The sequence below is a fragment of the Mycobacterium sp. 852014-52144_SCH5372336 genome, assembly GCF_001665615.1.
Classification (GTDB): Bacteria; Actinomycetota; Actinomycetes; order Mycobacteriales; family Mycobacteriaceae; genus Mycobacterium; species Mycobacterium neumannii_A.
On the sequence record NZ_LZSW01000047.1, the window covers coordinates 279,313 to 335,487 of the forward strand.

Consider the following 56,175-nt stretch of genomic DNA (forward strand, 5'->3'; position numbering starts at 1 on the left):
TCCCGGCGAGAACGCGTGCTCACCGTCGCGCAGCACCTTCTGCAAATCCAGCGAGCCGACCACCCGATCCTCGGTGGCGCCTATCGGCAGTTCGACCAGCTGCCCAGTGGCGCCCGTCGCCCCGTCCGCCGCCGCGGCCGCTTCCAGCACCTTGGCCAACCCGCGCACCGCCGTCGACTTCGCGGTGCCTTTCTCCCCGCGGATCAGCACCCCTCCGATGTCGGGGCGGATCGCGCACAGCAGCAGCGCCAGCCGCAGACGGTCATGCCCGACGATCGCGCTGAAGGGATAGGTCACGGCTTCAGCATAGGGACGTGCGGAATGCCGTCCTGCATGAACTCCTCTCCGTCGCGGACGAAGCCGAGGCCGGCATACATATCGGCCAGGTAGGTCTGGGAGTCGATGCGGCAGGGATAGTCGCCCACCTCGGCCAGCGCGGCCTGCAGCAGTCGCGTACTGTGCCCCTGCCCGCGCGCCTCACGCTTGGTGCACACCCGGCCGATGCGGAAGCCCTTCTGCCCGCCGGGATGCTCCTCCATCAGACGCAGCGTCGAAATCACCTCACCGGTGGACGTTTCCAGCCAGAAGTGCCGCGTCTCGGCGAGAAGATCCCGGCCGTCGAGTTCTGGATACGGAATGGCCTGCTCCACGACGAAGACCTCGACCCGCAGCTTGAGCAGTTCGTAGAGCGTTGCGGCGTCGAGGTCTCGAGACCAACTGCGGCGCAGCGCAACCGTCATCCCGTGGCCACCGCCGAGGACTCGTCGAGACGCAGGACCCGCGTTCCGTGCGACCACACCTCGTCGAACAGTGCGGGCTCGGAAGACAACTCGTGTCCCAGCGACGGCACCATCTTTTTGATCTCGGACTCCCACGCCGGATAGCGCTTGGCGAAGCAGCGCTGCAGCACGTCGATCATCGCGGGCACCGCGGTCGAGGCTCCCGGGGAAGCGCCGAGCAGCCCGGCGATGGTGCCGTCACCGGAGGTGAGCACGGTGGTGCCGAAGTCGAGCACACCCTTGCCGCTCTTACCGCAGATGACCTGGACCCGTTGCCCCGCCACGTTGAGCTCCCAGTCGGATTCCTTTGCGCTGGGCGCGAATTCGCGGAGTGCTTCGATTCGCTCGGCGTCCGACAACATCAGCTGGCCCACCAGGTACTTGAGCAGTCCGAACTGGGTGAGCGCGACGTTGACCATCGACGCGACGTTGTTGAGCGTGATGGATTCGGGCAGGTCCAAGACGTCGCCCTGTTTGAGGAATTTCGGTGACCAGCCGGCGAACGGCCCGAACAGCAACCAGGACCGGCCGTTGATCACGCGCGTGTCCAGGTGCGGAACCGACATCGGCGGCGCACCCACCGGTGGCTGGCCGTACACCTTGGCCTGATGCGCATCAGTCAGGCGCGGGACGTCGGTGCGCAGGAACTTGCCGCTGACCGGGAAGCCGCCGAAGTTCTTGGCCTCCTTCATGCCTGCCTTCTGCAACAGGTTCAACGCCCCGCCGCCCGCGCCGACGAACACGAAGCCGGCCTTGAGCTTGCTGGTGCGCCCGGTGCGCAGATTGACCAGCTTCAGGGTCCACGAACCGTCGGACTCCTGGTTCAGATCGCGCACCTCGTGCCCAAAGTATGTGGTCATACCGCGCTGGGCGACGTAGCCGAGCAGCTGGCGGGACAGGGCGCCGAAGTCGACGTCGGTGCCCTGCTCGGTCCAGTTGAGCGCGACCGGTTCGGAGAAGTCGCGCTTCTCGGCCATCAGCGGCAGCCGCCGGGTGAACTCGTCCTCGTCGTCGATGTACTCCATGCGCGCGAACAGCGGGTTGGTCACCAACGCGTCGTAGCGGCGCCGCAGATACTTCACGTTTTCGGCGCCGTGCACGAAACTCACATGCGGGATCGGGTTGAGGAAACTGCGCGGATCGCTGATCAACCCGTTTTCGACCGCGTACGCCCAGAACTGGCGCGTCACCTGGAACTGCTCGTTGACGCGCACGGCCTTGGAGATGTCGATCGACCCGTCGGGCTGCTGCGGGGTGTAGTTCAGCTCGCACAGCGCCGAGTGGCCGGTACCGGCGTTGTTCCACGCGTCGCTGCTCTCGGCGGCCGCCGCGTCAAGGCGCTCGATCAGTGTGATGTCCCAGTCCGGCTCCAGCTGTCGCAGCAGCGCGCCCAACGTTCCGCTCATGATGCCGGCCCCGATGAGCACGACGTCTGTCTTCCTCGGTTCGTCAGACACTCTCAGTTCCCCCGACTGGACTCGGTTTTCCCGCGCGGCGGCGGCCATGGTCGATCATCAGGTTAGCCCGCGAAGCGCGTTCTCAATCCCCGCGCGATCGCCGCGCGCAGAACGCCATAGCGCCGCTTCGGCCAGCGGTACCGGCTGTCGCGGCTATCGTTGCTGTCGTGCCCGACTGGAAGGCAGACGTGCTGCCGGGCTACTGGCAACACACGATGGCCCTCGGCGCGGACCCGGACGGGGAGGGCGAGCTCGTCGCCACCCTGGTTCGGCGCGGTGAACCGGATCGGTCGGCCTCGCGCGCGGTGCTGTTGGTGCACGGGTTCACCGACTACTTCTTCAACACCGAGCTCGCCGACCACTTCGCCGGTCGCGGATTCGCGTTCTACGCCATCGACCTGCACAAATGCGGGCGTTCGTGGCGCGAGGGCCAGACCCCTCACTTCACCACCGACCTGGCCCGCTACGACGTCGAACTCGAACGTGCACTCGACATCATCGGCTCGGTGTCCCCGGCCGAGGTCCTGGTGTACGGGCACTCGGCCGGTGGGCTGATCGTGTCGCTGTGGCTGGACCGGATGCGTCGGCGCGGGCGGACCGGGCGCAAGCGCATCGGCGGCCTCGTGCTGAACAGCCCGTGGCTTGACCTGCAGGGGCCGTCGATCCTTCGGGCCGCACCGACGCGCGCCGCACTGGGGGCCGTCTCGCGGGTGAAAAAGCGGCTGGTGGTGCGCCCGCCGAGCGAGGGTGGCTACGGTTCGTCGCTGCACCGCGACTACCACGGCGACTTCGACTACGACCTGAAGTGGAAGCCCGTCGGCGGCTTTCCCGTCACGACGGGCTGGATCGCCGCCATCCGCCGCGGCCACGCGAGACTGCACCGCGGTCTCGATGTCGGCGTACCGAACCTCGTTCTGCGCTCGGACCGCAGCGTGCGCGAGGTGAAGGATCCGGACGCGATTCAGAAGGGCGATGCGGTGCTCGACGTCAGACAGATCGCCCGGTGGGCCGGATGCATCGGCAACAGGACCACGATCGTGCCGATCGCCGACGCCAAGCACGACGTGTTCCTGTCGGTACCCGAGGCACGACGGGCCGCCTACGGCGAACTGGACCGGTGGCTGGACTGGTACCTCGATCCGGCCGCCCGCGGCTCTGCCGTCACCCGATCCCCAGGAGGCTGGTCATGACGCACTTCGACATCGCGATCATCGGAGCGGGCTCGGGCAACTCGATCCTCGACGAGCGCTACATCGACAAGAAGATCGCGATCTGCGAGCAGAGTGTGTTCGGCGGAACGTGTCTCAATGTCGGTTGCATCCCGACGAAGATGTTCGTCTACGCGGCGGGCGTCGCCGACACCGTCAGGGACGCGGCGCGATACGGTGTCGACGCGCACATCGACGCGGTGCGGTGGCCCGACATCGTCTCGAGGGTGTTCGGACGGATCGACCCGTTGGCCGTAGCGGGAGAGAACTACCGTCGCTCCTCACCGAATGTGCAGGTGTTCTCCAGCCACACCAGGTTTGCGCCCACGAGACCCGACGGCCGGTATGCGCTGCGCACCGACGACGGCGACGAGTTCACCGCCGACCAGGTGGTGATCGCGGCCGGTTCTCGCGCTGTCGTGCCCGACGCGGTCAGCGAATGCGGTGCGCCGTACCACACCAGCGACACGATCATGCGGATCACCGATCTGCCCGAACACCTCATCATCGTCGGCGGCGGTTATGTCGCTTGCGAATTCGCCCACATCTTCTCGTCGCTCGGCAGCAGGATCACGCTGCTGATCCGCGGCAGTACCCTGCTGCGCGGCCACGACGACGACATCGCGATGCGCTTCACCGACCTCGCCGCCAAGAAGTGGGAGGTGCGCAACCATCACGAGCTGGCCGATGCCCGCGAGGTCGACGGCGGCGTCGAAGTCACCTGTCACGACGGCTCGACACTGCGCGGCGACGTCCTGCTGGTGGCGACCGGCCGCGTCCCCAACGGTGACCTGCTCGACGCAGTGCATGCCGGTGTGAAGGTGGCCGCGAGCGGACAGGTCGTGGTGGACGAATACCAACGCACCACCGCCCGCGGCATTTTCGCGCTCGGCGACGTGTCGTCGGACTTCCAGCTCAAGCATGTGGCCAACCACGAAGCGCGCGTCGTCAAACACAATCTTCTGCAGGACTGGGACGACACGGACGCGCTCATGCCTGCCAACCACCGCCATGTCCCGTCGGCGGTGTTCACCGACCCGCAGATCGCCAGCGTCGGGTTGACCGAAAACGAGGCGCGCGCACAGGGTTTCCGGATCCGGGTGAAGATCCAGGATTACGCCGACGTCGCCTACGGGTGGGCGATGGAGGACACCTCCGGTATCGCCAAAGTCATCGTCGATGACGACACCGGGCTGCTCCTCGGCGCGCACATCATGGGCCATCAGGCGTCATCGCTGATCCAGCCGGTCATCCAGGGCATGGCGTTCGACCTGCCCGCGCAGGAGATGGCGCGCGGGCAGTACTGGATTCATCCCGCCCTGCCGGAGGTCGTCGAGAACGCATTGCTGGCGCTGTGCGGCGAGCCGCCGTGGCCGCCGTCCCGACGACACTGACTTGCCGGCGGTTTGTGCACGTTTGGGAGCGCTCAACGCTCCTCGATGTGCACAAGTCAGGGCCGGGTGGGCACCTCGAAGCCCCAGGGCAGCTCGAGGCGATGCGTGGCGAGCAGCTCGGTGTCGGCGAGGATCTCCCGGATGGGCCCGTCGGCGACGATCACGCCGCGATCCATCACGACCGCCCGCTCGCACAGCTGAGCGGCATAGGGCAGGTCGTGCGTGACGATCAACATCGTGGAGTCCAGCGCGGACAACGTCTCGGCCAGTTCCCGGCGAGCGACCGGATCCAGGTTCGCCGACGGTTCATCGAGCACAAGGATGTCGGGCCGGCATGCCAGTACGGTCGCCAACGCCGCACGGCGACGCTGGCCCGCCGACAGGTGGGTGGGGCTGCGGTCGGCCTCCTCGGTCAGAGACACCGTCTGGAGCGCTTCTCGGACCCGGTCGGCCAGCGCGTCACCGCGCAACCCGAAGTTCGCGGGACCGAACGCCACATCCTGGGCGACGGTCGGCATGAACAACTGGTCGTCGGGGTCCTGGAAGACCAGGCCCACACGTCTGCGCACGTCGTGAAGCGTCTTGCGGGTCAGCGCGACATCGCCGATGCGCACCGAACCCGACGTCGCGGTCAGCACACCGTTGAGGTGCAACATCAGCGTGGTCTTGCCCGCGCCATTGGGGCCGAGCACGGCGATGCGTTCGCCGCCGCGCACGGTCAGGTCGACACCGTCGAGGGCGATGTGGCCGTCAGGGTAGACGTGGCGCAGACCCTCTATCGTGATCGCGTTCATCGCAGCACCCACGCCGACGCGGAAACCGCGACCGCGGCCGCGGCGGGAGCCATCACGATCACCCACTGCGACGCGACGGCGCGCGGTGGCGCACCGATCACGGCCAGATCCGGTGCGTTGCCGTCGAACCCGCGCGACAGCATCGCGACGTAGACCCGCTCACCGCGTTCGTAGGACCGCAGGAACAGCGCGCCGATACCCTTGGCGATCGCACCGGCCTGATGCAGGACGCGCGGTGAATCGCCACGCGATATGCGCGCCATGCGCATCCGGCCGGCCTCGGCGGTCAGCAAATCGACGTAGCGGATCATCAGCACCAGCACCGACGTCGCAATCGCGGGCACACCGAGCCGGCCCAGCGCGGTGGGCAGCTCCGTAGTCGACGTGGTGGCGGCCACGGTCAGTGCCGCCGCGACCCCGAGCGTGCCCTTGATGACGATGCCCCATGCCGCCCACAACCCGCTGACCGAAAGCGCCAGTCCTGCAACGTCGATACGTTCGCCGCCCTCGGCGAAGGGCAGCAGCACAGCCAGGACGAGGAACGGCGCTTCGATCAGCATCCGGGGCAGGACCCACCGCAGCGGGATGCGGGCGAGACGCCAGATGCCGACGACGATCAGCGCGTAGACGGCGAAGGGCCAGAACATCTCCCGCGGGGTCGCAACGACCGCGAGCACGAAGACCAGTAGGCAGACGACCTTCACCTCGGCGGGGGCGCGGTGCACGGCGGAGTCGTCGTGCCGGTAGAGGGGGTGAGCGCCCGCGCCCATGGTCAGCCCGATCCGCTGCGGTCGGTCGCTCTGCGGCTCCGCGCGATCAGCCAGAACACCGATCCTGCGACGAAGAGCGTCGCGAGCACGCCGATGATCCCGGCGAGGCCGCCGGAGCCGTCGCGTCCGCCGATGGCGTAGTCGGCGAGCGGGGAGGCCGCCAGGCTGTGCTCCTCGGCGTGCTGGGCGATGCACTCGCCGGTGAGTTCCTCGCCGTCGGCGGTCTCGACGACCTCGCACCCGCGCAGCGTCGTCGAGTCGAGCCCGTCCGGGTTCGAGCTGGCGAAGTAGGACACCACCCCGGCGATCAGCAGCGTGACGGCCGCGAAAATCGCCAAGAACTGCCAGCGCGACCTCACGCCGCAACCTCCCGCCGGGTGCGGCGCAACAGGTAGACGAGGTCGGGGCGCGAACGCGCGACGGCCATCACGGTCACGGCGGTGATGATGCCTTCTCCCACGCCGATCAGGGCATGGGTTCCGAGCATGTAGCCCGTCACCGCGCCGAGCGACGTGGTGGCCGCTCCACCGATCGCGTATTCGACGACGAAGCCCATTGCCGCACAGATGGTTCCGATCAGCGCGGCTACGAAGGCGATCACGCCCAAGCCGGCCACTGGTACTTCGGCGCGCTTCCTGACCGAGGTGTAGAGCAGGACGGCGGTCAGATAGCCGGCCGCGACACCGATCACCGCCATGTTGACGATGTTGGTGCCCAGCGCGGTGACCCCGCCGTCGGCGAACAGCAGCGCCTGTACGACCAACACGATGGCGATGCACAGCGCCCCGGTGTAGGGGCCGACCAGGATCGCGGCGAGCGCGCCGCCGAGCAGGTGCCCGCTGACCCCCGGGAGGATCGGGAAGTTGATCATCTGGACGGCGAAGATGAACGCGGCGACGAGGCCTGCCAGGGGCACCGTGCGCTCGTCGAGTTCGTTTCTGGCCTTGGCCGTGCACAGTGCGACAACAGCGACGGCGATGAGGCCGAAGACGACGGAGGTCGGGGCGTTGACGATGCCGTCGCTCATATGCATCGCGACGTACGAGTAGGTCACCCCGCGAGCCTAGAGCTCCAGATGAACACATGTCTAGCTGAACAGATGTTCAGACGGAGTCCGCGCCGGGCGTTACGGCTTGGTCGCTGTCACCAGGAGGTACTCGGCCTCCCAAAACCCCTCTTCGGCGACGCCTTGATTGGACCGCTCGAGGAAGGCGAGAAAATCCTCGTTCAGCGCTTCGACGCGCTCGGGGTCGTTCTCGTTGAACTTGTACGCGGCGATCGTGGGACCGTAGTTGCGTTTCCAGTACTCACGGAACTCAAGCGGTGTGGCGCACTGGTCCATCCGCACCGTCTGGCGGCGCATCGTCAGGTCTGTGACCCGATCACCGAACAGCGCGCGCACGTGCTCCTCACTGCCCCACAGCGGCGGCGGGGCCGACCCCGCCGGCGGCGGGGGCGCGTAGGGCTTCATGGTCGCGAACAACTTCCCGATGAAACCTTCGGGCGTCCAGTTGATCATCCCGATCCTTCCGCCGGGACGGGCCACCCTGATCAGTTCGCTGGCGGTTTCCTGATGATGCGGTGCGAACATCGCACCGACACAAGACATCACGACGTCGAAGCCGTTGTCGGCGAACGGCAGTGCCTCCGCGTCGGCCTCCGCCCACTCCAGACTCACACCGCGCTGCGCGGCGATCCGACGCCCGGCGTCGAAGAGCTCCGGGGTGAGGTCGCTCGCCGTGACCACGGCGCCGAGCTCCGCCGCCGGAATCGCCGCGTTGCCCGAGCCGGCCGCGACGTCGAGCACGCGATCGCCGGGACGCACCCCGCAGGCTCGGACCAACTCAGGACCGAGTGCGGGGATCAGTTCGGATGCGACGGTGGGGTAATCACCCGAGGCCCATAACGCGCGATGTTTGGCCTTGAGCTGGCGATCGCCGTCACCCGTCGTCGTGTTCTGTCCGGTAGTTGCCATGTCTTGTCCTCGTCAAGTGTTCCGCCGTCGCCAATGCGGTGGCGTTCAACCTCAGGCCGGTCGCGGGGCCGGTCGTCCACCGCCACGGCATACAGCCTCCACCAGAACAGCGTGTGTAGGGCGGAAACGGCGTCAACCGTGCCGAGCGCCGATCCAGTGCAGCAGGTCGTGCACGATCTCGTCGTCGAGGCGGTAGCTGACGGCCCGTCCCACCCGAGTGGCGCTGACCCAGCCCTGCTGGCGCAGCACGCGAAGCGCTTGGGAGACGGCGTTTTCCGAGCGGCCCAGCGCTGCTGCGAGGTCTCCCACACGAATCCCCGGCACCCGGTGCAGCGTGAGCAGGATCTCCAGCCGATGCGGGTCCGACAGCAGGTCGAATCGCTGCGTCCAGCTGGCGGTGTCGACGTCGGCCAGCGCGGATGCCGCGCGTTCGACGTCCACCTGGCCGACGGGCTCGTTCACGGGACTCAATGTAGCGCCGATGCGCACGCTCGCGGGCGCATGACCGTGCGCGAATGTCGAGAAATCGGTGGCGTGTTGTCGCCAAACACGCACGCTCGCGCGAAAAAAGGTGAGGCCTAGTCGAGGAAGCCGTGCAGCAGCGCGGCCGACCCCCCGACGTGAGTCCGCATCGCTGATGCCGCTCGGTCGCCGTCGCCTGCGAGGATCGCGAGCACGATCGCCTCGTGCTGCTCGTCGGAATGGGCGATGTTGCGTGGCAGCAGCGGGATCTGGTCGAGCAGGGCGTTGAGCCGCATCCTGTTCTCGGCCAGCAGCGGGACCAGCGACGGCGATCCGGCGGCTTCGGCGATCGCCAGGTGCAGGCGCGAGTCGAGCCGGCGGTAGTCGTCGGCGGCAGCGGCGCGGACGTCGGTCATCCGGGCCCACAGTTGTTCGCGCTCCGATGCGCTCAGCGTGCGGCTGGCCGCCATGTGCGCGGCGCCGACTTCGAGGATCTCCCGCAGGCGCAGTGCGTCGTCGATCTCCGCGCGCGTCACCGCGTCGGTTCGCGCAATAGGTCGCGGCAGTTCGTCGGCGAGAAACGTCCCTCCGTACCGTCCGCGCCGGGATACCAGATAACCCGCATCGGACAGCGACTTGATCGCCTCGCGCACGGTGTCGCGGCTGACGCCGAGACGTGAGGCGAGTTCGCGTTCGGGCGGCAGGCATTCGCCGGGTGCCAGCACACCGAGCCGGATGGTCTGCAGGAGCCGGGCGACGGTGTCCTCGAAGGCGTTACCCCCACGTACCGGACGCAGCAGCGCTTCGGCGGCCGCCAATGCGGTGAACCCCGCGTGCGCCATTGGTGCGTCCGAGTCGGCCGACATGACTACAGCGGGGTGACGTAGTGGCCGCCGATACCGCCGTCGACCAGGAAGCTCGACGCGGTGACAAACGACGCGTCATCGCTGGCCAAAAAGGCGACCGCGGCGGCGAGTTCCTCCGGTTCGGCGAACCGGCCCACCGGCACATGCACCAACCGTCGTGCCGCGCGCTCCGGATCCTTGGCGAACAACTCCTGCAGCAGCGGCGTGTTGACGGGCCCGGGGCACAGCGCGTTGACGCGAATCCCCTGCCGCGCGTACTGCACACCGAGTTCACGCGACATGGTCAGCACACCGCCCTTCGATGCGGTGTAGGAAATCTGCGACGTCGCCGAGCCGACCACCGCGACGAACGACGCGGTGTTGATGATCGACCCCTTCTGCTGCGGAACCATGTGCCGCAGCGCCGCCTTACAGCAGAAGAACACCGATTTGAGGTTGACATCCTGCACCCGCTGCCAGGCGTCGACGCCGGTGTCCTCGATGAGACCGTCCTCGGGTGGGCTGATGCCCGCGTTGTTGAACGCGATGTCGACCGATCCGTGTGTCTCGGCGGCGGTGTCGAACAGCTTGTCCACCGCGACCTGATCGGAGACGTCGACCTGGACGAAGGTGCCGTTCAGATCGTCGGCGACGGTCTTTCCGGCCGCCGGGTCGATGTCGCCGATGACGACGGTCGCGCCCTCGGCCTTCATCCGCTTGGCGCTCGCCAGGCCGATGCCGCTGGCGCCACCGGTGATGACGGCGACCTTGCCCGCCAGTCGTTGCGTCAGATCCATCTAGGGTGCCTCCTGCACGGCGATGAACACGTTCTTGGTTTCGGTGAACGACAGCGGCGCATCAGGGCCGAGTTCGCGTCCGAGGCCGGACTGTTTGAAGCCACCGAACGGCGTGTTGTACCGCACCGACGAATGCGAGTTGACGGACAGGTTGCCCGCCTCCACCGCCCGCGACACCCGCACCGCACGCGACAGGTTCTCTGTCCAGATCGACCCGGACAACCCGTAGGGGGTGTCGTTGGCCAGTGCGATCGCGTCGGGCTCGTCGTCGAACGGCAGCACGGTGACCACCGGGCCGAAGATCTCCTCGCGCACCGTGCGGTCGGTGCGCTGCGGCGTCAGCACCGTCGGCGGGAACCAGTACCCCGGGCCTGAGGGAGCCGAGCCGCGGAACGCGACGGGCGCATCGTCGGGCACGAACGAGGCGACGGTGCTCCAGTGCCCCTTCGACACCAGCGGACCCATCTCGGTGTCCTTGGCGCGCGGGTCACCGACCACCACACCCTTGACCGCGGGCTCGAACAGTTCCATGAAGCGGTCATAGACGTTGCGCTGCACCAATATTCGGCTACGCGCACAGCAGTCCTGGCCCGCATTGTCGAACACCCCGTAGGGCGCGGTGGCCGCCGCCTGCTCCAGATCACAGTCGTCGAAGACGATGTTGGCGCTTTTGCCACCTAATTCGAGGGTGACGCGTTTGACCTGTTTGGCCGCGCCCGCCATGACGCGGGTGCCGACCTCGGTGGAACCGGTGAACACCACCTTGCGCACGTCGGGGTGCGAGACGAATCGTTCCCCCACCACCGAACCCTTACCGGGCAGCACACAGAACAGGTCGGCAGGGATCCCCGCCTCGACGGCCAACTCCCCCAGCCGGATCGTGGTGAGCGGCGTCCACTCAGCGGGTTTGATGAGCACCGCGTTGCCCGCGGCGAGCGCAGGCGCGAAACCCCACGAGGCGATCGTCATCGGGAAGTTCCAGGGCGTGATGAGACCGACCACGCCGAGTGGCTCGTTGAACGTCACATCGATACCGCCCGCGACCGGAATCTGCTTGCCGGACAAGCGTTCCGGTGTGGCGGCATAGAACTGCAGCACGTCGCGGACGTGGCCGGCCTCCCACTCGGCGTTACCGATGGGGTGCCCGGAGTTGGCGACTTCGAGCGCCGCCAGCTCGTCGACGTGCGCGTCGACCGTCGCCGCGAATGCGCGCAACGCGGCCGCCCGTTCGGCGGGCGCCTGCCGCGCCCAATCCCGTTGCGCCGCTTTCGCCCGGGCCACCGCATCGTCGACCGCGGCCTCGTCGGTCTGCGCGACGGTACGCAGCAGCTCCTCGGTCGCCGGGTTGATCACGTCGGATGTGCTCAAGCGTTCGCCCTTTCTGTTGCGTATGCGTCCGCCGCTTCGACGACGGCGGCGAACAGCCGCAGGTCGTCGAGGCGCTCTTCGGGATGCCACTGCACGGCCAGCACGAAGTCGTCCGGGCGCGTGGCCCTGTCGACTTCGACCGCCTCGATGACACCGTCGTCGTCCTGCGCGCTGATCACCAGGCCGTCGCCGAGTCGGTCGATCGCCTGGTGGTGGTAGCACTGCGCGTCCGACGACTCGCCGATGAGCTCGGCCAACCGGGTGCCCGCAACGGTGCGGATGGTCGACGTCGCGAACACGGCGTTGCCTTGCTGATGGCGGTTGTGCCCGATGACGTCGGGCAGGTGCTGGTGCAGTGTGCCGCCCAGCGCGACGTTGAGCACCTGGGCGCCGCGGCAGATGCCCAGCACCGGCATGCCGCGCCGCAGCGCGCCGCGCACCAGCGCGAACTCGAACTGGTCACGGCGCCGGTTGTCTTCGACGTCGGCGTCGGTGGCCGGGTGCGGTTCCTGGCCGTAGTGCGCGGGCACGACATCGCGGCCACCGGTGATGATGACGCCGTCGAGCCCGTCGAGCACCCGATCGGCGATGTGGTCGTCGACGGGTTGCGGCGGAAGCAGAACCGAGATCCCGCCGGCCAGTTCGACACCCTCGAAGTAGATCGCGGGCAGGAAGCTCGCCCGCACATCCCACACCCCGGTCTGCGCCTGCTGCAGGTAGGTGGTCAGCCCGAGTACGGGTCTGCGCTTCTGCCCGCCCGCCGAAACATTAGAGCCGCTCAAAACCGCGGATCCTTTCCCAGTCCGTGACGGCGGCGTTGAACGCGTCCAATTCGACGCGGGCGTTGTTGAGGTAGTGCTCGACCACCTCGTCGCCGAACGCGTGCCGCGCCACCTCGGACTTCTCGAACAGCGCCGCGGCCTCGGTGAGCGTGGTCGGAAGCCGTTCGACACCACTGGTGTAGGCGTTACCCTCCATCGGCTCGGGCAACTCGAGTTCGCGTTCGATGCCGTACAGACCGCTGGCGATCAACGCCGAGACCGCGAGGTACTGGTTGACGTCACCGCCGGGGGCCCGGTTCTCCATCCGCATGCCGTGGCCGTGGCCGACGACGCGCAGCGCGCAGGTCCGGTTGTCCAGACCCCACGCGATCGTGGTCGGGGCGAAACTGCCGTCGACGAACCGCTTGTAGGAGTTGATGTTCGGTGCGTAGAACAGCGTCAGCTCCCGCATCGTGGCCAGTTGGCCGGCCACGAAGCTGCGGAATATCGGCGACATTCCGAGCGGGTCGGTGTCGTCGGCGAACACCGCCGTGCCATCAGGACTGCCATCGTCGCCTCGCAGCGAGATGTGCACATGGCAGCTGTTTCCTTCGCGCTCATCGAATTTCGCCATGAACGTCAGGCTCTTGCCGTGCTGGTCGGCGATCTCCTTGGCACCGTTCTTGTAGATCGTGTGGTTGTCACAGGTGACCCGGGCATGGTCGAAGCGGAATGCGATCTCCTGCTGTCCGAGATTGCACTCCCCCTTGACACCCTCGCAGTACATGCCCGCGCCGGTCATCCCGAGCCGGATGTCGCGCAGCAGCGGCTCCATCCGGGTCGAGCCGAGCATCGCGTAGTCGACGTTGTAGTCCGAGGCCGCCGTCAATCCGCGATAACCCTTGGCCCACGCCTCGCGGAAGCCGTCGTCGAACACCATGAACTCGAGTTCGGTCCCCACGTAGGGCACCAGACCGCGTTCGGCGAGCCGGTCGATCTGACGGTTGAGGATGCTCCTGGGGGCCTGCTCGACCGGGCTGCCGTCGTGCCAACCCAGGTCGGCCATCACCATCGCGGTGCCCGGCAGCCACGGAATCAGCCGCAGCGTCGAGAAGTCCGGCGTCATCACCATGTCCCCGTAGCCGGTCTCCCAACTCGACATCGCATAGCCGTCAACGGTGTTCATGTCGACGTCGACCGCCAGCAGATAGTTGCAGCACTCTGCGCCGTGTTCGGCGACCTCCTCGACGAACAGCCGCGCCGACACCCGCTTCCCGGTGAGCCTGCCCTGCATATCGCAGAACCCGACGATCACCGTGTCGATCTCGCCGTCGCCGACCATGCGCTCGAGGTCGGTCTGCGACAACATGCCCGATGTGACGCTCATCCGTGGTGGGCCTTTCCTTCGACAGCGCGAGATTGCGGGTAGTCAACCATTGGATGCGGCTCGCTCCGGCCTTCGCCCAAGGCTTTTACAGAAAAGTCACTTCCAAAGGTAGGACACCAGACCTTTGCAAGTTTATTCTCCCTATGCCCCATCACCGCAAGAACGGAGCGACCACGTGGCCCAGGATCAGGCACGGGACAAGATGAAGCGCTCGGGCGGGGTCACGTACAGCCAAGCGGGCGAGGGCTACTTCGAGAAGCGGCAACTCAAACGCACCGCAGGCTTCTGGGGCCTGTGGGGCATCGGCGTCGCCGCGGTCATCTCCGGCGACTTCTCCGGCTGGAACTTCGGCATCGGCGCGGCCGGATGGGGCGGCTTGGCGATCGCTTCGGTCGTCATCGTGATCATGTACTTCGGCATGCTCTTCTCGATCGGGGAGATGTCGGCGGCCATGCCACATACCGGCGGCGCGTACTCATTCGCGCGCGCCGCGATGGGCCCGTGGGGCGGCTTCGTCACCGGGTTCGCCGAGACCATCGAGTACGTGTTCACCACCGCGGTGATCGTCTACTTCTCGGCTTCCTACGCCAACGCCGTGACGACCGATCTGTTCAACCTCTCCCTGCCGATGTGGGTGTGGTGGGTCGTCCTGTATGCGCTCTTCGTCGGGCTGAACTCGTGGGGAGCGGAGATCTCGTTCAAGTTCGCCCTCGTCGTCGCGATCCTGTCGATCGACATCCTGGTGTTGTTCGGCATCCTGGCCATCGCCAACGGCGCCGTGGACTTCAGCAAGCTTTTCGATATCGCGCCCGATCCGGCCGCCGCGGGTTCGTCGACGTTCCTGCCGTTCGGCTGGGTGGCGATCCTGTACGCGATGCCGTTCGCGATGTGGTTCTTCCTGGGCATCGAGGAACTTCCGCTGGCGGCCGAGGAGGCACACGACCCCGCCCGCGACATTCCCCGCGCCGGCATCTGGGGACTGCTCTCGCTGATCGGCTGCGGTGCGATCGTGTTCTTCCTCAACCCGGCGGTGACCGGGTCCGAGGCGCTGGGCAGTTCGGACGAACCGCTGCTCGACGGCTTCCGTGCCTTCCTGCCCGCCAACCTCGCCGCGGTGTTGTCGGCGTTCGCGCTGATCGGCCTGCTGGCCAGCCTGCAGGGCATCATGTACGCCTACGGCCGCAACATGTACTCGCTGAGCCGCGCCGGCTACTACCCGAAGACGTTGTCGCTGACCGGTTCTCGGCAGACACCGTACGTCGCGCTGCTGGCCGGCGCGGTCATCGGATTCGTCGCGCTGCTCATCGTCAACTACAACGAGGGCGCCGGGGCGGTGGTCCTCAACATCGCGGTGTGGGGCGCGGTGCTGGCATACGGGTTGCAGATGGTCTCGTTCATCCTGCTGCGGCGAAAGTTCCCCAACGCGCGACGACCGTGGGTGAGCCCGACCGGCAACTCGGGTGCGGTCGTCGCGCTGGTCATCGCGGCGGTGACATTCGTCGGCATCCTCGTCAACCCGGACTACCGGCCGGCGGTCATCGCGATCGTCATCTTCTACATCCTGGGGCTGCTGGTGTTCGGCTTCTACGGCAGGCACCGCCTGGTGCTGTCGCCCGAGGAGGAGTACGCCGTCACCGGCGGCCTGCACGGCTACGACCCGAGCGCCGAGGGGCTCGGCGGCACCATCGAGGACGAGATCCTCAAGGGCCGCACCGACTGAGCCGCCGCGGCGCCACACGTTGCCCGTGGGTAACCCCGCGTCGGCGGTTTTGCGGTGCGACCAGCGCTGACTAGACCCACGTCACACCCGTAACAGGTTTCGCTACCGTCAACAGGGGTAATGTCGAGGGCGTGTGTGGAGCCACCGGCGAGGTGCGTCTCGACGGCCGGATACCTGATGTAGCAGCTGTCTCGGCGATGGCCGAGGCGATGACACCGAGGGGCCCGGACTCGGCGGGCGCCTGGTCTCAGGGCAGGGTCGCGCTGGGTCACCGTCGCCTGAAGATCATCGATCTCTCCGAAGCGGGCGGTCAGCCCATGCTCGACCCCGAGCTGGGGTTGGCGATCGCGTGGAACGGCTGTATCTACAACTACAAGCAGCTGCGCCGCGAGCTCAGCGGCCATGGCTATCGGTTCTTCTCGCACAGCGACACCGAGGTGCTACTCAAGGCGTATCACCACTGGGGCGATCGGTTCGTCGACCACCTCCATGGCATGTTCGCGTTCGCGATCGTCGAGCGTGACAGCGGCCGGGTCCTGCTCGGTCGCGACCGACTCGGCATCAAACCGCTGTATATCAGCGAGAATTCCGCCCGCGTCCGGTTCGCGTCGTCGCTGCCCGCACTGCTGGCCGGTGCCGCCAGGGACGGATCGGTGGACACCCGTATCGATCCGGTCGCACTGCACCACTACATGTCGTTCCACTCGGTGGTGCCCGCGCCGCGCACCATCCTGCGCGGGGTGGCCAAGGTGCCGCCGGCGTCGCTGGTGGCGATCGAGCCCGACGGCCGCCGCACGACGACGACGTACTGGGAGCCCGACTTCACCCGCAGGGCCGACCGGGCCGATTGGTCCGAACGGGATTGGGAGAACGCGGTTCTCGACGCTCTGCGCGTGGCCGTCGAGCGACGCCTTGTCGCCGACGTGCCCGTCGGCTGCCTGCTCTCGGGCGGCGTCGACTCCAGCCTGATCGTCGGGCTTCTCGCCGAGGCGGGACAGCACGGGCTCAAGACGTTCTCGATCGGCTTCGAATCGGTCGGCGGTGTGGCCGGCGACGAATTCAAGTACTCCGACATCATCGCCGAGCACTTCGGCACCGACCATCACCAGATCCGCATCGGCACCGACCGCATGCTGCCCGCGCTCGACGGCGCGATCGGCGCCATGAGTGAACCGATGGTCAGCCACGACTGCGTCGCCTTCTACCTGCTCAGCCAGGAGGTGGCCAAGCACGTCAAGGTCGTGCAGTCGGGTCAGGGCGCCGACGAGGTGTTCGCCGGATACCACTGGTATCCCCCGCTGGGCGGACCGGACGCGGCGTCGATCGACGGGGCGGTGGCCAGCTACCGCAAGGCATTCTTCGACCGCGACCGCGCGGGTTACGACGCGCTGGTGACACCGGCGTTCGCCGTCGACGGCGACCCGAGCCTGGACTTCGTCACCGAGCACTTCGCGCGGGCGGGCGCCGAGACCGGCATCGACCGCGGTCTGCGACTGGACACCACCGTCATGCTCGTCGACGACCCGGTCAAGCGCGTCGACAACATGACGATGGCGTGGGGCCTGGAGGGTCGCGTGCCGTTCCTCGACCACGAACTCGTCGAGCTCGCCGCGACCTGCCCGCCCGAGCTGAAAATCGCCCACGAAGGCAAGGGCGTGCTGAAGCAGGCCGCGCGCCAGGTGATTCCGTCCGACGTCATCGACCGGCCGAAGGGCTATTTCCCGGTGCCTGCGCTCACCCATCTGGAGGGCCCGTACCTGGACATGGTGCGCGACGCGTTGTACGCGCCCGCGGCCAAGGAACGTGACCTGTTCCGGCCCGCCGCGATCGACCGGTTACTCGCCGACCCGAACGGACGCCTGACGCCGCTGCGCGGCAACGAACTCTGGCAACTGGCGCTGCTCGAGCTGTGGTTGCAGCGACACGGCATCACCGGACCCGCGGCATGACGGCGCTCGGGCCCGACGCGGAGCAGACCGAAGCGATCACCCTCGGCTTGCACGACGCGTCACCGCAGCATCTCGTCGATGCGATGGCCGACGATGTCGTCATCGAGATGGGTTGGGGCCGATTGATTTTCGGTCAGACGTTCGCCGACCCCGCCAAGCTGGCCGAAGTGCTCAGGCATGAGGGACACGGGCGACGCGACATCTGCATCTACGCGCGCGAACCCCACGTCCTGGTGTCGATGGCGCCCGCCGAACTCTTCATCGATCCGAGCCACACCTACCGGCTGCGGTTCACCGAGGACGCCGAGCCCGACAAGACGCCGAACGGGTTCTCGGTGCGTGCGCTGCAGAGCGCCGACGACGCCGACGAGATGAACCGCGTGTATGTGCGCTGCGGCATGGTGCCCGCGCCCGTCGAAGTGCTGTGGAACAACCACCGGACTCAAGACGCCCTCGACTATCTGGTCGCGGTGCGTGACGACGACGGGTCCGTGCTGGGCACGGTGACCGGTGTCGACCACAAACGGCTGTTCTCCGATCCGGAGAACGGTTCGAGCCTGTGGACGCTGGCTGTCGACCCGGCGACGAGCCTGCCCGGTGTCGGCGCGGCGCTCACCCGGGCGCTGGCCGCGATCTACCGCGAACGCGGCCGCGCGTACATGGATCTGTCGGTCAGCCACGACAACGCGGCTGCGATCTCGCTCTACGAGAAGCTCGGTTTCGAGCGGGTCCCGGTGATGGCGGTCAAGCGCAAGAACGCGATCAACGAACCGCTGTTCACCCACCCGCCCGAAACCGTCGAGGACCTCAATCCGTACGCGCGGATCATCGCCGACGAGGCCATGCGCCGCGGGATCTGGGTCGAGGTGCTCGACGCCGAGGCCGGTGAGATGCGCCTGTCTCACGGCGGCCGCACCGTCATCACCCGGGAGTCGTTGTCGGAGTTCACCTCCGCGGTCGCGATGGCGCGCTGCGACGACAAGCGCCTCACCCGGCGGCTGGTGGCCGAGAACGGGATCGCGGTGCCCAAGGGCAGGCTGGCGACCTTCGACGAGAAGGACCACGAGTTTCTCGAGGAGGTCGGCGACGTCGTGGTCAAGCCGACGCGGGGTGAGCAGGGCAAGGGCATCACCGTCGGTATCAGCAGCGCCGAGGACTTGGACGCCGCGCTGGCCCGCGCCCGCCAAGAACATCCGCACGTGCTGATCGAGCAGCGGGCACCCGGCGACGATCTTCGGCTGGTGGTCATCGACGGCAAGGTGGTGGCCGCGGCGCTGCGCAAGCCCGCCGAGGTCGTCGGGACCGGACACCATACGGTGCGCGAGCTGATCGAGGCGCAGAGCCGGCGCCGGGCGGCGGCCACGGGCGGTGAATCGCGCATCCCGATCGACGCGGTCACCGAGTCGACGGTCACCGAGGCGGGTTGGTCGTTCGACGATGTGCTTCCCGAAGGCGAGCGGCTGCGGGTGCGCCGCACCGCGAACCTGCATCAGGGCGGCACCATTCACGACGTGACCGCCAAGGTCCACCCCCACCTGTGCGACGTCGGGGTCAGGGCCGCCCACGCGATCGGCATCCCCGTCACCGGGATCGACCTGCTGGTGCCCGATGTCACCGAGCCGGAGTACGTCTTCATCGAGGCCAACGAGCGGCCCGGGCTGGCCAATCACGAACCACAGCCCACCGCAAAGGCTTTCGTCGACTTCCTGTTCCCGGGCAGCCCGGCGCTGCCTCAGGCGTGGACGCCCGAGGAGTCGCCCGCCTGAGTCACCAGGTGCTGGTGCGCATCACGATCTCGGCGGCCAGCTGCGCGGTGGATTCGGCGGCGTTGCGCCTGCCGAGCAGGTCGACCATCCGGTAGTCGCCGTACACATAGCGCTGGCTGGCCTTGGCGACCGCGCGCGCCGCGGGGGTACTGACCAGTGCCGTGGTGTTCATCTCCACCGGCGGGCAGTGCTCGTCGCGAATCACGCCCGCGGCATCCGCGACGCGCGGATGCCCGCGGTCGATGACGACCAACCCGATGAATCGGTCGAGCCGAGTGGCGGCCAGTTCCCACGCCAGCTCGCCGCCGACGCGGTCCCCCACCAGCAGCGCCCATTTCACGTCGAGGGCGTCGAGGATGCCGACCACCGACTTCGCGGTCAGCCGGGGATCGGGAGGCACGACGACGGTCCGCAGCGACGCGGTGTGCAGCCGTTGACACACGGCGTCATAGGCGGCCGCCGGCTGATGGCCTGCCCCGAGCACCACCACGACCGACCCCTTCTCGGGACCGGCGACGTCGACGGGCACGCTGAACCCCTCGACGGTGACCGTGGTGGATGGCATTGGGCCACGCTACAGCGGTCGACGGTGCGACGCGGTCATTTCGCCGGGAGTGAACGGGGCGATTCAGAGCGCTGCGACGCGCTCGGCCTGCTCGGCCGCGATGTCCAGAAAGGTTTGCGGCAGCGTGGCTTTGACCGGAACCGTCGGGTTCGGAGTCGGGAACGCGACGCCGTACACCGCCATGGTCCCGATGTTCTCGAAGGTGAAGTAGACGCTGCTGTCGACTCCGCCGAGTTGCATGGTCTGCTCGTAGAGGAGGGCGTCGACGCGAGATGGATCCATCCTGGTCGTCGTCATCGGGATGCCCGGCGAGGACTCGTCGAAGAACGTCTCGAAGTGCGCACACCGTTCGGCCGTGGCCGCCAGCTTGTCGAGATCCAGACGCCATGTCAGCACCGTCATCACGATGCGGGCGCCGTCGTAGCTCACGACGTACTCCGCGGCGCTGCCCGGCCCGCGCTCCCCCGTCTCGGCGATCACCCGGGTGAGCCCCTCCGAACACCCCGCCGGTCGGGACAGCATGGCCGGAGGGGCACCAGCACCGTCGCCACCCTCGCCGGGTTCGCGGACGACGTGGTCGAACTGCACCCCCTGCGGGAAGTCGGCCGCGGTCAGCAGCGCTCGGTCCAGGCGGGCGCCTGGCCAGGTCGGCGAGCCCTCGGTCGAGTGCGCGCAACCGGTCAACGTCACCGCGGTCAGGGCGGCCGCCACGGCGAGTCGCCGGATCATCGCCGCAGTCCCGTCACGATGTCGGGCCGGGCCGGGGCGCCGTCGGAGAGCAGGGTGAGTACCGCGTCCACGTCGAGGTGACTGGTCAGCAGGTCGGCCATCAGGTCGAGTTGCGCGTCGCGCCGGCCACTGACGTCGACATCGTCGGCCACGACGAACCCGTCGCGGCCGGCCGCCTGCGCGACCTCGACCAGCCACGCGCGCCGGACGTCGTCGTTGTCGAACACGCCGTGCCAGTGGGTGCCGTACACCGCCCCGCGCCGCAAGCCCACCCCGAGCCACTGTTCCTCGGCCGAGCGACCGATCTGACCGTGATGAATCTCGTAGCCGGACAACGGTTCTTCGTGACGCAACAGGGTCTTCTCGGACGCGAAGACGATGTCGGCGTCGAGCAGGTTCAAGCCGGGCACGACGCCCGCGCCGGATTCCATGTCATCGTCGATGCGCGCGCACAGCATCTGAAAGCCGCCGCACACCCCCAGCACGGGCAGGCCGCGGGCGGCGTGTGCGCTCAGCGCGTCGGCAAGCCCGCTGCGGCGCAGCCAAGCGAGGTCGGCGACGGTGGCCTTGCTGCCGGGGATGACGACAACGTCGATGTCGACGAGATCGGCTGGTTCGCCGACCCAGCGCACCAGCACGCCCGGCTCGCAGGCCAGGGCCTCGATGTCGGTCGAGTTGGAGATGCGCGGCAGCCGGATCGCGGCCACCCGCAACCACTGCTCACCACGAGGGGGCTGCGGTTCGCCGACCACGCGACGGGCCACCACCGAGACCGAGTCCTCGGTGTCCAGCCACAAACCCTCGGCATACGGGATAACGCCGTAGGTCGGCCGTCCCGACAGTTCCTGCAGCTGCGCCAGACCGGGGTCGAGCAGCGACGGGTCACCGCGGAACTTGTTGACCACGAAGCCGGCGATCAAGCGTTGGTCCTCAGGTTGGAGCACCGCGACGGTGCCGTACAGGTGCGCGAGCACGCCGCCGCGGTCGATGTCGCCGACGACGATCACCGGGAGGTCCGCCGCGCGCGCCAACCCCATGTTCGCCAGATCGGTTGCCCGCAGATTGATTTCGGCAGGGGAACCGGCACCCTCGCAGATGACGGCGTCGAACTCGTCCCGCAGTTGCTTCAGTTCGTCGGCGACCACCGCTCCAAGGTGCTCACGATGCCCGATGTAGTCGCGTGCGCTGACGGTGTCGACCACCCGACCGCGCACCACCAGCTGCGAGGTGCGGTCGCTGCCGGGTTTGAGCAGGATCGGGTTGAACCGCGTGTGCGGCGATAGACCAGCGGCGCGGGCCTGCATCGCCTGGGCGCGGCCGATCTCGCCGCCGTCGACGGTGACCGCGGAGTTGTTCGACATGTTCTGCGCCTTGAACGGCGCGACGCGAATGCCCTTGCGCGCCAGGAGTCGACACAGCCCGGCCACCACCATCGACTTGCCGGCATCCGAGGTGGTTCCGGCCACCAGCAGTGCGCCGCTCATCGATCATCCCCCGCGGTCAGTACGCGACCCCCCGTTTGTGAATCTGGCGACCGAAATCCATGTCTGGGCGTCGTCGGATTCACAATCGAGCGCCCTAGTCGGCGACTGTCAGGATCTCGGCGCCGTCGTCGGTGACCACCAGAGTGTGCTCGAACTGCGCGGTCCACTTCTTGTCTGTGGTGGCGACGGTCCAACCGTCGTCCCAGATCTCGTAGTCCAGGCCGCCGAGGTTGATCATCGGCTCGATGGTGAACGTCATCCCCGGCTCCAGCACGGTCTCCACCGCGGGCTGATCGTAGTGCAGGACGACAAGGCCGTTGTGGAACGTGGTGCCGATGCCGTGGCCGGTGAAGTCGCGAACCACGTTGTAGCCGAACCGGTTCGCGTATGACTCGATGACCCTGCCGACGACGGACAGCTGCCGTCCGGGTTTGACGGCCTTGATCGCGCGCAGGGTCGCTTCCCGCGTCCGCTCGACGAGCAGCCGGTGTTCCTCGGAGACGTCACCCGCAAGGAATGTCGCGTTGGTGTCGCCGTGCACACCGTCGAGGTAGGCGGTCACGTCGATGTTGACGATGTCGCCGTCCTCGATGACCGTCGAGTCCGGGATGCCGTGGCAGATGATCTCGTTGAGCGAGGTGCAGCAGGACTTCGGAAAACCCTTGTAGCCGAGCGTGGACGGATAGGCGCCGTTGTCGATCATGAACTCGTGCGCGATGCGGTCCAGCTCGTCGGTCGTAACCCCGGGCGCGACGGCTTTGCCCGCCTCGGCCAGCGCGCCCGCCGCGATCCGGCCCGCGACACGCATCTTCTCGATCACCTCGGGTGTCTGCACCCACGGTTCGCTGCCCTCATCGACGGTCGGCTTCCAGGCGTACTCCGGCCGCGGGATCGACGGGGGCACCGGCAGCGTCGGGGAAACCACACCGGGGCGGAGGGCGGTACGAACGGGCATGTCAACAGGGTAGACGAGGCTAGCGGCGGTCGAATGGGCTCAACCGCCAGGATCGGCGGGGCCCGCGGATGTCGACCGAGCCGAAGACCACCTTGCCGGTCAGGATCACGTGCGGATTACCTTCGGCAGGCGCGTCCCTGCGATGATCGCGGGCGCTGCCCACGTTGACCTCGACGTCGTCGATGGAGGCGCTGGCCCCGTCGGGCAGCCGCAGTTCGAGTCCGCCGAGCTTCAGGTCGAGCTCGATCACGACCATCGGCCCGGCGAAGCGCGCCCGGGTCAGGTCCAGGTCCACCGAGCCCATCCGCCGGTGCAGGGCCAGCCGGCTGGGCACCGTCCATTCGCCGTGCCGCTTGAGGGAGCCGAGCACGCCGCGCAACTCGATGCGGTCGGCGGCCGAGGTGACGATCGCACCCGGTCCGGGCAGGTCGCCCACCAGCGCGTCCAGATCCGAGTGCAGCCGCGCCCGCGCCACCGCCGCCGAGCGCTCCTCGAACTCCTCGATGTCGATCAGGCCCAGCGCGACGGCGTTGTGCAGTCGCCGCAGCGTGCCGTTGCGGTCGGCGTCGGAGACGCGCATGGCGTCGTGGTTGGTCTCGGTCATCGCACGCTCCACGGTACGGCGATGACGCCCGATCAGGCCAGATAGTCCGGCGGCAGTCCATCGAGCATGCCCTTGAGCATGCGCACCGCGTACTCCGAGGAACCGCCCCCGACGATCATCGCCGCGAACGCCATGTCACCGCGGTATCCGGCGAACCAGGAGTGCGAACCGCCCGCGAACTCCGCCTCACCGGTCTTGCCGCGCACGTCGCCCGCGCCCTGCAGGTCCTCGGCGGTGCCGTTGGTCACCACCAGTCGCATCATCGGCCGCAGCGCCTCGACGATCTTCGGGTCCATCGGCGCCGGGCTCTCGGCGACCTCGGTCTCTTTGCCTTGGATCAGTTGCGGGACAGGGGTTTTGCCGGCGGAAACGGTCGCCGCGGCCAACGCCATACCGAACGGGCTGGCCAACACCTTGCCCTGACCGAAGCCGTCCTCGGTGCGCTCGGCGAGGTCGACGGTGGGCGGTACGGAGCCGGTCACGGTCCTCAGCCCGGGGATGTCGTAGTCGGCGCCAATGCCGTATTTGGCCGCGGCCATCGTCAACCCGCGCGGCGGCATCCGGCTGGCCAGCTCGGCGAAGGTGGTGTTGCAGGAACTGGCGAACGCCCGCGACATCGGCACGGTGCCGAGGTCGAAGCCGCCGTAGTTGGGCACGGTCCGGTGGCCGATGTCCATGGTGCCGGGGCACGGAAGCATCGTGTTCGGAGTGGCCATATCGCGTTCGATGGCAGCCCCGGCGGTCACCATCTTGAACGTCGACCCGGGCGGATACAGGCCGGTGGTGGCGATGAGGCCCTCGGTGTCGGCGGCGGCGTTCTGCGCGACGGCCAGGATCTCACCGGTCGACGGTTTGATCACGACGATCATCGCCTTCTTGCCGGTGAAGTTGACCGCGTTCTGCGCGGCGTCCTGGACCGACCGGTCGAGGCTGATCCGGATCGAGGGTGCGGGATCCCCCGGCACCTCGTTGAGTACGTCGACGTCGACGCCGTTCTGGTTGACGGTGACCACCCGCCACCCCGCGTCGCCGGCCAGTTCACCCGCGACCGCCCTCTTGACCTCACCGACGATCGCCGGCGCGAAAGTCTCGTCGGTAGGCAGCATTTCGGCCAGCGGCGTGATGACCACACCGGGTTGCGCACCGATCGCGGCGGCCACCCGGTCGTGGTCGGCCTTGCGCAGCGTGATCAGGTTCAGCGGGTGTTTGGACGAGCTGGCCTGCTCGGCGAGGCGCTGCGCATCGAGGGTGTTGTCGAAGGGCCGCAATGCGTCGACGACGGCCCGCGCGGTCTGCATCAGCGACCCGCCGGCCTCGCGCGCGTCCAGCGAGTAGCTGTACAGGTATCCCGGCACCAGCACCTCGGTACCGCCCCGCTCGATCACCGACGCCCGCGGGGGCGCGTCGGCGCGCAGCGCGAAGGTCTGGTTCTCGCCGAGCCGCGGGTGCAGGCCGGTGGCGCTCCACCGCACCATCCACCGGCCCTCGTCGCGGACCATGTTGAGCTGTCCGTCGTAGGTCCAGGTGCGGTCTTTGGGCAGATGCCACGTGTAGCGGTAGGTGACGCTGCCGGTGTCCATCGCGTACTTGGAGCCCAGGATCTGCGTGTCCAGGTGGGTGGCCTGCAGCCCGGCCCACGCTTCGTTGAGGTCTTCGCGCGCATCGGCGGGCCGGTCGCTGAGTTCGGCCGCGCCCGCGGTGTCACCGGTCGCGAGGGCCGCGAAGAACTTCTCGGCGGCGGTCTCGGGTCCGGCGGGCTTGGGCGTACAAGCGCTGTTGAGGCCGACGATCAGGATGCCGACCGCGGCGAGGCTCACTATGCGTGTGACTGAAGATGCCATTGGGACAGATGTTACGAAGTCGAGACCTGCAATCCCGGGAGGCGCACCGCATTGCGGAGCCGGTTCTCGGGTTGGAGGGGCTTAGCCGGTTGATCGCATGCACCCGGTGGGTGGGATCAACCCGTTAGAGCCCGCAGCGCACGCCGGCGGGGCGCAGCGTCGAGCGGCGCCCAGGCAGCGTCGGGTGTGCTCAGCCCGCGGCCGGCGCCCGCACCACCAACGGCACCCCCGGGAAGTAGGCGGCCATCTCCGAGCGCGACTTGCGCAGCGCCGCGGTGCCGTAGCCCTGCTTGCGATGGTCGGGGTGGATCCAGATTCGCACGTTGACCTCGCCGGAGACCAGGTCGCCGAACACCATCCCGATCTTCTCGGCGCCGTGCACCGCGACCAGCCAAGCCGCCTCCTCGGCGTCGACGCGCCGCAGGCCCGCGCGGATCTCGTCGTCGAGATCGCCCGCGGGAGCGCGCGACCCGTCGCCCGCCTCGCGCACGTCCTGGGTGCGCGCGGCGAAGATGTCGCGATCAGCATCGGCGATGAACGGGCGCAGCGCCATGCTGTCGGCGCTGCGGGCGGGCTCACCCATGGTGAAGCTGAGCTGGTTGTTGAGGTCCTCGAGTTCGGCGGCGATCCGGCGCCGTGACACCTTGGTCAGCCGATCGAAGGACAGCCGCAGCACCGCCTCGGCGGCCGTGTGCGATGCGCCGAGCATGCTCGCGATCGACTCGATCGCGGCGTCGTAGTCCTCGGAATCGACGATGACGTCGAGCAGTTCGTGGCGCCGTTCCAGGGCGCGCACCATCGTGTCGGCGATCTCTCTGCGCGCGATTGTGCGGTCGTCGTCAGCCATGCCGTGAGCGTAAATCAGACGGATCGTCAGTCGAGCAGAACGGTGGCGAACGTTCCCACCCGCCGGAAGCCGACGCGGTCATAGGTCGCGCGCGCGACGGTATTGAAGTCGTTGACGTACAGGCTGGCCGTGCGCCCAGAGCGCACCACCGCTTCGGCCAGCGTGGCGGTGCCCGTGGTACCCAGACCGTGCCCGCGCCAGTCGGGGTGCACCCACACGCCCTGGATCTGCCCGACGGTGGGCGACTGCGAACCGACCTCGGCCTTGAAGACCACCTCGCCGCGCTCGAAGCGGGCCCAGGCCCGGCCCGCGGCGATCAGACCGGCGACCCGCCTGCGGTATCCCCTGCCTCCGTCGCCGAGCCGCGGGTCGATGCCGACCTCACCGATGAACATGTCGATCGAGGCGACGAGGTAGGCGTCGAGCTCGTCGGCACGCACCTGACGCACGGCCGGATCGGTTGCACACGACGGCGGCATGCTCAGCGCCAGCAGCGGCTGATGCTCGCGCACGTCGCGCGCGGCGCCCCAGGCGTTTTCGAGGCGACGCCACATCGGCAGCACCAACTCGGCCCGACCGACCAGCGAGGAGCAGCGGCGTGCGGTGCTCATCGCCTTCTCGGCGAACGCGTGCAGGTCAATCATGTCCCCGCGCAACGGAATCAGGTTCGCACCGGCGTAGCACAGCGATTCGGTGGGCCTGCGCCGCGTCCACAGTTCCCCGCCGATCGCCGAAGGCTCCACACCGTACTCGGCCACCCGGCAGGCGACCATGCACGAGCCGACCGGATCCTCGTCGAGCACCCGCATCACGGCGCCGACGTCACGCACCACCGAGACCCGTCGTTCGTCGACGTGACGAAACAGCGGCGGTGCCGACATGGGATCTCTTTCTAACCGACACCGGGCGGCTCTACCCGGTGTTTGGGATCACATTCAGCTTACGGTCACGACCGGCGAACCGCTGGCATCTGTTCCACGCTCTTCAGCGATTCGCATGGCCTCTTCGATCAGCGTCTCGACGATCTGGGCTTCGGGGACGGTCTTGATGACCTCACCCTTGACGAAGATCTGGCCCTTACCGTTGCCGGACGCCACCCCGAGGTCGGCTTCGCGCGCCTCGCCGGGACCGTTGACGACACAACCCATCACGGCCACGCGCAACGGGACGTCCATGCCTTCCAGCCCGGCGGTGACCTCGTTGGCCAACGAGTAGACGTCGACCTGGGCGCGCCCACACGACGGGCACGACACGATCTCCAGCGACCGCGGACGCAGGTTCAGCGATTCGAGGATCTGGTTGCCCACCTTGACCTCTTCGGCGGGCGGCGCCGACAGCGAGACGCGGATGGTGTCGCCGATGCCGTTTGACAGCAGCGCGCCGAACGCGACCGCCGACTTGATCGTGCCCTGAAACGCCGGACCCGCCTCGGTGACGCCCAGATGCAGCGGGTAGTCGCACTGCGCGGCCAACTGCTCGTAGGCGGCCACCATGACGACGGGGTCGTTGTGCTTGACGCTGATCTTGATGTCGCCGAAGCCATGCTCCTCGAACAGCGAGGCCTCCCACAGCGCGGACTCGACCAGCGCCTCGGGTGTGGCCTTGCCGTACTTCTCCATGAAGCGCTTGTCCAACGACCCCGCGTTGACGCCGATGCGGATCGGGATGCCCGCTGCGCCAGCGGCCTTGGCAACTTCGCCGACGCGGCCGTCGAACTCCTTGATGTTGCCGGGGTTGACGCGCACGGCCGCGCAGCCGGCGTCGATGGCGGCGAAGATGTACTTCGGCTGAAAGTGGATGTCGGCGATCACCGGGATCTGGCTGTGGCGGGCGATCTCGGCGAGCGCGTCGGCGTCCTCCTGCCGCGGGCACGCCACCCGCACGATGTCGCAGCCCGACGCCGTCAGTTCGGCGATCTGCTGCAGCGTGGAGTTGACGTCGTGAGTCTTGGTGGTGCACATGGACTGCACCGCAATCGGGTGGTCGCTGCCGATGCCGACGTCGCCGACCATGAACTGACGGGTTTTGCGTCGCGGCGCCAGAACCGGTGCCGGGGGCGCCGGCATGCCCAGTCCTATTTGTTGAGGTCCGCTCTGTTGGCCGGAGGCCATTTACTCTCCTACTGCTTACTGGAAGATTCTGATGGGGTTGACGAAGTCGGCGGTCACGGTCAACAGCATGTAGCCGGCCACCACGACGAGGATCACGTACGTGGCGGGCATCAACCTCAGGTAGTTGACCGGAGCCGCGGCCACCTTGCCGCGTGCCGACCGGATCGAGTTGCGGATTTTCTCGTAGAACGCGATCGCGATGTGGCCGCCGTCGAACGGCAGCAGCGGTACGAGGTTGATCGCGCCGAGCACGAAGTTCAACTGCGCCAGGAAGAACCAGAACGCCACCCACAGCCCCTGATCCACGGCGTCGCCGCCGATGATGCTGGCGCCGACGACGCTGATCGGGGTTTCGGGATCGCGCTCCTCACCGCCGATGGAGCGCACCAGCGCGCCCATCTTGGTCGGCAGCTTGGCCAACGACTTGCCGATCTCCACGGCGAGGTCGCCGGTGAACGCGATCGTCGCGGGCGCCGCCGACAGCGCGTTGTACTGCGTGGGCCCGAACTGCGCCGCGGTGATGCCGACCGTGCCGACCGGAACAGGTTCGGCGAGATCACCCTTGGCGACCCAGCGCTGGGCGGGCACGACGTCGACCAGGGTGGTGAACTCCTCGCCGTCGCGCTGCACGGTGAACTCGGTCGGACCGTCGAGCGCGCGGACTGCGGTGACCAACTCGTCGAAGTTCGCCACGGGCGTATCGCCGATCTTGACCACCGTGTCCCCGGCTTGGATGCCCGCGGCCGCGGCGGGAGAGGGTGCCAGGCAGTCGCCGAGCTGACCCCTGCTGACTTCGGCCTTCACACACGACGTCTCACCGACGATCGCGGTGGTCGGCGCGTGCAGGTTGGGCAGCCCCCACACCACGGCGATGCCGTAGATCAGCACCAGGCCGATGACGAAATTCATGCCGGGGCCGGCGGCCAGCACCGCGACGCGCTTCCACGTCTTCTGCTTGTACATCGCGCGGTCCTGCTCGTCGGGCGCGAGCTCCTCCACCGACGTCATGCCCGCGATGTCGCAGAAACCGCCGAGCGGGACCGCCTTGACGCCGTACTCGGTGCGGTCGCCGAGCTTGTTCGCCCGCCAGGTCGCCCACAGCGTCGGGCCGAAGCCCACGAAGTAGCGGCGCACCTTCATTCCGGTGGCGCGCGCCACCCACATGTGGCCGCATTCATGCAGGGCCACCGAGACCAAGATGGCCAGTGCGAACAGCACGACACCGGTGAGCCACATCATCTGGTGGTGATTACCTTCCGCTCGACCGCGCGCCCGGCACGGTCACGCGCCCACTGCTGGGCGTCAAGTACGTCATCCACGGTAGCTGGTTCGGCGGCCCACTGGTCGGCAGCGCGCAGCACGTCGTCGATCGTGCGCACGATCGCCGGGAAGCGGATACGCCCGTCGAGAAACGCCGCGGCCGCCTCTTCGTTGGCGGCGTTGTAGACCGCCGTCAGGCAGCCGCCCCCTTCCCCGGCCCGCCGGGCCAGCATCACGGCGGGAAACACCTCGTCGTCGAGCGGCTCGAAATCCCAGGTCGACGCGGTGGTGAAGTCGCAGGCTGACGCCGCCGCGGGCACCCGTTCGGGCCAGCCGAGCGCCAGCGCGATCGGCAGCTTCATATCCGGCGGACTGGCCTGAGCCAGCGTGGAACCGTCGGTGAACGTGACCATCGAGTGCACGATCGACTGCGGGTGCACCACCACCTCGATGCGGTCGTAGGGCACGCCGAACAGCAGGTGCGTCTCGATCAGCTCGAGCCCCTTGTTGACCAGCGAGGCCGAGTTGAGGGTGTTCATCGGCCCCATCGACCAGGTGGGGTGGGCGCCGGCCTGTTCGGGCGTGACCGACTCCAGCCGCTCGGCGCTCCACCCGCGGAACGGGCCGCCCGATGCGGTCAGCACGATCTTGGCGACCTCGTCAGGGCTGCCGCCGCGCAGGCACTGCGCCATCGCCGAGTGTTCGGAGTCCACGGGCACGATTTGGCCTGGTCGGGCCGCCTTTTGCACCAGGGGGCCACCGGCGACCAGCGACTCCTTGTTCGCCAGCGCCAGGCGAGCGCCGGTCGCGAGCGCGGCCAGCGTCGGTTGCAGCCCGAGCGCGCCGACGAGCGCGTTGAGCACCACGTCGGCCTCGGTGTTCTCGACGAGCTCGGTGACGGCATCAGGCCCCGCATACGTGACCTCGCCGACGCGAGCGGCGGCCGCCGCGTCGGCGACGGCGATATTGGTCACACCCGTCGCGGCGCGCTGCCGCGCCAGCAGGTCAGGATTACCGCCGCCTGCGGCCAGGCCGACGACCTCGAAGCGGTCGGGGTTGGCGGCGATGACGTCGAGCGCCTGCGTCCCGATCGATCCGGTGCTGCCGAGGACCAGCACCCGTCGCCGGCCTGATGCCGCGTCGCCGCGCTCGGCCCCGCCGGAAATACTCACCGAACCATTGTGCCGCCTGCCGGTGCCCGCTCGTCAGCCCGCCGAGCGCAGGCACACCCGTTTCACAGATGTGACGTGAATCTGACGGGATCCATCCGTTGGCCGCTCCGGTCCGAATCCCCGGTGTCACAGCAGAGGACGGCACCGCCCGTCCACGACAAGGGAGCAGCGCATGAAGATCAAGTTCGGCAAGTCCGTATCCGCGGCGGGTGTGGCCGCGGCCGCGATCCTGACCCTCTCGGCGTGTTCGAACGACGCCACCACCGCGGCGCCGTCGGCCACAGCGGAGTCGGCATCGACCAGCGTCGCGCCGGCCCCGATGGAGCAATCCATGGACCCGGCCGGCAACCTGGTGGGCGCCGGGTGTGCGGCGTACGCCGAGCAGGTGCCGTCGGGCCCGGGTTCGGTCAACGGAATGGCGCCGTCCCCGGTGACCGTCGCCGCCTCGAACAACCCGATGCTCACCACGCTGACACAAGCGCTTACCGGACAGCTGAATCCGAACGTCAACCTCGTCGAGACGCTCGACAGCGGTGAGTTCACGGTGTTCGCACCGACCGACGACGCGTTCGCCAAGATCGACCCGGCCACCATCGAGACGCTCAAGACCGACTCGGAGTTGCTGACCAGCATCCTGACCTACCACGTGGTGCCCGGCCAGGCCAGCCCGGCTCAGGTCGCCGGCGACCACAAGACCGTGCAGGGCGCGACCGTCACGGTGACCGGTGAGGGCGACAACCTGAAGGTCAACGACGCGGGCCTGGTGTGCGGCGGAGTGCGCACCGCCAACGCGACGGTGTACATGATCGACACCGTCCTGATGCCGCCGGCCGCCTCCTAGGCCGCTCCCTGGCGGGCGGGCCCGGAATCGCTTTCGACTCCACATGCGCGGTTCCGGGCCCGTCGCAACCCAGATCGAGATTGCCACCCATCCGACACGTCGTCGGCACCGAATAGAGATCGAAGCAAAGATCCGACGGCACAAGCCGTCCCGTCCCGAATGGAGCACGAGTGATGAACGCAAGGAAGAGATTGGCCGGCGCAGGGTTGGCCGCGTTGGGAGCGACCGCCCTGATGTTGGGCACCACCGCCACGGCGCAAGCCGAGATGGTCGGACCGGGCTGCACGGCATACGCACAGCAGGTGCCTGCCGGTCCGGGCTCGGTGACGGGCATGGCCCAGGATCCGGTCACGGTCGCGGCTTCGAACAACCCGCTGCTGACCACGTTGACGAAAGCTGTTTCCGGACAACTCAATCCGAACGTCAACCTCGTCGAGACGCTCGACGGCGGACAGTTCACGGTGTTCGCGCCGACCGACGATGCGTTCGCCAAGATCGACCCGGCCACCATCGAGACGCTCAAGACCGACTCGGAGTTGCTGACCAGCATCCTGACCTACCACGTGGTGCCCGGCCAGGCCGCTCCGGCTCAGGTCGTCGGCACGCACAAGACGGTGCAGGGCGCCGATGTCACCGTGACCGGTCACGGGTCTGATCTGCGGGTCAACGACGCCTCGGTGGTGTGCGGCGGCGTGCAGACGGCCAACGCCACCGTCTACCTCATCGACACGGTGCTGATGCCCCCGATGAACTGATCTGCGCCACAAAGGATCCGAGGGCAGCCCGGTACCCCCGAACCGGGCTGCCCTCTCCTGTGGCGTCAGCCCCGTCTCAGCCCGCCCCGAGTTGCCGCAGCAGTCCGTGCAGGTCGAGTTGGCCGCGGTGGGCGACCAGCGTGTCGCCCTGAAACCGGTCGATGTGGATTCCGGTGACCTCGACCTTGGTCCCCGTCGCCGGGATGCCACGGAACTCGCCGTCGTGGGTGCCGGAGAACGTGAACCGCGTGATGCCGTGCGAACCGTCGACCAGTATCTCCTCGATCGCGTGCCGTCCGTCGGAGAAACCCCGGGTGAACTCCTCGAGGTGCGACTGCCACTCCTGCCACCCGAGGGCCGGTGGTCCGTCGACCTCGACGACCAGCCGTGGCGAGACCAGGCTCTCGACCGTCGCCCAGTCCCTGCGGTCGATCGAGGTGTAGAGGCACTCGACCAGTTCACGGATCTCGTCCTCGGAGAAGGTCACGGCCGCACCTTGGCGATGATGGTCTCGGCGAATCGCTCGATGGGCTCCCGATACCGCTCCACCCCCCCGGGTTCGAGGTCCAAACCCATCCACGGACTGCACATCACCGCGGTGATGCCTGCGTCCTCGGCCCGCTTGTACAAATCCGGTGACGGCGGCTCGAGCAGCGCCAGCATGATGCCGAACGGTTCGTTCTCGCGGCCGTACTCGCGAAGCAGCGCGCGCAACGTCTGGGCGTAGCCCACGGCATCGTCCCACCGGTAGGCGTAGCCGACCCACCCGTCACACAGCCGTGCGGCGCGGCGCAGCGCGGCGTCGGACTCCCCGCCGCACAGGATCGGCACCGGGCCAACCGGATGGGGTTCGATCATCATCTCCGGCACCTGGTAGTACTCGCCGCTCCACGACACCCAGCCGCCGCGCCACAGTTCGCGCAGGGCGGGGATCATCTCGTCGAGCCGCTTGCCGCGGGTGCGGAAATCCTGGCCCATCAACTCGTACTCCTCGCGCATCCAGCCGACGCCCGCGGCCAGCGACACCCGGCCGTCGGACAGCACCGACGCGGTCGCGACCTGCTTGGCCACCTCCAGCAGCGGTCGCGCCGGCGCGATGTACACGGCGTTGGAGAACCGCAGCCGCGTCGTCACCGCCGCCATCGCACCGATCTGCACCCAGCAGTCAGGCCAGGCGGTCTCCGGTGCCCACATCGGCTTTCCGGTCGGCGAATCCGGATACGGCGAACTGAGCTCGCGCGGATAGATCATGTGATCCGAGCACACCATCCCGTCGTAACCGGCCTCGTCGAAGGCGCGGGCGAGCCCGAGGATCTCTGACGTTTTCATGAACGCGGTGCCCGACCAGAACTCCATCCTGTTTCTCTACCGCGATTTCAGGGCAGCATCAATGCCATGCCCACATTGCTGTGGTTTCGTCGCGATCTGCGCCTGCGCGATCTGCCCTCGCTGCTGGCCGCGGCCGCCGGCGACGGCGAGGTGCTCGCCTGCTACGTCCTCGATCCCCGGCTCGAAGCGTCGGCGGGAGCCCGTCGACTGCAGTACCTCTACGACGCGCTGCGCGATCTGCGCGACGGCCTCGGCGGCAGGCTGTACGTCACGCGAGGCCGGCCTGAAAAGCGAATACCCTTTGTCGCCAAGGCGATTGGCGCGCCGGCGGTGCACATCTCGGCGGACTACGCGCCGTTCGGTCGGCGGCGCGACGACGCCGTGGAGGCCGCACTGGGCGATATCCCTCTCGAGGCGTCGGGTTCGCCGTACCTCGTCTCCCCCGGGCGGGTGACCAAACCCGACGGCGGCCCGTACAAGGTGTTCACCCCGTTTCACCGGGCTTGGCGCGAACACGGCTGGCGCGCGCCCGCCGCGTCCGGCCTGAAATCGGCGCGCTGGCTCGACCCGTCGGATGTCGCGGGCGCGGTGGACATCCCGGATGCGGGGGTCGCCCTCGACATGCCCGCCGGTGAGACGGCGGCCCGCAAGCAGTGGAAGTCGTTCATGGCCAACGGAATCGATACGTATGCCGACGACCGGAACCGCCCCGACCGCAGCGGCACCAGCCGCATGTCGGCGCATCTGAAGTTCGGCACCATCCATCCGCGCACCATGGCCGCCGATCTCGGCCGGGGCGAGGGCGCGCAGGCGTTCCTGCGCGAGTTGGCGTTTCGCGACTTCTACGCCGCGGTGCTCGCCGAATGGCCCCGCAGCGCCTGGTGGAACTGGAATTCGTCGTTCGACGACATGGAGGTCGACGACGGCCCCGACGCACAGAAGCGGTACGAGGCCTGGAAAGAGGGCAGGACGGGCTACCCCATCGTCGACGCCGGCATGCGCCAGCTCGCTGAGACCGGCTGGATGCACAACCGGGTCCGCATGATCGTGGCCTCCTTTCTGGTCAAGGACCTGCATCTGCCGTGGCAGTGGGGTGCGCGCTGGTTCCTCGAGCAGCTGGTCGACGGCGATATGGCCAACAACCAGCACGGCTGGCAGTGGGCTGCGGGCACCGGGACGGACGCCGCGCCGTTCTTCCGCGTCTTCAACCCGACCACGCAGGGTGAGAAGTTCGACCCCGACGGCGCTTACGTGCGACGCTGGGTGCCCGACGTCGACGACGACGGCTATCCGGAGCCGATCGTCGACCACGCCGCCGAACGCAAGGAGGCGCTGCGTCGATATGCCGAGCTCACTTGATGATCTGACCGCCGTCGACCGGCAGCGCGACCCCGGTCAGGTATCTGCCGGACGCGCCGCACAGGTACACCATCGCGTCGCTGATCGCCTCCGGCTCCACCGGGGGAACGTTGAGCAACGGCTGCTGGCTGACGCTGAACGCCGGATGCTCTCCTGACCACTGCGCCAATGCCTCGTTGTAGATCATCGGAGTGGCCACCCCGCCGGGGTGGACCGAGTTGACGCGAATGTTCTTCTCCGCCAAGGCCCGCGCGAAGTGGCGCATCACGCCGATGACACCATGCTTGGCGACCGTGTAGCCCGCCGCGCCGTGGTTCATGGTGCCGAAGTCGACGGTGACGGGCTTGAACGCGGCCGCGGAGCTGGTGATCACAATCGCGCCGCCGTCGCCGTGGGCGAGCAGGGCGGGCAACGTCGCGGTGATCGTGTAGTAGACGCCGTTGAGCATGACGTTCACCGCGTCGACGAACGCGGAGATCTCGCGTCCCTGCTCTCCGGCGGCGGGCAGGATCCCCGCGTTGGCCAGCACGAAGTCGATGCGGCCGAACTCTTGGGCGCCCTTGTCCGCGATCTCCCGCATGCGCTCCAGGTCGCGGACGTCCCCGCGTTCGGCGATGATCCTGCGGCCGGTCTTCTCCACCAGGTTGACGGTCTCGTCGAGGTCTTCCTGCGTCGCCATCGGGTAGGCGACGCTGTCGATCTGCTCGCACAGGTCGACAGCGACGATGTCGGCGCCCTCCTCGGCGAATCGGACGGCGTGCGCCCGGCCCTGGCCCCGCGCCGCGCCGGTGATGAATGCGACCTTGCCCTCGAACTGCATCTGCCGTTGCGCTCCTTGCGTCCGCGGTGTCATGACGCTTGACCCTACGGCCGGCGTAGTAGGCCCTGAATACACATATGCCAGAATGTCGGCAGTACCGAGCCCGACCATGAGGAGCAGCCGTGGCCAACACCGAGGTGCAGCGACACAGCGGGGTCGACGTCGAAGACGTGCCGTCCGCCGAGTGGGGATGGTCGAAGGAGAACCCCAAGTTCTTCCACATCGGCGGCATCATCGCGGCGCTGTTCCTGCTCGCCCTCATCCACGGCAACCACACTGGGCACGTCGAAGACCTCTTCCTGATCGGATTCGCCGTGCTGATCATCGCCGCGGTCGCGCGCGACTGGTGGCTGCGCAGACGCGGCTGGATCCGCTAGACGGGATTCAGCGGCCGGAAGGAATCGACCCCCAGGTCGATCAGCGTCTCGGTGGCGTCGACGCTGTGCGTCAATCCGGCCGCGGTCAGGGCGTGGGCCTTGAACGCGCGGGCCGCGACACTCAGCCGGTGCTCGATCGTGTCGATGCGATCACCGTCACCCGGCCGGTCCTGACCCCAGGCCATCACCTCCACGCCGCGCTTCGCCAGCTCAACGACGCGGGTTCGGACCTGCGGATCGTCGCGCAGCAACGCCGTGCTGACCGCCAGCACACCGTTGCGGGGCACGTCGCGCAGGACGGCCTCCGACGTCTCGTCGAGGGCGGCAGCACCCAGGATCGTCAGCGGCCGCTCGTCAGCGCAGTGCTCGACCCAGACGTCGACATCCCATCCCGCCTGCGCCCGGTCGAACAGCCAGCCGCCGGCGGGGCCGATCACGTCGGCCAGGTCCGCCGCCAGCACCGTCAGGTGATGGCGGTTGGCCGGGCCGTCGGCGGCCGAAGCACCGTCCACCGACACGACGTCGTCGGGAAAGGTTCGAGTTGCCATAGTTCCTATCCGATCGGTCAGCGGCGCCGCTCGAGGGGCTGTCACGGCGCCCCTAGAGCGTGACACTATTGTCGCGATCTGTAAAGGTCCGAGGCTGCGGTGTCGGTCAGTGCGATGCTGCGGCCAGCGGGAGGGCCGACGCCACGGTGGCCAACTCACCGGGGAGCCCGGCCGCGCGGCGGATCTCGGCGAAGGACTCCAGCAGCGCGTCGGTGGCCTCATGCGGGTCGTCGAGTGTGCGATCGTCGGTCAGCACCGAGATGGCGAGTTGGTCGACGTAGCTCCACACGGTGATGTTCATCCCGCTGCCGGTGACCACCGGGCCCACCGAGTAGATCTCGCTGAGTACACCGCCGGCGATGTGCCCGCGGTCGCGGGGCCCCGCCACGTTGGAGATGGTCAGGTTCATCACCGCGCCGGACTCCATCCGACGCGCCTGTAGCCGAAAGAATCTGGGTGCCAACGCCGGCGGCAGGTACGACATCCACGCCGGCAGCACCGCCGGCCCGAGCAGCTGGTGGCTCTCCTTGGCGATCCTGGTCGCCACTGCGGTGAGCCGGACCCGTTCGAGCGGGTCGGCGATGTGCACCGGCAGCGACGGCATCATGTAGGTGAACTCGTTGCCCGTCAACCGATCTGGCGAGGGATTGGTGCTGACCGGGACGCCGGCGATCAGCGGCGCGTCGGCGTGCCCGTCGTAGCGCAGCAGCAGCGTGCGCAGCGCCCCGGCCGCGGTGGCCAGCACGATGTCGTTGAGCGTCACACCCAGATGCCTGCCGGTCTCCTTGACTTCGGCCAACGACAGCGGGGCCGTCGCGAAGCGGCGTCCAGGGGACACGACGTGGTTGATGAAGGTCTGCGGCGGGGCGAAGCTGCGGGCCAGGTCGGGATGGCGGCCGCGCTCCTTGGCGCGCTTGCGCACCCGGGCGACACCCGCGGCCGTCTCGTTGACGAGCCTGGGGAGTCGGCGGATGAGGTGCGCGTGGTCGCGGCCCGCGGCCTTGACCAGCTGCGCGGTGCTGCGCATCGCGGGATCGGCGACGGCGCGAACGGGCGTCGGCGTCTCGTCCTCCAAGGCCTTGGCCAATTGGTTGGCCGAGGCCACGCCGTCGGCCAGCACGTGATGGACCTTGTGGATGATCGCGACGCGCCCGTCGGTCAGCCCCTCGGCGACGTACATCTCCCATAACGGCCGGCTGCGGTCCAGCGGCGTGCTGGCGATCTGGCCGATCAGGTCGTCGAGTTCGCGCCGTCCACCCGGCGGCGCGACGTGTGCTCGGCGCAGGTGGTAGTCGAGGTCGATGTCATGGTTCTCCCACCACATCGGATGGTGCAGCCGCAGCGGGATGTCGACGAGTTGGTAGCGCAGTGCCGACAGCGCGAGCAGGCGCGGATAGGCGACCTCCCGCAGCATGTCGAAGCTGTAGTTCTCGACGCCCGACACGTCGAGGATGCCGATCTTGAGGGTGTGCATGTGGACCTCGGGCGTCTCGCTGTACAGCATCAACGCGTCCACGCCGTTGAGTCGCTTCATACCTCCCCGCATCCCCCTCGCCCAGCCGACGCCTACCGGTTTCCCAATCGTGCTCCTTCTCAAGCGCGTTCGGTCAAGAGGTGACGATCTGCCCGAAATTTGTCAGGCTGACGGCATGACCCTCGTCGCCGCCCGCGGACCGCTGAGCAACGATCCGGCCGGCTGGTTCACGCCCCCGCTGCCCGACGACGTGGTGTTCGTGGAACCTCATCCGCGCCGCGTGCAGGCGCTGCGCGGCGGTCGCACGGTGCTCGACACCGAGCGGGCGTTGATGGTGCATCGGCGCGACCATCCGCTCAGCTACGCCTTTCCCGTCGACGAGGTCGGCGACCTTCCGAGTGAGCCGGTGGTCGAGGCGCCGGGATACGTCCGCGTGCCGTGGGACGCCGTCGACACCTGGCTCGAGGAAGGCCGCACGCTCGTGCACTATCCGCCCAACCCTTACCACCGCGTGGACTGCCGTCCGACGCACCGCGCGCTGCGGGTGACGGTGGCGGGTCAGGCACTGGTCGACACGGCCGAGACGGTGATCGTGTTCGAGACGTCGCTGGAGCCGCGCCTCTACGTCGACCCGTCGCACGTGCGAACCGACCTGCTGCGGCCGTCGCCGACCACGACCTACTGCAACTACAAGGGCTACGCGTCGTACTGGTCGGCCGTCGTCGGCGACACGGTGGTCGAGGACGTCGCGTGGTGTTATCCGGAACCGCCGCCCGAGACGCTGCCGATTGCGGGTTTCTTGAGCTTCGACCCGGCCCGAGCCGATGTGCTGGCCGAGTTGCCCTCGCCCGACGCCCACCGATAACCCCTGTGCCGATAACCACCGCGCCGAAACTGAATCTGTGCTCGATATTGCGCCGAAATTTCGCACAGAAGTTCAGATTCGGCGACCGTAGCTAGGCTTTGGCGATCACCGACTCCCCGAACCGCTCGATGGTGTCGAGCACGTGCGCGAGGCTGTCGCCGGGAAGACCGACCTGAACCCACGTCACCCCGATCCCGGCCAGCTTCTCCAGGCCGGACAGGTACGCGTCGGCGTTGAAGTCATCGCCGCCGGGGCTGCCGCCGTCGGGGTTGGTGAACGTGATGTCGATGCGCGACCAGTCGCGTCCCGCCTCGTCGAAGCGGCGGCGAAGGTCCTCGACGCCGGAGGTCAGTGCGTCCACGTCCATCGGTGCCGTGCGCGCGGTCTGGGCCAGTACGGCCGGTGCGGGGAACGGGCACCACCCGTCGCCGTAGGCGACGACGCGTTTGCGGGCGGCGCCGGTGTTGCCGCCGATCCAGATGGGGGGATGGGGATCGGTGACGGGCCGCGGGTGCGCGGTGATCCCGCTGGCGGTGAAGTGGCGGCCCTCGTACGAGAAGTCGTCGGTGGTCCAGATGCCGCGGATCACCTCCAGCGCCTCCTCGAACAGGGCGGCGCGCTCTTCGAAATCGACCCCGAGCGCGGCGAATTCGCGTTTCAGGTAGCCGACCCCCACACCGAGCGTGAACCGTCCCTCCGACAGCAGGTCCAGGGTGGCACCGGCCTTGGCGACCACGAACGGATTGCGGTACGGCAGCACGACGATGTTGGGGATGAGCCGCAGCGTGGTCGTGGTCGCGGCCGCATAACCCATGGCCACGAACGGGTCCACCGCGTCATGGCCGCCGGCGTTCAGCCAGCGCTCAGTCGGCGCAGGGTGGTCGGTGAAGCCGAAGCCGTGAAACCCCGCGGCCTCGGCGGCGGCTGCGACCGTCGCGATTCCCCTGCCGGTGACCAACTCTGGGTTGTACGGATGGGTGTGCATCGGGTGGGTGAAGGTGAACCGCATGTCTTTGTGTCCCGTCTAGAACATTCTTCTCGTTTTCCGAGAATGTCGTTACCATGCGAACCGCGGAAAGTACAGCTTCGACAGCGATGGGAACTGCGGACATGGGCAAGCCCGAGATCGGCGTGTACCTGCCTCAGATGGGCTTCACCTACGGGCAGATGCTGGATCGCACCCGGCGCTGCGAGCAACTCGGCATCGACTCGCTGTGGCTCTACGACCATCTCTACGGCCCGGGCGTTCCGGACTATCCGTCGCTGGAGGCGTGGACGCTGGCCACCGCGCTGCTCAGCAACACCGAACGCATCCGCGTCGGACACATGGTGCTGTGCAACCAGTTTCGCCATCCCGCGGTGCTGGCCAAGATGGTCACCACACTCGACCAGATCTCGGCCGGCCGCCTGCAACTCGGGCTCGGCAGCGGGTCGATCGAGGACGAGCACAACCGGGTGGGGCTGCCGTGGGGGTCGTTTCGCGAGCGTTCCGAACGCCTCGGCGAGACGCTTCAGATCCTCACCCAGGCCTTCGCCGAGGAGCGAATCGACTTCAGCGGCAGCCACTTCACCGTCACGGATTTCCCCGTCAAACCTGGTCCTGTGCAGCAGGGGCCACCTCTCGTGGTCGGCGGTGTCGGCGAGAAGTACACGCTGCCGTTGGTCGCGCGCTACGCCGACGTCTGGAACGTGCCGACGTACGCCCTGGGGGAATTGCAGCACAAGGTGTCGGTGCTGCGTGCCATCTGTGCGGACGTCGGCCGGGATCCGTCGAGCATCGTGCTGTCGGTCGAGGCGGTGATGGCACTGGCACCCGACGACGCGTCGCTGCCGGACGTGAAGCGGCTAGCCGAGAAACGTTTCGGTGCACCGGCATTCGGGCTCAGCGAAGGCGGCCTGATCGGGACGCCGACCGCCGTCGTCGACCGGCTGCACGAACTGCACGAACTCGGTTTCGGCCAGATTGTGCTGTTCACCCACGATCGCGCATCCGACCAGACGTTGGACCTGCTGGCCGGCGAGGTGATCGCACGGCTCTAAGCGGGCCGCTTCGCCGGTGGCGAGTAGTTCGGCCTGCCGAGCCCGAGTGCGTGCTGGGCGATCATGTTGCGGAACACTTCCAGCGTGCCGCCGTAGATACCGGCGGGTCCGGCCAGGCGGAAGGCGTACTCGACTCCCCCGTCCCCCGCCGCGCCCTCGGCGCCGGTCGGCAAGCTTCCTGCGGCGCCTACCAGATCCATCAGATCCGGTGCGACGTCGCGCATCGTCTGCGCGTTGGCCACCCGGCCGAACATCTCCGGCGTGCTCATCGCCGCCTCGATCCTGGCGATCGCGCGGCCGAGGCGATACCGGGCCGAATCCTCCTCGCCGACAACGGCGGCGATGCGGTCGACCGCCTCGGCGAGCAGTAGCAGGTGCTCGGTCATCGTCGCCAGCTTCTGCAGACCCTGGTCGTCGCGTTCGATGGTGCCGTGCTCAGCGTTGAGCGCCTCGCGCAACACCGACCACCCGCCGTTGACGGCGCCGACGCGGTACTTGTCGTCGACGCGGACGTCGCTGTAATAAGTGATGTTGGTGCGGTCGCCATCGACGGTGCGGATCGGCTGGATCTCGATGCCCGGCGAGGAGAGCGGCACCAGGAACATAGTCAGGCTCTGGTGTTTCGGCGCGGCGGGGTCGGTGTTGGTGATCAGGAAAACGTAGTGCGCGTTGTGCGCGTTGGACGTGAACATCTTGGAGCCGTTGACCACCCAGGCGTCGCCGTCACGCACCGCCCGGGTCTTGCAGGTCGCGACGTCCGAGCCACCCTCGGGTTCGGTGTAGCCCAAGCAGAGCCGGTAGTGCCCCGAGAGAACCATCGGCAGGATCTCCTGCTTCAGTTCCTCGGAGCCGAACTGCTGCAGGCTGCGTGCCACCATCATCGTCGTGGGCCAGTGGAACCACGGTGCGTGGGAGCGGCCGATCTCCAGCTCCCAGATCCGTCGACGGATGGCGTTGAACCCGCCTTCGGCCTCGGAGTTGAAGTCCGCAGCGAGGTATCCGCGCGCGGCGAGCGCCAGATGGACACCCTCGTCGAAGTTCTCACCCGTTTCGCGGTCCCTTTGGATGACCTCGTCGGTGACGACGGAGCGCAGGAAGTCCCGGAGCTCATCCTGAAACGCCCGGTCGTCCTCGCTCAGCTCTACGCGGGAGAAGTCCACCTGGACACCGTGACACTAGTGCGGTTAGTTGTAAAGTCTCAACCGGTTCATCCACGGAAGGCAGCACATTGGGGATCGTCACCACCAGTTCGGAGACCGCGTTTCGACACCCGGCGGCGGAGATCTACGACTTCGTGACCAACCCGTCGAACTGGCCCAAGACGTATCCCACCAGCGCCCACATCGGCGGATTGCCCCACCACCTGCCGTTGCGCGTCGGCGACTCCTGGACCGAGACGGGTCCCGACGGCGATCGCATCTTCACCTGGCACCTGGCCGTCGCCGCCCGCCCGACCATCTGGGTCTTCACCTCGGTCGGCCGGCTCGGTCACGACCGCGACGGCAACGGCGGCATGGAGGGCCGCATCACCGTCGAGTACCACTTCACCCGGCCGGGCGAGGACATCACACTGTTCACCCGGACGATGACGGTCGAGGCCCCCAAGCACGCCCCGATGCCCGACGGGTTCTTCCGGGCGGTCAACCCGGCACACATCGACGCCTACCACTCCGCGATCGCCCGCGAACTCACCTCGTAACAACCCCCGCGAGCGACCGAGTCTGCACACGACACGCCGCCACATCACGACAATTTGTGGACACTCGGCGCCGGCGAGCATCCGTACTCAGCTGCCGTGCAACGCGCGCCGCAACGCCGCGCCCTGCAGTTCGAACAGCCGGATGCTGGTGTCCCACTCGGGAAGCAGCGAGTCGAACCCGTGACAGGTGCCCGGAAACACGTGCAGTTCGGTCGCGACGCCGGCGCGCATCAGCCGCAGCGCATACTCCACCGCTTCGTCACGTAACGGGTCGAGCTCTGAGCAACTGATGAAAGCGCCTGCCACACCGGACAAGTCGGCCGAGCGGGCCGGAACCGCGGATGCATCGGCGGCCGTATCGCCGAGGTAGTGCCGCCACATCATCTCGGTGGCGGGCCCGTCGAAGCCCGGCGTCGTGGTGAACTCCGTCTTCGATTCGGTGGGCCGGTCGTCGAGCACCGGTTGGTGCAGCAGCTGAAACACCACCGGCGGCGCCGACGAGTCCGCCGAACGTTGCGCGAGTCCTGCCGCCAGCGCGCCGCCTGCGCTGCTCCCCGCAACCGCCAACCTGGTGGCGTCGAGTCCGAGTTCGGTCGCGCACTCGACCGTCCAGTTCAGCACGGCCAGCGCGTCCTCGAGCGCCGCAGGGAAGGGATTCTCAGGCGCCAGCCGGTAGTCGAGCGAAAGCACCGTACAACCGGCGCGCCTGGCCAGCTCGACGCACTGCAGGTGGTCGGTGTCGAGATTGCCCAGTACGAACGCCCCGGCGTGACAGTAGATCACCGCCGGCGACGGTGCGGCCGCGCCGCGGTATATCCGCACCGGAACCGAGTCCGCCACCCGCTCTTCGATCTCGACGACGATGTCGTTGACCGCCCTGACCGTTTCGGCGCGGCGCTGGTTGAGCGAATCGCGCACGACGCCGAGCAGTCCTGGCGACAGGTCGGTGCGGACCTCCGCCAGGTGGCGCAGCGCGGGGTCGAGCCGCTCGGTGATGGTCACGACGTCAGCGCCTCGCAGCGGTCGGGGTCTGCGTCGTCGCCGCCCGGTCCCGCAGTGGCGCGTCGAAGGTATAATCGGACGGCTTGAACCGCCGCGTCATACCCCAGAACGCGCGGGCACTGCGCGGCCACTGCGTGACGACCCGGCCGTTGGCGGCGCGAAAGTAGTTGCTGCAGCGGGTCAGCCAGACGGTGCCCGCCATCCAGCGGTCGACCTTGGCCAGGAACGCCGCCATCGTGCGCGGACGTACCTCGATGTACGACTTACCCCGGCGCCGAAGGTGTTTCAGCGCCCGCACGATGTAATGCGCCTGCGCCTCGAGCATGAAGATCACGCTGTTGGACCCGACGTTGGTGTTGGGGCCGTAGAGCATGAAGAAGTTGGGAAAGCGCGGCACCGCCATCCCCAGGTAGGCGTAGGCTCCGTCACTCCAGGTCTCACGCAGCGAGACCCCGCCCGCGCCGACGACGTCGATCTGGCCGAGGTAGTCGGCGGCGGCGTAACCGGTCGCGCAGAGCACCGCGTCGACCTCGAGTTCTGTGCCGTCCTCGGTGACCAGTGACCTCGCGCGCAGCGATCGTGCTGGGCTCGCAACGACATCGACGTGCGGCTGCGTCAGGGCCTTCAAGTAGTCGGTGGCGAATACCAACCGCTTACAGCCGAAGGGATGGTCGGGGGTCAGCTTGCGACGTAACTCGTCGTCGGGGATCGTCGCCTCGAGCACCTTGAGCGCAATGCCTTTGAACTCCTGTGTCTTGTCGCTGCCGTTCTCGATGACCGAGATATTCGACTCGCTGCGCAGCCACAGCCGGGTCCGGTAGATCTTCTTCGCCAGCGGGATGTTGCGAAACATCCACTTCTCCCGCCCGCTGTAGGCCCGATCGGGTTTGGGCAGCACCCACGTCGGTGAGCGCTGCACCGAGTAGACGCGCTCGGCCACCTTGGCGACCTCCGGAACCAGTTGCGCCGCTGTCGATCCCGTACCCAGCACCGCCACTCGCTTGCCGGAGAGGTCGACGTCGTGGTCCCACCGCGCGGTGTGCATCAACGTGCCGGTGAACGGTTCCTCTTCCACCAGGTCGGGCATGACGGGCCGGGTGAACAGGCCGACCGCGGAGACCACCACGTCGAAATCAAACCGATCACCGCTCGCCGAGGTCAGCTGCCATCGGTCATCCGCCCATCGCGCCGAGGTGATCTCGGTGTTGAGCCGCAGGTGCGGCGTGAGTTCGTAGCGTAGCGCGCAGCGTTCGAAGTATTCGAGGATCTCCTTCTGCCCGGACCACAGCCGTGACCAGTCGGGGTTCAGGTCGAACGAGTAGGAGTACAGGTGCGACTTCACATCGCAGGCCAGGCCGGGATAGGTGTTGATCCGCCACGTGCCGCCGACGCCGCCCTCACGATCGAAGATCGTGAAGTCGCGAAAACCGGCCTTGCGCAGGAAGATCCCCAGCGCCAGGCCGCCCGGGCCGGCGCCGATGATCCCGACCGAGAGGCTCGGATACCTCACCCGATTCGAAGGCATTGCCCTCCATCCACGACGACTTCGGCTCCCGTCATGAGGGACGCCTGCTCCGAGACCAGAAAGGCGACCACGTTCGCGACCTCGTCGGGCTTTCCGATCCGGCCGAGCGTCGCGGTCAGCCGCTGCTGTGTGGCGGGGTCGAGCATCGGGGTCTCGATCGGGCCCGGGAACACCGCATTGACCCGAATGCCGGTCCCGGCGAGTTCAGCGGCGACGGCTTGGGTCAGCCCGCGCAACGCCCACTTCGACGATCCGTACGCGGCGTGGTTCGGGAAGGGCCGGATGGCACCGGTGCTGACGGTGTTGACGATCGCGGGCCCCGCTGCCCGCCGGAGATGCTCCAGTGCCGCCTTGATTCCAAGGAACGGGCCCAGACAGTTGAACCGCCAACTGCTTTCGAACGCCTCCGGTGTTTCGTCGTCGAGTGAGCATCGATGCAGCACCCCGGCGTTGTTGATCAGCGTCGACAACCCCCCGAACCGGTCGACCACCTGGCTCACGGCGGCTTGCCACTGCTCGGGCGAGGTGACGTCGAGTTCGACCGGGATCACCTCGTCGCCGAGGTCGGCGAGCGTCGCCCGCAATTCGTCCATCCGCACGTCACATGCCGCGACCCGGAACCCGTCCTGGAGCAGGCGTTTCGTGATCGCCGCACCCTGCCCGCGTGCGGCGCCGGTCACCAGCGCGACGCGATCGCCCGTCACTGGGAATCCTTGAGGATCTCCTCGGCGCCGCGCCGCAACGCCTGAGACTCCGACGCCACCGTGAGCATGCGATACCCCATGTCGGCCATGGCCCTTCCATTCTTGCCGGCGTGGATGCCGGCGATCACGCCGGACGCGGCGGCGCTGGACTGGATACCAGCGAGCGCGTCCGTGACGGGCGCCGCGGTCCAGGCCGCGGCCGGGGCGTGCCCGAGCGCGATCGCCAGATCGTTGGGGCCCACGTACACCCCCGTCACCCCGGGCACCGCGCAGATCTCGTCGACCGCGGCCAGACCCCGCACGCTCTCGATCATCGCGAACACCCCTGCGCGGGCTTCGTGTTCGGCCGGATCGCGCCCGACGTCGGCGCGCAGCGGCCCGTAGCTGCGCACCCCCGCGGGTGGGTACCGGGTCGCCGCGACGGCCGCGGCGGCCTGCTCCGGCGATTCCACCATCGCGATGATGACGGCGTCGGCGCCCGCGTCGAGCACACGGCCGATCGGTCCGGGGTCGGCCGAGGGTAACCGCACCGCCGTCGCGATCCGGACGTGTTCGAGGCGACGCAATAACAGCGCGACATCGGCGTCGCTCAGATACCCGTGTTGCACGTCGAATCCGACATAGTCGTAGCCGGCCTGGGCGAATTCTTCGGGACCCATGATGGTCGGCCCGACCACCCAACCTCCCCACACGTGCTCACGGGTGGCGAGGGCCTGTTGAATTCTGCTGGTCATTCGACGATCGCGATCTTGATGCGGTCCGGCGTCGGGCGGCACGCGAGTTCGAACGCGGCCTGGGCATCGTCGACGCCGAATGTGTGTGTCACATAAGCCGGTAGCAGATCGGGGTGGTGCCGGACGAACTCGTTGGCAGCGGCCAGCATCCGTCGCCGGTCCAGGGTCACACCGGACTTCAGCGTCAGGTTGTTGCGCAGCATGGTGCGCATGCTGATCGGGTAGCTGTCGTCGTCGGGCACACCGAAATAGAACACGGTCCCACCCGGCGCGGCCGCCTCGATCGCGTGACCGAGGGTGGCGACCTGGTGCCCGACGGCTTCGATGACCACGTCGGGCCGGTCGCCGGGCTCGAGGTGGCTCACCCACCGGTCGCTGGTGGCGCGCACGATCGTGTCCACGCCGAACTCCTTGCCCACCTCGTCGCGGTCGACCGGGTCGACGCCGGTGACGCGACGTGCGCCGAACGCCTTTGCCGCATAGGAGAACAGCAGACCAATCGACCCCTGCCCGATCACCGCGACATGCAGGCCTTTGAGTTTGGGCAACTGTTCGACCGCATACAGCACACACGCCAGCGGCTGCAGTGCGACGGCATGTTGCGGGCTCAGATTATGGTCGTAGTAGGCCAGCCCGTCGCCGTCGGCGACGACATGTTGCATCAGGCCGTCGAAGCCGGACGCCCAGCCGACGACCCAGTCCCCCACACCGTGGCCGCGATGCCTGCTGGCGATCACCTCGCCGACGACCTCGTGGATCGGGAAGCCCGGCATCTCGGCCGCGCTCACCCCCCGATCGCCGGCGATCTTGCCGCGAACACCCCGGAACGGCGGCAGGTCGCTACCGCAGACTCCCGCCGCGCGAAAGCGCAGCAGCACCTGCCGATCCGCCAGCGACTCCGGCGTTGTCTCGGGAATGTCTTGGCGCTCGAAGGTGTACGGCGCGACCAGTCGATAGGACCACATCTCACGCACTCTCCGGGTGCACCTCGACAGGAACACTGCTCCAGCCCCATTGGAAACTCGACGGCGGCCGGGACGCGGCCTCACCGTCGATGCACCAGTCTCCGACCCGCTTGAGCCATTCGGTCACCATGATGCCGATCTCCAACCGCGCCAGGTGCACACCGAGGCAGAAGTGTTGTCCGCGACCGAAGGCTAGTAGACGCTCGATGGGACGGTCCCAGATGAACGTGTCCGGATCGGAGTATTCGCGTTCGTCACGGTTGGCCGACGCCAGCAGTGAGATGATCCGTTGCCCGGGCCGCATCGTGATGCCGTGCATGGTGAACGGTTTACGCACGGTGCGTGCAAACCATTGCGCGGGCGCGCAATAGCGGATCATCTCCTCGCGCGCGACGGGAACGTGGGTGTCGATGTCGCTGCGCACGGCGGACAGCTGATCGGGTCGAAGGCCCAGCTCCCAGAGACCGTGTGCGACGATCTTCGGCACCGTTTCGGTTCCGCCGATGAAGATCCCGAGCAACTGGGTGGCGGCCTCGACATCGTTGAACGCCGAGCCGTCCGGCAGCCGGTACTCGATCAGGTTGTCGGCGATCGGGTGCTCGCCGGGTGTGGTCCTGCTGCGCTGGATGATCGGAATCAGGTACTCCAGGTAACCCGGCCGCGCATTGGCCACCTCGACCCCGCTGCCCGGCTGCGCGAGGCTGCCCGCGTTGACGGTCGCCAGCACGTCGGCCGCGAGATCCACCGGCAATCCGAGCAATTCGCAGACCACGGATGCGGCGACGATGCCGCTGTAGTCCTGGGTCAGGTCGAAGGCGCCGAGCGGCAGCAACTCGTCGAGGCGCTCGTTGGCCAGTTGGCGGATGCGGTCGGCCAATTTTCCGGCCGACCTCGGCCGGAACGGAGCCGACGTGCAGCGTCGCACGGTGTCGTAGATCGGCGCGTCGAAGTTGGCGTGGAAGGGCATCGGATGCAGCGCCGGGTCGCGCACGGGTCCGTCGTTGTGCTTCGCGAGAACCGTTGCCGCGGGCAGGGTTCCCTCGGAGGCGACGAACGTGCCGTCGTTGACTTCCAACACCCGCCAGATGTCCTCGAAACGCGAAAGGGCGTAGGTGTCCCATTTCTCGACGTAGTACACCGGGTGCCGATCGCGCAGAGCCCGATAGAACGGCAGCGGGTCAGCCATCACCGCCGGGTCGAACGGATCATAGGAAAACGTCTCGAGAACAGTCATTCTCATCGCAGCGGTGACGGTGGTAGGGCGGCCAAGATGGAGTCTTCCCAGCCGTCGCGCAACGCGGGCGCGACGCTCATCCAGGTGACGATCTCGGCGGGCGGGCTGTCCTTCCACGATGGGTAGTGGTTGGCGAAGCAGTCCCAGTCGTCGTCGAGCGCCCAGTAATGGATGACCTCGTTGAAGCGGAAGGTCGTGATGAACGAACCGAGCCAACGCTTTCCGGTGCGTTCCGACCACGGTACGTAGAGGCGTTCCAGTTCACGGATGTAGTCGTCCTGGCGGCCGGGTTTGGTCTGCATGATCTCCTGGATCACCAGGCCGGCACGGAAGTTCGCCTCCTGCAGCTGGGCGAGTGTCCGATTGTATTTGCCCGCGTACATGATGCGGCCCTCACCCGAGGCGCCGATCTCGGCGAGAAACGCCGACCATTTCGCTGCGGCTTCCTCATGGGTGCCGCCCCTGGCCTGGGCCTTACCGATGCGCGCATAGTCGGCGAACTTGTCGATCTCCCAGATGATCGTGACCCGGGGCCAGTGGCCGTTGTACGGCGTCGTCTCCCAGATCGCGAACAACCGCGCCCCCAGCTCAGCCATCATCTGCTGGTACACGTCGCCGAAAACCTCACTGAACCGTTCGGACCGGGCGGAACCGAGCGCGATGGTCTCGTGGAGATAGAGCAGCGTGTGACCGTAGTACTTCTTCATGACGTGCACCCGTTTGACAGCGACACCTTGCGAGCGTGACACTTGTCGCGTGTTTTGTAAAGGTGTGCCGGGATGACCCTGACGCCACTGGCGAAGGGGTTCTGCTTCGGCGAGGGCCCGCGCTGGTTCGAGGGTCTGCTCTGGTTCTCCGACATGCTCGGCGAGGCGGTGCACACCGTCGACCTCAACGGTGATCTGACGACGCTGCCCCTTCCGGGACATGCGCCTGCCGGCCTTGGTTTCCGCCCCGACGGGTCATTGCTGATCTCCTCCACCGAGGCGCGCCAGGTGCTGCGCTACGACGGCGAGAACGTCACGACGATCGCCGACCTGTCCGCGATCGTCCCGGCCCCACTCGGCGACATGGTCGTCGACGGCACCGGGCGCGCCTACGTCGGCTCCCAGGCCCGCGAAGACGGTGTGATCGTGCGGTTCGATCCCGACGGCACCTTCACCGTCGTTGCCGACGGCCTCGACTTCCCGAACGGGATGGTCATCACCGCCGACGGCACGACGCTGATCGTCGCCGAGTCGACCGGCCGCCGACTGACCGCGTACTCCATCGCCGACGACGGCGCACTGTCCGAACGGCGCATTTTCGCCGACAAGCTGGACGGGCCACCGGACGGCATCTGCCTCGACGCCGAGGGCGCCGTGTGGGCCGCGATGACGCTGGCCGGTCAGTTCGAGCGGATCACCGAAGGCGGCGGCGTCACCGACCGCATCGCCATCGGCGAGCGCGTCGCGATCGCCTGCGCGCTCGGCGGTCCCGAGCGTCGCACCCTTTTTCTGTTGTCCAGCACCGATGCGTACCCGCAGCGGCTCAAAGGCACCAAGCTGTCGCGCCTCGATGCGACCACCGTCGACATACCGGGAGCCGGGCTACCGTGAGCGATTCGTATTACGAGCTCATCGACGACGCCGATCCGCTCGGCGAGAAGTTCCGCGCGACCGACCTGGTCCGCAGCACCTGGTCGGCCGCGATCCAGCACGGAGCGCCGGTGTCCGCCATCCTGGTTCGCGCGCTCGAACGCTGCGAGGCCCGCGACGACACCCGCTTGAGTCGGGTGCTGATCGACCTGCTCGGCGGTGTTCCCGCCGAGGGTGATCTGTGGGTGCGGTCGCGAATCGAGCGCTCCGGCAGGCAGATCGAACTCGTGAGCTCCGAACTGCTCGCTGCGCGGCCGGACGGGGACCCGCGGCCTGTCGCGCGGGCCAGCGGGTGGCGGTTGAAGACCGTCGACACCCACGCCGTGCAGCATGCGCCACAACCTCCCCTGCGCCCGCTGTCCGAGGCAAAAAGACGTGACATGAAAAAGGACTGGGATCGCAACTACGTGCACAGCCTCGACTGGCGGTGGTTGACCGAACCACTGTGCGAGGGGCCCGGCGAGTCGTGGATCCGCCCGGAGGTCGACCTGGTCAAGGGCGAGGCCATGACACCGCTGGAGCGGTTGTTCGCGGTGGCTGACGACGCCAACGGCATCGGGACCAAGCTCGACATCCGCCGCTGGACGTTCATGAACACCGACCTCGTCGTGCATGTGCACCGGATCCCGGAAGGCGAGTGGATCGGTATCCGCGCCGAGACCAGTTACGGGCCCGACGGCATCGGCACGACGCTCGGCACGCTTTTCGACGAGACCGGCCCGGTCGGCGCGATCCAGCAGTCCGTGCTCGTCCGGCCGATGCCCCAGCGCTGATCAGGGCGTGCAGGCACCGGTCGCGACCGGCTTGTTGGCGCGCGCCCCGTCGGTCACCATCGCGGAGACCTGCTTGGCGGTGAGCACGAAACCGGTCTCGGGGTCGTCGATGGCCGCCCCGAAGCTGATGCCGAGCACGTGGCCGTTCAGGTCGATGAGCGGTCCGCCGGAACCGCCGCGCCGGATCGGCCCCCTGATGACGTAGACCTCGCGGTTCACCGTCGTGGTGCGGTAGATGTCCGGCACGAGAAGCTCCATCACCCTGCGGATTCGCGCTGGGGTGGCCACGAACTGCGCTCCTCCTGGATATCCGAGCACGAGGGCATCGGCGCCGATGACGGCGGTGCGCTGGTCCATCGCCAGCGTGGGGGCGTGCAGGTCGGGCACGTCGAGCACGGCGACGTCCATCGCGGGGTCGAAAACCACGACGGTGGCCGGTATCTCCCGATCGCCCGCCCAGACTCTGACGACGTCCGCGCCCGCCACGGTGTGTGCGGCAGACATCACCCGGTTCGGTGCGACGACGACCCCGCTGCCGTCCACCGTCCTCGCGCACTGCAGGGCCTCCGTGTGGATCTTCACGACGCTGCGGGCCGCCTCGGCGACGATTGCGCTGTCGGCCAGCGTGGCATCGGGTGCGGCGAGCGTGGTGATCGCGATCGGAGTGGGCTCCTCGGCGACGAGGTCGAACGATCCCCTGATCGCGCCGCAGCCGGTCGCGCCGATCGCGACCAGGCACACCGCAAGCAATTTCGACCTCATTGCCGAAACGATAACTCCGCGGGAGGCGAATCGGAGGTGAAGCTCGCCCAGCCAGTCGAGCTAGTCGAGCAGGCGCAACGCCGCGGCCGGGCACTGCGTCACCGCCTGCTGCATCCGGTCCCTGTCGGACTCCGGACGCTCCGGCTCTTGGATCAGCACGATGCCGTCGTCACGCACCTCGAACACGTCTTCGGCGATCGACTCGCAGATCCCGTGTCCGGTGCACCGGTCCAGATCGACTTCGACGCGCATGCCCACTCCTAGCGAACGACGGCGGGTAGCCGTTTGACGCCGTGCACGAAGCTGCTGTACAGCAGGTCGGGTTCGCCGAACTCGATCGTCGTCAACCGAGTCAGCAACTCCCGGAACAGGTTTCGCAACTCGGCCTTGGCCAGCTGGCTTCCCAGGCAGAAATGCGGGCCTCCGCCGCCGAACCCGAGATGCGGGTTGGGCGATCGGGACAGGTCGAACGTGGCGGGGTCGGCGAACGCGGCCTCGTCGCGGTTGGCCGAGCAGTAGAACAGCGCGACCTTTTCGCCCTCGCGGACCGGCTGGCCGTTGATCTCGGTGTCCTCGGTGACAAAACGCGCGAACTGCAGGACCGGCGAGGACCAGCGGACGAATTCCTCGATGGCCAAACCGATCCGGCCGTCGAAGTCCTCCATCAACCAGTCACGCTCTCGGGGGTTGTCGACCAGCGCCATCATCGCGTGCGTCGTCGCCTGCTTGGTGGTGTCGTTGCCGGCCGAGGCGAGCAGGATCAGGAAAGCCCCGATCTCCTCGTCAGTCAGCCGGTGGCCGTCGACCTCGGCGTTGACGATGCTCGTCATCAGGTCGTCGCCGGGGTGGGTGCGCCGGAACTTGGCCAGCTCGACGCCGGTGTTCGACAACAGCGCGATCTGCGCGACCGGGTCGGCGACGCGCTCGTCCTCGGTGGCGTACTCGTCGTCGCTCATGCCGAACAATTTCTCTGCTGCGTAGGCGACGGCGGGCTGGTCGGCACTGGGCACGCCGAGCATGTCCATGATCGTCAGCATCGGCAGCTGCGCCGAGCATGCCGACACGAAGTCGACTTCGCCCGCGTCGACGAGGTTTTCGACGATGGTGACCGCGTTCTTGTGAATCTGTTCCTCTATCAGCCGCACGTTGCGCGGGGTGAACGCTGAGCTGATCAGCCGGCGGTACACGGTGTGCTGCGGCGGGTCCATGGTCAAGAAGAACGAGGCGAACCGCTGGATCTCGGCCGGCATCGGGTTCAGCGCCACGCCCTGAGCCGAGGTGAACAACTCGGGATGCTGGCTGACGTAGGCGATGTCGGCGCGCCGCGTCAGTGCCCAGAAGCCGGGCTCCTCGATCCCGAACATGGACGGCAGCGGAGGGTGCCAGGACAACCCGTCGGCGGCCCGCAGCCGTGCGAATGTCTCGTCGCGCGCGGCAAAGGGCCGGCTCCAGAACTCTTCCGACGTGATGTCGACAGCGCTGTATTCGCGGGCTGATGTCACCGATTCAGCGTGACACTTCGTCAAATGTTTGTAAAGCTATGACGGTGCCGGTAGCCGACGCAGACTCCTCGACGCGCGAACGCATCCTCGCCGCGACCGCAGAAGTGCTCGGCCGCCACGGCATGACCAAGCTCAGCCTCTCCGAGGTCGCACTGCAGGCGCAGGTCTCCCGTCCCACTCTCTACCGTTGGTTCGCCTCCAAGCGTGACCTGCTCGACGCGTTCGTGGTGTGGGAACGCCAGTACTACGAACGTGCGGTGGCCGAGGCGACGGCGGGCTTGCCTCCGAGCGAACGGCTCGACGCGGCGCTGCGGGTGATCGTCGACTACCAGCAGTCCTATCCGGGTCTGCGGATGATCGACATCGAACCGGAGCAAGTGATCAAACGGCTCTCCCGGGTGATTCCGTTGATGCGCCAGCGCCTGGAGCGGCTGGCCACCGGACCCGATCCCGGTCTTGCCGTGGCGACGGCGGTGCGGGTCGCGGTGTCTCACTATCTGGTGCGAAGCGACGATGACGCCGACTTCCTCGCGCAGCTACGCCATGCCGTGCGGGTCAAGCACCCGACGTCTTGAGCTCGGCTGTGATCTCGTCGGTGTGCTGCCCCAAGCGCGGTGCGGCCGAACGGGGCTCCCACGGTGTACCGGAGAAGTCGGCCGGTGAGGCGACCATCGGGGCCGCGCCTTCACCGTCGGGCACGTAGACGATGCCGCCCGCGGCGTGGAACTGCTCGTCGGCCACGATGTCCTCCAGCGAGTTGATCGGCGACCAGAAGAAGTCCGGTTCGGTGGCGAAGACCTCCGCCCACTCGGCGAGGGTTTTCGAGGCGAAGATCTCGTCGAGTTCGGCGACGAGTTCGACCGCGTTGACGGCGCGTGCCCGCGGGGTGTCGAACCGGGGATCGGTCAGCCACTCTGGACGCCCGACCGCGCGACACAACGGCGGCCAGTGCCTGCCGGCTTCCAAGCCGACGATCCAGAAGCGGCGCCCGTCACCGGCCGCATAGTTGTTCATGCAGGGGTTGCCCATCGTCTCCCGCTGCCCGATCGCGATCGAATTCCCGGTCAGCAGAAAGGTGTTGAGGTCGAAGCTCACCGTGTAAGCCCCCTGGCGGTACAGCGACGTGCTGACCAACTGCCCCTTCCCGGTGCGGCCCCGCGCCACCATCGCGGCGCAGATCGCGGCGGCCAGCGTCATCCCCGCCGCGTGGTCGCCCATTCCGCCGCGTTGAAACGGCGGGGTCTGGCCGGGACGGGTCAGCAAGTGGGCCAGCCCCGCTCGCGCCCAGAACGCGGCGACGTCGTACGCCGCCCGGTCCGCGTCCGGACCGCTGTCGCCGTAGCCGGTGATCAGCCCGTACACCAGTTGCGGATTGTGCGTGGCGAGAGCCGCGAAGTCCAGTCCCATGCGCGCCAGCGCGCCGGGCCGGACGTTGGTGACGAAAACGTCTGCGCCCTCGATCAATTCGCGGGCCGTGGCGCGGCCGTCGGTGGTCGTCATGTCGAGCACGATGCTGCGCTTACCGCGGTTGTCCATCTCGAACGGCGGGCTCACGTCACCGTCGACGCCGAGCATCTTGCCGAACAACCGCGCCGGATCGCCGGTCGGCGGTTCGATCTTGACGACGTCGGCGCCCCAGTCGGCGAGTATCCCCGCAGCCGCCGGCCCGGCCACCCATACGCCGAGTTCAACCACCCGCACTCCCTCGAGCGGACCCGCCATCAACACCTTCTTTACATGTATTCCCGAATTTGTAAACTGGCGTGGTGAAGCACGCTGCGCCGGTGCTCGGCCTGGCCGCACATGTGGGCCGCGGGGTACAACGTATCGCCACCGACGCCGCGTTCGGCCGTCTCCGCTCACTTCCGCGGTGCGTGTCCGAACTGGACGCGCCCGCCATGTCGCGGATCATCGGCCGCCCTGTGACCGCGGTGTCGGTGCTGGGCGGCGACTCCGGCACCTCGTCGCGTGCCCGGCTCGGGCTCATCGGGGACGACGTCCCGCCGACCGTGTTCGTCAAGCTGGCCGCCGAGACCGTCGCCACGCGCCTGATGGGCGAGATGGGGCGGCTGGGCGCGACCGAAACCCGCTTCTACCGCGAACTGTCCCCGCGGCTCACCGGCGTCCCGACGTGTCACGGCTCGGCGTTCGACTCGGTGACGGGTCGCTACGTCCTCGTGCTGGAGGATCTGCCCGCCGACGAATGCGAGTTTCCCGACACCTTGCATCC

The 56,175-nt window shown here is 67.9% G+C and carries 59 protein-coding genes (2 of these 59 cut by a window edge); 16 read left to right on the top strand and 43 right to left on the bottom strand.

Annotation, left to right across the window (positions count from 1 at the left end; translation table 11 throughout):
* The 3 genes in view from A5759_RS12045 to mqo are tightly spaced (each overlapping or abutting the next) and all read right to left on the bottom strand, a layout consistent with a single transcriptional unit that may run on beyond the window.
* Positions 1–297, bottom strand: the 5' end (the start) of a protein-coding gene (locus tag A5759_RS12045; protein ID WP_068197729.1) for a magnesium chelatase subunit D family protein. It extends 1,566 nt beyond the left edge of the window; 297 of the gene's 1,863 nt are visible here — the first part of the coding sequence; it begins with the start codon at positions 295–297; the stop codon falls past the left edge of the window.
* A complete protein-coding gene (locus tag A5759_RS12050) occupies positions 294–740 on the bottom strand; it encodes a GNAT family N-acetyltransferase (RefSeq protein ID WP_068197732.1) in 447 nt (148 codons plus the stop codon). Before A5759_RS12050 ends, A5759_RS12045 begins: the two co-directional genes overlap by 4 nt.
* Positions 737–2,284: a malate dehydrogenase (quinone) gene (gene mqo, locus A5759_RS12055; RefSeq protein WP_082962088.1), complete on the bottom strand. Its 1,548-nt coding sequence runs from the start codon at positions 2,282–2,284 to the stop codon at positions 737–739. Before mqo ends, A5759_RS12050 begins: the two co-directional genes overlap by 4 nt.
* A 167-nt stretch (positions 2,285–2,451) precedes the next feature.
* Between mqo and A5759_RS12060 the strand changes: the two genes are divergently transcribed.
* Together A5759_RS12060 and mtr are read left to right on the top strand one after the other, a co-directional pair.
* Entirely contained in the window at positions 2,452–3,426 is a 975-nt protein-coding gene (locus tag A5759_RS12060) for an alpha/beta hydrolase (protein WP_068198297.1), read from the top strand.
* Positions 3,423–4,838, top strand: a complete 1,416-nt coding sequence (gene mtr / locus A5759_RS12065) for a mycothione reductase (RefSeq protein ID WP_068197734.1) — start codon at positions 3,423–3,425, stop codon at positions 4,836–4,838. Before A5759_RS12060 ends, mtr begins: the two co-directional genes overlap by 4 nt.
* 56 nt (positions 4,839–4,894) lie before the next feature.
* On the opposite strand, the gene A5759_RS12070 is transcribed toward mtr, so the two are convergent.
* From A5759_RS12070 to A5759_RS12120, 11 genes are all read right to left on the bottom strand, one after another.
* Entirely contained in the window at positions 4,895–5,632 is a 738-nt protein-coding gene (locus A5759_RS12070; protein WP_068197736.1) for an energy-coupling factor ABC transporter ATP-binding protein, read from the bottom strand.
* A complete protein-coding gene (cbiQ, locus tag A5759_RS12075; RefSeq protein ID WP_066843017.1) occupies positions 5,629–6,402 on the bottom strand; it encodes a cobalt ECF transporter T component CbiQ in 774 nt (257 codons plus the stop codon). Before cbiQ ends, A5759_RS12070 begins: the two co-directional genes overlap by 4 nt.
* Positions 6,403–6,404: 2 nt before the next feature.
* Positions 6,405–6,761 carry a PDGLE domain-containing protein gene (locus A5759_RS12080; RefSeq protein ID WP_068197739.1) on the bottom strand — a complete coding sequence of 119 codons (357 nt, stop codon included), beginning with the start codon at positions 6,759–6,761 and terminating at the stop codon, positions 6,405–6,407.
* Positions 6,758–7,435 carry an energy-coupling factor ABC transporter permease gene (locus tag A5759_RS12085; protein WP_068198299.1) on the bottom strand — a complete coding sequence of 226 codons (678 nt, stop codon included), beginning with the start codon at positions 7,433–7,435 and terminating at the stop codon, positions 6,758–6,760. The genes A5759_RS12080 and A5759_RS12085 overlap by 4 nt, the downstream gene beginning before the upstream one ends.
* Positions 7,436–7,528: 93 nt before the next feature.
* Positions 7,529–8,377 (bottom strand): class I SAM-dependent methyltransferase, encoded by an 849-nt coding sequence (locus tag A5759_RS12090; protein ID WP_068197747.1) that lies wholly within the window; start codon positions 8,375–8,377, stop codon positions 7,529–7,531.
* Positions 8,378–8,509: 132 nt separating this feature from the next.
* Positions 8,510–8,839, bottom strand: coding sequence for a helix-turn-helix transcriptional regulator (locus A5759_RS12095; protein WP_164673997.1), 330 nt, complete (start codon positions 8,837–8,839; stop codon positions 8,510–8,512).
* Positions 8,840–8,955: 116 nt separating this feature from the next.
* Positions 8,956–9,705: a FadR/GntR family transcriptional regulator gene (locus A5759_RS12100; RefSeq protein ID WP_068197748.1), complete on the bottom strand. Its 750-nt coding sequence runs from the start codon at positions 9,703–9,705 to the stop codon at positions 8,956–8,958.
* Between the two features lie 2 nt (positions 9,706–9,707).
* Positions 9,708–10,481: a 3-oxoacyl-ACP reductase gene (locus A5759_RS12105; RefSeq protein WP_068197750.1), complete on the bottom strand. Its 774-nt coding sequence runs from the start codon at positions 10,479–10,481 to the stop codon at positions 9,708–9,710.
* The gene (locus A5759_RS12110) at positions 10,482–11,849 is read right to left on the bottom strand and encodes an aldehyde dehydrogenase (RefSeq protein WP_068197753.1); all 1,368 of its coding nucleotides are present in this window, start codon (positions 11,847–11,849) and stop codon (positions 10,482–10,484) included.
* On the bottom strand, positions 11,846–12,631 hold the full coding sequence (locus A5759_RS12115) for a gamma-glutamyl-gamma-aminobutyrate hydrolase family protein (protein ID WP_082962089.1): 786 nt from the start codon (positions 12,629–12,631) through the stop codon (positions 11,846–11,848). The genes A5759_RS12110 and A5759_RS12115 overlap by 4 nt, the downstream gene beginning before the upstream one ends.
* On the bottom strand, positions 12,618–13,997 hold the full coding sequence (locus A5759_RS12120; protein ID WP_068197755.1) for a glutamine synthetase family protein: 1,380 nt from the start codon (positions 13,995–13,997) through the stop codon (positions 12,618–12,620). Before A5759_RS12120 ends, A5759_RS12115 begins: the two co-directional genes overlap by 14 nt.
* A 202-nt stretch (positions 13,998–14,199) precedes the next feature.
* Here A5759_RS12120 and A5759_RS12125 point away from each other — a divergent pair, with 202 nt between their 5' ends.
* The 3 genes from A5759_RS12125 to ngg all read left to right on the top strand — a co-directional run bounded on the left by A5759_RS12125 (position 14,200) and on the right by ngg (position 19,432).
* Entirely contained in the window at positions 14,200–15,717 is a 1,518-nt protein-coding gene (locus tag A5759_RS12125; RefSeq protein ID WP_068198307.1) for an amino acid permease, read from the top strand.
* Positions 15,718–15,848: 131 nt separating this feature from the next.
* On the top strand, positions 15,849–17,666 hold the full coding sequence (locus tag A5759_RS12130) for an N-acetylglutaminylglutamine amidotransferase (RefSeq protein WP_068197758.1): 1,818 nt from the start codon (positions 15,849–15,851) through the stop codon (positions 17,664–17,666).
* A complete protein-coding gene (ngg, locus tag A5759_RS12135) occupies positions 17,663–19,432 on the top strand; it encodes an N-acetylglutaminylglutamine synthetase (protein ID WP_068197761.1) in 1,770 nt (589 codons plus the stop codon). The genes A5759_RS12130 and ngg overlap by 4 nt, the downstream gene beginning before the upstream one ends.
* A gap of 1 nt (position 19,433) precedes the next feature.
* Here ngg and A5759_RS12140 read toward each other — a convergent pair whose 3' ends face one another.
* The 11 genes from A5759_RS12140 to dxr all read right to left on the bottom strand — a co-directional run bounded on the left by A5759_RS12140 (position 19,434) and on the right by dxr (position 30,994).
* Positions 19,434–19,997, bottom strand: coding sequence for an alpha/beta fold hydrolase (locus A5759_RS12140; protein ID WP_066843045.1), 564 nt, complete (start codon positions 19,995–19,997; stop codon positions 19,434–19,436).
* 63 nt (positions 19,998–20,060) lie between these two features.
* Positions 20,061–20,726, bottom strand: a complete 666-nt coding sequence (locus A5759_RS12145; RefSeq protein WP_068197764.1) for a hypothetical protein — start codon at positions 20,724–20,726, stop codon at positions 20,061–20,063.
* Entirely contained in the window at positions 20,723–22,210 is a 1,488-nt protein-coding gene (locus A5759_RS12150; RefSeq protein ID WP_068197766.1) for a cobyric acid synthase, read from the bottom strand. Before A5759_RS12150 ends, A5759_RS12145 begins: the two co-directional genes overlap by 4 nt.
* Before the next feature lie 94 nt (positions 22,211–22,304).
* Positions 22,305–23,165 carry a type I methionyl aminopeptidase gene (gene map, locus A5759_RS12155; RefSeq protein WP_068197768.1) on the bottom strand — a complete coding sequence of 287 codons (861 nt, stop codon included), beginning with the start codon at positions 23,163–23,165 and terminating at the stop codon, positions 22,305–22,307.
* Positions 23,166–23,184: 19 nt separating this feature from the next.
* Complete coding sequence (locus A5759_RS12160) at positions 23,185–23,769, bottom strand: DUF1707 domain-containing protein (RefSeq protein ID WP_066843054.1); 585 nt, start codon at positions 23,767–23,769, stop codon at positions 23,185–23,187.
* 32 nt (positions 23,770–23,801) lie between these two features.
* The gene (locus A5759_RS12165; protein WP_068197771.1) at positions 23,802–25,610 is read right to left on the bottom strand and encodes a penicillin-binding transpeptidase domain-containing protein; all 1,809 of its coding nucleotides are present in this window, start codon (positions 25,608–25,610) and stop codon (positions 23,802–23,804) included.
* A gap of 190 nt (positions 25,611–25,800) precedes the next feature.
* Positions 25,801–26,457 carry a GNAT family N-acetyltransferase gene (locus tag A5759_RS12170; RefSeq protein ID WP_066843060.1) on the bottom strand — a complete coding sequence of 219 codons (657 nt, stop codon included), beginning with the start codon at positions 26,455–26,457 and terminating at the stop codon, positions 25,801–25,803.
* 26 nt (positions 26,458–26,483) lie between these two features.
* Complete coding sequence (locus A5759_RS12175; RefSeq protein WP_068197774.1) at positions 26,484–27,338, bottom strand: GNAT family N-acetyltransferase; 855 nt, start codon at positions 27,336–27,338, stop codon at positions 26,484–26,486.
* A 54-nt stretch (positions 27,339–27,392) separates the two neighbouring features.
* The gene (gene ispG / locus A5759_RS12180; RefSeq protein WP_082962090.1) at positions 27,393–28,568 is read right to left on the bottom strand and encodes a flavodoxin-dependent (E)-4-hydroxy-3-methylbut-2-enyl-diphosphate synthase; all 1,176 of its coding nucleotides are present in this window, start codon (positions 28,566–28,568) and stop codon (positions 27,393–27,395) included.
* A gap of 15 nt (positions 28,569–28,583) precedes the next feature.
* Positions 28,584–29,807, bottom strand: a complete 1,224-nt coding sequence (locus tag A5759_RS12185; protein WP_066843071.1) for an RIP metalloprotease — start codon at positions 29,805–29,807, stop codon at positions 28,584–28,586.
* Positions 29,804–30,994, bottom strand: a complete 1,191-nt coding sequence (gene dxr / locus A5759_RS12190) for a 1-deoxy-D-xylulose-5-phosphate reductoisomerase (protein ID WP_068198309.1) — start codon at positions 30,992–30,994, stop codon at positions 29,804–29,806. The genes A5759_RS12185 and dxr overlap by 4 nt, the downstream gene beginning before the upstream one ends.
* Before the next feature lie 178 nt (positions 30,995–31,172).
* On the opposite strand from dxr, the gene A5759_RS12195 reads away from it, so the two are divergent.
* Entirely contained in the window at positions 31,173–31,841 is a 669-nt protein-coding gene (locus A5759_RS12195; RefSeq protein ID WP_068197781.1) for a fasciclin domain-containing protein, read from the top strand.
* 173 nt (positions 31,842–32,014) lie between these two features.
* Positions 32,015–32,596 (top strand): fasciclin domain-containing protein, encoded by a 582-nt coding sequence (locus A5759_RS12200; protein WP_068198312.1) that lies wholly within the window; start codon positions 32,015–32,017, stop codon positions 32,594–32,596.
* Positions 32,597–32,672: 76 nt separating this feature from the next.
* On the opposite strand, the gene A5759_RS12205 is transcribed toward A5759_RS12200, so the two are convergent.
* Complete coding sequence (locus A5759_RS12205) at positions 32,673–33,083, bottom strand: ester cyclase (RefSeq protein WP_068197783.1); 411 nt, start codon at positions 33,081–33,083, stop codon at positions 32,673–32,675.
* Positions 33,080–33,952: a TIGR03619 family F420-dependent LLM class oxidoreductase gene (locus tag A5759_RS12210; protein ID WP_068197785.1), complete on the bottom strand. Its 873-nt coding sequence runs from the start codon at positions 33,950–33,952 to the stop codon at positions 33,080–33,082. Before A5759_RS12210 ends, A5759_RS12205 begins: the two co-directional genes overlap by 4 nt.
* A 39-nt stretch (positions 33,953–33,991) precedes the next feature.
* Here A5759_RS12210 and A5759_RS12215 point away from each other — a divergent pair, with 39 nt between their 5' ends.
* The gene (locus tag A5759_RS12215; RefSeq protein WP_068197788.1) at positions 33,992–35,284 is read left to right on the top strand and encodes a deoxyribodipyrimidine photo-lyase; all 1,293 of its coding nucleotides are present in this window, start codon (positions 33,992–33,994) and stop codon (positions 35,282–35,284) included.
* Here A5759_RS12215 and A5759_RS12220 read toward each other — a convergent pair.
* Positions 35,277–36,137 (bottom strand): mycofactocin-coupled SDR family oxidoreductase, encoded by an 861-nt coding sequence (locus tag A5759_RS12220; RefSeq protein ID WP_231984619.1) that lies wholly within the window; start codon positions 36,135–36,137, stop codon positions 35,277–35,279. The genes A5759_RS12215 and A5759_RS12220 overlap by 8 nt on opposite strands.
* An 89-nt stretch (positions 36,138–36,226) precedes the next feature.
* Here A5759_RS12220 and A5759_RS12225 point away from each other — a divergent pair, with 89 nt between their 5' ends.
* The gene (locus A5759_RS12225) at positions 36,227–36,481 is read left to right on the top strand and encodes a DUF2631 domain-containing protein (protein WP_068197794.1); all 255 of its coding nucleotides are present in this window, start codon (positions 36,227–36,229) and stop codon (positions 36,479–36,481) included.
* Here the strand turns inward: A5759_RS12225 and A5759_RS12230 are convergent.
* Positions 36,478–37,029, bottom strand: coding sequence for a hypothetical protein (locus tag A5759_RS12230; RefSeq protein ID WP_082962091.1), 552 nt, complete (start codon positions 37,027–37,029; stop codon positions 36,478–36,480). The two genes, A5759_RS12225 and A5759_RS12230, sit on opposite strands and share 4 nt — an antisense overlap.
* A gap of 106 nt (positions 37,030–37,135) precedes the next feature.
* The gene (locus A5759_RS12235) at positions 37,136–38,563 is read right to left on the bottom strand and encodes a wax ester/triacylglycerol synthase family O-acyltransferase (RefSeq protein WP_068197796.1); all 1,428 of its coding nucleotides are present in this window, start codon (positions 38,561–38,563) and stop codon (positions 37,136–37,138) included.
* A gap of 115 nt (positions 38,564–38,678) precedes the next feature.
* On the opposite strand from A5759_RS12235, the gene A5759_RS12240 reads away from it, so the two are divergent.
* A complete protein-coding gene (locus A5759_RS12240; protein ID WP_068197798.1) occupies positions 38,679–39,368 on the top strand; it encodes a DUF427 domain-containing protein in 690 nt (229 codons plus the stop codon).
* A 91-nt stretch (positions 39,369–39,459) separates the two neighbouring features.
* On the opposite strand, the gene A5759_RS12245 is transcribed toward A5759_RS12240, so the two are convergent.
* A complete protein-coding gene (locus tag A5759_RS12245) occupies positions 39,460–40,377 on the bottom strand; it encodes an LLM class F420-dependent oxidoreductase (RefSeq protein ID WP_068197801.1) in 918 nt (305 codons plus the stop codon).
* A 101-nt stretch (positions 40,378–40,478) separates the two neighbouring features.
* Here A5759_RS12245 and A5759_RS12250 point away from each other — a divergent pair, with 101 nt between their 5' ends.
* Positions 40,479–41,408, top strand: a complete 930-nt coding sequence (locus tag A5759_RS12250; protein WP_068197803.1) for an LLM class flavin-dependent oxidoreductase — start codon at positions 40,479–40,481, stop codon at positions 41,406–41,408.
* On the opposite strand, the gene A5759_RS12255 is transcribed toward A5759_RS12250, so the two are convergent.
* Positions 41,405–42,568, bottom strand: a complete 1,164-nt coding sequence (locus A5759_RS12255) for an acyl-CoA dehydrogenase family protein (protein ID WP_068197806.1) — start codon at positions 42,566–42,568, stop codon at positions 41,405–41,407. The genes A5759_RS12250 and A5759_RS12255 overlap by 4 nt on opposite strands.
* Positions 42,569–42,636: 68 nt before the next feature.
* Between A5759_RS12255 and A5759_RS12260 the strand changes: the two genes are divergently transcribed.
* On the top strand, positions 42,637–43,107 hold the full coding sequence (locus A5759_RS12260) for an SRPBCC family protein (protein ID WP_068197808.1): 471 nt from the start codon (positions 42,637–42,639) through the stop codon (positions 43,105–43,107).
* Positions 43,108–43,194: 87 nt separating this feature from the next.
* Here the strand turns inward: A5759_RS12260 and A5759_RS12265 are convergent, their stop codons facing one another.
* Genes A5759_RS12265 through A5759_RS12295 form a run of 7 tightly spaced genes read right to left on the bottom strand, consistent with a single transcriptional unit; the run spans position 43,195 to position 49,978 of the window.
* A complete protein-coding gene (locus A5759_RS12265) occupies positions 43,195–44,109 on the bottom strand; it encodes an alpha/beta hydrolase (RefSeq protein ID WP_068197810.1) in 915 nt (304 codons plus the stop codon).
* 4 nt (positions 44,110–44,113) lie between these two features.
* A complete protein-coding gene (locus A5759_RS12270) occupies positions 44,114–45,619 on the bottom strand; it encodes a flavin-containing monooxygenase (protein WP_369816189.1) in 1,506 nt (501 codons plus the stop codon).
* On the bottom strand, positions 45,616–46,338 hold the full coding sequence (locus A5759_RS12275) for an SDR family NAD(P)-dependent oxidoreductase (protein ID WP_068197814.1): 723 nt from the start codon (positions 46,336–46,338) through the stop codon (positions 45,616–45,618). The genes A5759_RS12270 and A5759_RS12275 overlap by 4 nt, the downstream gene beginning before the upstream one ends.
* On the bottom strand, positions 46,335–47,072 hold the full coding sequence (locus tag A5759_RS12280; protein ID WP_068197815.1) for an HpcH/HpaI aldolase/citrate lyase family protein: 738 nt from the start codon (positions 47,070–47,072) through the stop codon (positions 46,335–46,337). The genes A5759_RS12275 and A5759_RS12280 overlap by 4 nt, the downstream gene beginning before the upstream one ends.
* Positions 47,069–48,037 (bottom strand): zinc-binding dehydrogenase, encoded by a 969-nt coding sequence (locus tag A5759_RS12285; RefSeq protein ID WP_068197817.1) that lies wholly within the window; start codon positions 48,035–48,037, stop codon positions 47,069–47,071. The genes A5759_RS12280 and A5759_RS12285 overlap by 4 nt, the downstream gene beginning before the upstream one ends.
* Position 48,038: 1 nt before the next feature.
* Positions 48,039–49,277 (bottom strand): cytochrome P450, encoded by a 1,239-nt coding sequence (locus A5759_RS12290; protein ID WP_156616894.1) that lies wholly within the window; start codon positions 49,275–49,277, stop codon positions 48,039–48,041.
* On the bottom strand, positions 49,274–49,978 hold the full coding sequence (locus A5759_RS12295) for an NIPSNAP family protein (RefSeq protein ID WP_068197823.1): 705 nt from the start codon (positions 49,976–49,978) through the stop codon (positions 49,274–49,276). The genes A5759_RS12290 and A5759_RS12295 overlap by 4 nt, the downstream gene beginning before the upstream one ends.
* Before the next feature lie 72 nt (positions 49,979–50,050).
* On the opposite strand from A5759_RS12295, the gene A5759_RS12300 reads away from it, so the two are divergent.
* Positions 50,051–50,869, top strand: a complete 819-nt coding sequence (locus A5759_RS12300) for an SMP-30/gluconolactonase/LRE family protein (RefSeq protein ID WP_068197826.1) — start codon at positions 50,051–50,053, stop codon at positions 50,867–50,869.
* Positions 50,866–51,681, top strand: coding sequence for a thioesterase family protein (locus A5759_RS12305; protein WP_068197829.1), 816 nt, complete (start codon positions 50,866–50,868; stop codon positions 51,679–51,681). Before A5759_RS12300 ends, A5759_RS12305 begins: the two co-directional genes overlap by 4 nt.
* On the opposite strand, the gene A5759_RS12310 is transcribed toward A5759_RS12305, so the two are convergent.
* Genes A5759_RS12310 through A5759_RS12320 form a run of 3 tightly spaced genes read right to left on the bottom strand, consistent with a single transcriptional unit; the run spans position 51,682 to position 53,945 of the window.
* Positions 51,682–52,443: a MarP family serine protease gene (locus A5759_RS12310; protein WP_082962092.1), complete on the bottom strand. Its 762-nt coding sequence runs from the start codon at positions 52,441–52,443 to the stop codon at positions 51,682–51,684.
* Between the two features lie 60 nt (positions 52,444–52,503).
* Positions 52,504–52,695, bottom strand: a complete 192-nt coding sequence (locus A5759_RS12315) for a ferredoxin (RefSeq protein ID WP_068198317.1) — start codon at positions 52,693–52,695, stop codon at positions 52,504–52,506.
* 8 nt (positions 52,696–52,703) lie between these two features.
* Positions 52,704–53,945 carry a cytochrome P450 gene (locus A5759_RS12320; protein WP_156616895.1) on the bottom strand — a complete coding sequence of 414 codons (1,242 nt, stop codon included), beginning with the start codon at positions 53,943–53,945 and terminating at the stop codon, positions 52,704–52,706.
* Positions 53,946–53,989: 44 nt separating this feature from the next.
* Here A5759_RS12320 and A5759_RS12325 point away from each other — a divergent pair, with 44 nt between their 5' ends.
* Entirely contained in the window at positions 53,990–54,520 is a 531-nt protein-coding gene (locus tag A5759_RS12325; protein ID WP_369816190.1) for a TetR/AcrR family transcriptional regulator, read from the top strand.
* On the opposite strand, the gene A5759_RS12330 is transcribed toward A5759_RS12325, so the two are convergent.
* Entirely contained in the window at positions 54,501–55,667 is a 1,167-nt protein-coding gene (locus tag A5759_RS12330; protein ID WP_068198319.1) for a CaiB/BaiF CoA-transferase family protein, read from the bottom strand. The genes A5759_RS12325 and A5759_RS12330 overlap by 20 nt on opposite strands.
* Before the next feature lie 44 nt (positions 55,668–55,711).
* Between A5759_RS12330 and A5759_RS12335 the strand changes: the two genes are divergently transcribed.
* Positions 55,712–56,175, top strand: the 5' end (the start) of a protein-coding gene (locus A5759_RS12335; protein ID WP_068198322.1) for a phosphotransferase. It continues 640 nt past the right edge of the window; the window shows 464 of its 1,104 coding nt (coding positions 1–464); its start codon is at positions 55,712–55,714; its stop codon lies beyond the right edge, outside the window.

Coding starts and splice junctions, on each gene's coding strand:
- A5759_RS12165 (WP_068197771.1), bottom strand. CDS start 25,610: ATGGCATCTTCAGTCACACGCATAGTGAGCCTCGCCGCGGTCGGCATC.
- A5759_RS12090 (WP_068197747.1), bottom strand. CDS start 8,377: ATGGCAACTACCGGACAGAACACGACGACGGGTGACGGCGATCGCCAG.
- A5759_RS12315 (WP_068198317.1), bottom strand. CDS start 52,695: ATGCGCGTCGAAGTCGATCTGGACCGGTGCACCGGACACGGGATCTGC.
- A5759_RS12170 (WP_066843060.1), bottom strand. CDS start 26,457: ATGGCTGACGACGACCGCACAATCGCGCGCAGAGAGATCGCCGACACG.
- A5759_RS12085 (WP_068198299.1), bottom strand. CDS start 7,435: ATGCATATGAGCGACGGCATCGTCAACGCCCCGACCTCCGTCGTCTTC.
- A5759_RS12060 (WP_068198297.1), top strand. CDS start 2,452: ATGGCCCTCGGCGCGGACCCGGACGGGGAGGGCGAGCTCGTCGCCACC.
- A5759_RS12150 (WP_068197766.1), bottom strand. CDS start 22,210: ATGAGCGGCGCACTGCTGGTGGCCGGAACCACCTCGGATGCCGGCAAG.
- A5759_RS12070 (WP_068197736.1), bottom strand. CDS start 5,632: ATGAACGCGATCACGATAGAGGGTCTGCGCCACGTCTACCCTGACGGC.
- A5759_RS12285 (WP_068197817.1), bottom strand. CDS start 48,037: ATGTGGTCCTATCGACTGGTCGCGCCGTACACCTTCGAGCGCCAAGAC.
- A5759_RS12185 (WP_066843071.1), bottom strand. CDS start 29,807: ATGATGTGGCTCACCGGTGTCGTGCTGTTCGCACTGGCCATCTTGGTC.
- A5759_RS12140 (WP_066843045.1), bottom strand. CDS start 19,997: ATGCCATCCACCACGGTCACCGTCGAGGGGTTCAGCGTGCCCGTCGAC.
- A5759_RS12290 (WP_156616894.1), bottom strand. CDS start 49,277: ATGAGAATGACTGTTCTCGAGACGTTTTCCTATGATCCGTTCGACCCG.
- A5759_RS12230 (WP_082962091.1), bottom strand. CDS start 37,029: ATGGCAACTCGAACCTTTCCCGACGACGTCGTGTCGGTGGACGGTGCT.
- map (WP_068197768.1), bottom strand. CDS start 23,165: ATGCCCGTTCGTACCGCCCTCCGCCCCGGTGTGGTTTCCCCGACGCTG.
- A5759_RS12145 (WP_068197764.1), bottom strand. CDS start 20,726: ATGATCCGGCGACTCGCCGTGGCGGCCGCCCTGACCGCGGTGACGTTG.
- A5759_RS12240 (WP_068197798.1), top strand. CDS start 38,679: ATGACCCTCGTCGCCGCCCGCGGACCGCTGAGCAACGATCCGGCCGGC.
- A5759_RS12120 (WP_068197755.1), bottom strand. CDS start 13,997: ATGAGCGTCACATCGGGCATGTTGTCGCAGACCGACCTCGAGCGCATG.
- A5759_RS12105 (WP_068197750.1), bottom strand. CDS start 10,481: ATGGATCTGACGCAACGACTGGCGGGCAAGGTCGCCGTCATCACCGGT.
- ispG (WP_082962090.1), bottom strand. CDS start 28,568: ATGGCCTCCGGCCAACAGAGCGGACCTCAACAAATAGGACTGGGCATG.
- A5759_RS12215 (WP_068197788.1), top strand. CDS start 33,992: ATGCCCACATTGCTGTGGTTTCGTCGCGATCTGCGCCTGCGCGATCTG.
- ngg (WP_068197761.1), top strand. CDS start 17,663: ATGACGGCGCTCGGGCCCGACGCGGAGCAGACCGAAGCGATCACCCTC.
- A5759_RS12280 (WP_068197815.1), bottom strand. CDS start 47,072: ATGACCAGCAGAATTCAACAGGCCCTCGCCACCCGTGAGCACGTGTGG.
- A5759_RS12310 (WP_082962092.1), bottom strand. CDS start 52,443: ATGAGGTCGAAATTGCTTGCGGTGTGCCTGGTCGCGATCGGCGCGACC.
- A5759_RS12195 (WP_068197781.1), top strand. CDS start 31,173: ATGAAGATCAAGTTCGGCAAGTCCGTATCCGCGGCGGGTGTGGCCGCG.
- A5759_RS12300 (WP_068197826.1), top strand. CDS start 50,051: ATGACCCTGACGCCACTGGCGAAGGGGTTCTGCTTCGGCGAGGGCCCG.
- A5759_RS12125 (WP_068198307.1), top strand. CDS start 14,200: ATGAAGCGCTCGGGCGGGGTCACGTACAGCCAAGCGGGCGAGGGCTAC.
- A5759_RS12200 (WP_068198312.1), top strand. CDS start 32,015: ATGAACGCAAGGAAGAGATTGGCCGGCGCAGGGTTGGCCGCGTTGGGA.
- A5759_RS12295 (WP_068197823.1), bottom strand. CDS start 49,978: ATGAAGAAGTACTACGGTCACACGCTGCTCTATCTCCACGAGACCATC.
- cbiQ (WP_066843017.1), bottom strand. CDS start 6,402: ATGGGCGCGGGCGCTCACCCCCTCTACCGGCACGACGACTCCGCCGTG.
- A5759_RS12050 (WP_068197732.1), bottom strand. CDS start 740: ATGACGGTTGCGCTGCGCCGCAGTTGGTCTCGAGACCTCGACGCCGCA.
- A5759_RS12220 (WP_231984619.1), bottom strand. CDS start 36,137: ATGACACCGCGGACGCAAGGAGCGCAACGGCAGATGCAGTTCGAGGGC.
- A5759_RS12250 (WP_068197803.1), top strand. CDS start 40,479: ATGGGCAAGCCCGAGATCGGCGTGTACCTGCCTCAGATGGGCTTCACC.
- A5759_RS12175 (WP_068197774.1), bottom strand. CDS start 27,338: ATGTCGGCACCGCCGCTGTTTCGTCACGTCGACGAACGACGGGTCTCG.
- A5759_RS12330 (WP_068198319.1), bottom strand. CDS start 55,667: ATGGCGGGTCCGCTCGAGGGAGTGCGGGTGGTTGAACTCGGCGTATGG.
- A5759_RS12210 (WP_068197785.1), bottom strand. CDS start 33,952: ATGGAGTTCTGGTCGGGCACCGCGTTCATGAAAACGTCAGAGATCCTC.
- A5759_RS12245 (WP_068197801.1), bottom strand. CDS start 40,377: ATGCGGTTCACCTTCACCCACCCGATGCACACCCATCCGTACAACCCA.
- A5759_RS12160 (WP_066843054.1), bottom strand. CDS start 23,769: ATGACCGAGACCAACCACGACGCCATGCGCGTCTCCGACGCCGACCGC.
- mtr (WP_068197734.1), top strand. CDS start 3,423: ATGACGCACTTCGACATCGCGATCATCGGAGCGGGCTCGGGCAACTCG.
- A5759_RS12100 (WP_068197748.1), bottom strand. CDS start 9,705: ATGTCGGCCGACTCGGACGCACCAATGGCGCACGCGGGGTTCACCGCA.
- A5759_RS12235 (WP_068197796.1), bottom strand. CDS start 38,563: ATGAAGCGACTCAACGGCGTGGACGCGTTGATGCTGTACAGCGAGACG.
- mqo (WP_082962088.1), bottom strand. CDS start 2,284: ATGGCCGCCGCCGCGCGGGAAAACCGAGTCCAGTCGGGGGAACTGAGA.